The 57671-nt window shown below is 33.2% G+C and carries 59 protein-coding genes (1 of these 59 running past the window's edge); 11 read left to right on the top strand and 48 right to left on the bottom strand.

Translation table 11 applies throughout. From position 1 onward, the window contains the following. Window positions 1-193: 193 nt before the first annotated feature. The 29 genes from DU428_RS08355 to DU428_RS08500 form a co-directional block, all read right to left on the bottom strand. Complete coding sequence (locus DU428_RS08355) at window positions 194-382, bottom strand: hypothetical protein (protein WP_123796501.1); 189 nt, start codon at window positions 380-382, stop codon at window positions 194-196. A gap of 135 nt (window positions 383-517) precedes the next feature. Further along, on the bottom strand, window positions 518-769 hold the full coding sequence (locus tag DU428_RS08360) for a hypothetical protein (RefSeq protein WP_113966845.1): 252 nt from the start codon (window positions 767-769) through the stop codon (window positions 518-520). Between the two features lie 173 nt (window positions 770-942). Continuing rightward, a complete protein-coding gene (locus DU428_RS08365; RefSeq protein WP_113966839.1) occupies window positions 943-2961 on the bottom strand; it encodes an AAA family ATPase in 2019 nt (672 codons plus the stop codon). A gap of 137 nt (window positions 2962-3098) precedes the next feature. Next, on the bottom strand, window positions 3099-3518 hold the full coding sequence (locus tag DU428_RS08375; protein ID WP_123796503.1) for a hypothetical protein: 420 nt from the start codon (window positions 3516-3518) through the stop codon (window positions 3099-3101). 148 nt (window positions 3519-3666) lie between these two features. Then, a complete protein-coding gene (locus DU428_RS08380) occupies window positions 3667-4230 on the bottom strand; it encodes a hypothetical protein (protein ID WP_113966841.1) in 564 nt (187 codons plus the stop codon). Window positions 4231-4395: 165 nt separating this feature from the next. Further along, window positions 4396-4851, bottom strand: coding sequence for a hypothetical protein (locus tag DU428_RS08385; protein ID WP_113966842.1), 456 nt, complete (start codon window positions 4849-4851; stop codon window positions 4396-4398). 174 nt (window positions 4852-5025) lie between these two features. Next, entirely contained in the window at window positions 5026-5550 is a 525-nt protein-coding gene (locus DU428_RS08390) for a hypothetical protein (protein WP_113966843.1), read from the bottom strand. 152 nt (window positions 5551-5702) lie between these two features. Next, window positions 5703-6137: a hypothetical protein gene (locus DU428_RS08395; RefSeq protein ID WP_113966844.1), complete on the bottom strand. Its 435-nt coding sequence runs from the start codon at window positions 6135-6137 to the stop codon at window positions 5703-5705. Window positions 6138-6293: 156 nt separating this feature from the next. Beyond that, window positions 6294-6857: a hypothetical protein gene (locus DU428_RS08400; protein ID WP_114436832.1), complete on the bottom strand. Its 564-nt coding sequence runs from the start codon at window positions 6855-6857 to the stop codon at window positions 6294-6296. Between the two features lie 260 nt (window positions 6858-7117). After that, complete coding sequence (locus tag DU428_RS08405; RefSeq protein ID WP_243633473.1) at window positions 7118-8701, bottom strand: Eco57I restriction-modification methylase domain-containing protein; 1584 nt, start codon at window positions 8699-8701, stop codon at window positions 7118-7120. Further along, a complete protein-coding gene (locus DU428_RS08410; RefSeq protein ID WP_113966820.1) occupies window positions 8694-9329 on the bottom strand; it encodes an HNH endonuclease in 636 nt (211 codons plus the stop codon). Before DU428_RS08410 ends, DU428_RS08405 begins: the two co-directional genes overlap by 8 nt. Then, window positions 9326-9997: a hypothetical protein gene (locus tag DU428_RS08415; RefSeq protein WP_113966819.1), complete on the bottom strand. Its 672-nt coding sequence runs from the start codon at window positions 9995-9997 to the stop codon at window positions 9326-9328. The genes DU428_RS08410 and DU428_RS08415 overlap by 4 nt, the downstream gene beginning before the upstream one ends. 5 nt (window positions 9998-10002) lie before the next feature. Beyond that, on the bottom strand, window positions 10003-12432 hold the full coding sequence (locus DU428_RS08420) for a sensor histidine kinase (protein WP_113966818.1): 2430 nt from the start codon (window positions 12430-12432) through the stop codon (window positions 10003-10005). After that, entirely contained in the window at window positions 12425-12649 is a 225-nt protein-coding gene (locus tag DU428_RS08425) for a helix-turn-helix domain-containing protein (RefSeq protein WP_113966817.1), read from the bottom strand. Before DU428_RS08425 ends, DU428_RS08420 begins: the two co-directional genes overlap by 8 nt. A gap of 426 nt (window positions 12650-13075) precedes the next feature. Next, window positions 13076-13456, bottom strand: a complete 381-nt coding sequence (locus DU428_RS08430) for a hypothetical protein (RefSeq protein WP_113966816.1) — start codon at window positions 13454-13456, stop codon at window positions 13076-13078. 157 nt (window positions 13457-13613) lie between these two features. After that, window positions 13614-14027: a hypothetical protein gene (locus DU428_RS08435; RefSeq protein ID WP_113966815.1), complete on the bottom strand. Its 414-nt coding sequence runs from the start codon at window positions 14025-14027 to the stop codon at window positions 13614-13616. A 153-nt stretch (window positions 14028-14180) separates the two neighbouring features. Further along, window positions 14181-15158 carry an RES domain-containing protein gene (locus tag DU428_RS08440; RefSeq protein ID WP_113966814.1) on the bottom strand — a complete coding sequence of 326 codons (978 nt, stop codon included), beginning with the start codon at window positions 15156-15158 and terminating at the stop codon, window positions 14181-14183. Window positions 15159-15311: 153 nt separating this feature from the next. Further along, window positions 15312-15857, bottom strand: coding sequence for a hypothetical protein (locus DU428_RS08445; protein WP_123796505.1), 546 nt, complete (start codon window positions 15855-15857; stop codon window positions 15312-15314). A 163-nt stretch (window positions 15858-16020) separates the two neighbouring features. Beyond that, window positions 16021-16452 carry a hypothetical protein gene (locus DU428_RS13425; RefSeq protein ID WP_110476496.1) on the bottom strand — a complete coding sequence of 144 codons (432 nt, stop codon included), beginning with the start codon at window positions 16450-16452 and terminating at the stop codon, window positions 16021-16023. 237 nt (window positions 16453-16689) lie between these two features. Further along, entirely contained in the window at window positions 16690-18501 is a 1812-nt protein-coding gene (locus DU428_RS08455; protein ID WP_113966812.1) for an AAA family ATPase, read from the bottom strand. A 165-nt stretch (window positions 18502-18666) separates the two neighbouring features. Beyond that, window positions 18667-19119: a hypothetical protein gene (locus tag DU428_RS08460; protein ID WP_113966811.1), complete on the bottom strand. Its 453-nt coding sequence runs from the start codon at window positions 19117-19119 to the stop codon at window positions 18667-18669. A 1191-nt stretch (window positions 19120-20310) separates the two neighbouring features. Further along, the gene (locus DU428_RS08465; RefSeq protein ID WP_114436832.1) at window positions 20311-20874 is read right to left on the bottom strand and encodes a hypothetical protein; all 564 of its coding nucleotides are present in this window, start codon (window positions 20872-20874) and stop codon (window positions 20311-20313) included. A gap of 172 nt (window positions 20875-21046) precedes the next feature. After that, complete coding sequence (locus tag DU428_RS08470; protein WP_113966562.1) at window positions 21047-21427, bottom strand: hypothetical protein; 381 nt, start codon at window positions 21425-21427, stop codon at window positions 21047-21049. A gap of 177 nt (window positions 21428-21604) precedes the next feature. Continuing rightward, window positions 21605-21976, bottom strand: a complete 372-nt coding sequence (locus DU428_RS08475; RefSeq protein ID WP_113966561.1) for a hypothetical protein — start codon at window positions 21974-21976, stop codon at window positions 21605-21607. Between the two features lie 158 nt (window positions 21977-22134). Next, complete coding sequence (locus DU428_RS13430; RefSeq protein WP_113966560.1) at window positions 22135-22644, bottom strand: hypothetical protein; 510 nt, start codon at window positions 22642-22644, stop codon at window positions 22135-22137. 135 nt (window positions 22645-22779) lie between these two features. After that, entirely contained in the window at window positions 22780-23199 is a 420-nt protein-coding gene (locus DU428_RS08485) for a contact-dependent growth inhibition system immunity protein (protein WP_113966559.1), read from the bottom strand. Beyond that, window positions 23189-23455 (bottom strand): hypothetical protein, encoded by a 267-nt coding sequence (locus DU428_RS08490; RefSeq protein ID WP_113966558.1) that lies wholly within the window; start codon window positions 23453-23455, stop codon window positions 23189-23191. Before DU428_RS08490 ends, DU428_RS08485 begins: the two co-directional genes overlap by 11 nt. Before the next feature lie 155 nt (window positions 23456-23610). Then, window positions 23611-23946 (bottom strand): TfoX/Sxy family protein, encoded by a 336-nt coding sequence (locus DU428_RS08495; RefSeq protein ID WP_113966557.1) that lies wholly within the window; start codon window positions 23944-23946, stop codon window positions 23611-23613. Further along, complete coding sequence (locus DU428_RS08500) at window positions 23946-24329, bottom strand: nuclear transport factor 2 family protein (protein ID WP_243633475.1); 384 nt, start codon at window positions 24327-24329, stop codon at window positions 23946-23948. Before DU428_RS08500 ends, DU428_RS08495 begins: the two co-directional genes overlap by 1 nt. Before the next feature lie 94 nt (window positions 24330-24423). Between DU428_RS08500 and DU428_RS08505 the strand changes: the two genes are divergently transcribed. Beyond that, complete coding sequence (locus tag DU428_RS08505; protein ID WP_113966556.1) at window positions 24424-24831, top strand: winged helix-turn-helix transcriptional regulator; 408 nt, start codon at window positions 24424-24426, stop codon at window positions 24829-24831. A gap of 175 nt (window positions 24832-25006) precedes the next feature. On the opposite strand, the gene DU428_RS08510 is transcribed toward DU428_RS08505, so the two are convergent. The 5 genes from DU428_RS08510 to xerA form a co-directional block, all read right to left on the bottom strand. Continuing rightward, window positions 25007-25294 (bottom strand): type II toxin-antitoxin system RelE/ParE family toxin, encoded by a 288-nt coding sequence (locus DU428_RS08510; RefSeq protein WP_113966555.1) that lies wholly within the window; start codon window positions 25292-25294, stop codon window positions 25007-25009. Further along, a complete protein-coding gene (locus tag DU428_RS08515) occupies window positions 25287-25526 on the bottom strand; it encodes a ribbon-helix-helix domain-containing protein (RefSeq protein WP_036118677.1) in 240 nt (79 codons plus the stop codon). Before DU428_RS08515 ends, DU428_RS08510 begins: the two co-directional genes overlap by 8 nt. A gap of 194 nt (window positions 25527-25720) precedes the next feature. Continuing rightward, window positions 25721-26245: a hypothetical protein gene (locus tag DU428_RS08520; RefSeq protein ID WP_072353292.1), complete on the bottom strand. Its 525-nt coding sequence runs from the start codon at window positions 26243-26245 to the stop codon at window positions 25721-25723. A gap of 156 nt (window positions 26246-26401) precedes the next feature. Continuing rightward, the gene (locus tag DU428_RS08525) at window positions 26402-26800 is read right to left on the bottom strand and encodes a lipocalin-like domain-containing protein (protein WP_113966554.1); all 399 of its coding nucleotides are present in this window, start codon (window positions 26798-26800) and stop codon (window positions 26402-26404) included. A gap of 99 nt (window positions 26801-26899) precedes the next feature. Next, complete coding sequence (gene xerA / locus DU428_RS08530; RefSeq protein WP_113966553.1) at window positions 26900-28030, bottom strand: site-specific tyrosine recombinase/integron integrase; 1131 nt, start codon at window positions 28028-28030, stop codon at window positions 26900-26902. A gap of 84 nt (window positions 28031-28114) precedes the next feature. Between xerA and DU428_RS08535 the strand changes: the two genes are divergently transcribed. Next, the gene (locus DU428_RS08535) at window positions 28115-28501 is read left to right on the top strand and encodes a hypothetical protein (protein WP_072352192.1); all 387 of its coding nucleotides are present in this window, start codon (window positions 28115-28117) and stop codon (window positions 28499-28501) included. A 102-nt stretch (window positions 28502-28603) separates the two neighbouring features. Here the strand turns inward: DU428_RS08535 and DU428_RS08540 are convergent, their stop codons facing one another. Both DU428_RS08540 and DU428_RS08545 read right to left on the bottom strand, forming a co-directional pair. After that, window positions 28604-29182: a YceI family protein gene (locus DU428_RS08540; RefSeq protein WP_072352191.1), complete on the bottom strand. Its 579-nt coding sequence runs from the start codon at window positions 29180-29182 to the stop codon at window positions 28604-28606. A 102-nt stretch (window positions 29183-29284) separates the two neighbouring features. Then, on the bottom strand, window positions 29285-29869 hold the full coding sequence (locus DU428_RS08545; RefSeq protein ID WP_072352190.1) for a Crp/Fnr family transcriptional regulator: 585 nt from the start codon (window positions 29867-29869) through the stop codon (window positions 29285-29287). 247 nt (window positions 29870-30116) lie between these two features. Between DU428_RS08545 and DU428_RS08550 the strand changes: the two genes are divergently transcribed. Next, entirely contained in the window at window positions 30117-30953 is an 837-nt protein-coding gene (locus DU428_RS08550; RefSeq protein ID WP_072352189.1) for a universal stress protein, read from the top strand. A gap of 208 nt (window positions 30954-31161) precedes the next feature. On the opposite strand, the gene DU428_RS13435 is transcribed toward DU428_RS08550, so the two are convergent. Together DU428_RS13435 and DU428_RS08555 are read right to left on the bottom strand one after the other, a co-directional pair. Continuing rightward, window positions 31162-31326 (bottom strand): hypothetical protein, encoded by a 165-nt coding sequence (locus DU428_RS13435; RefSeq protein WP_165839155.1) that lies wholly within the window; start codon window positions 31324-31326, stop codon window positions 31162-31164. A 584-nt stretch (window positions 31327-31910) separates the two neighbouring features. Further along, window positions 31911-32657, bottom strand: a complete 747-nt coding sequence (locus tag DU428_RS08555; RefSeq protein WP_113966552.1) for a hypothetical protein — start codon at window positions 32655-32657, stop codon at window positions 31911-31913. Between the two features lie 285 nt (window positions 32658-32942). On the opposite strand from DU428_RS08555, the gene DU428_RS08560 reads away from it, so the two are divergent. After that, window positions 32943-37733, top strand: a complete 4791-nt coding sequence (locus DU428_RS08560) for a M14 family zinc carboxypeptidase (protein WP_114436837.1) — start codon at window positions 32943-32945, stop codon at window positions 37731-37733. Between the two features lie 165 nt (window positions 37734-37898). Next, on the top strand, window positions 37899-43022 hold the full coding sequence (locus tag DU428_RS08565) for a LamG-like jellyroll fold domain-containing protein (RefSeq protein WP_114436839.1): 5124 nt from the start codon (window positions 37899-37901) through the stop codon (window positions 43020-43022). A gap of 85 nt (window positions 43023-43107) precedes the next feature. Here the strand turns inward: DU428_RS08565 and hisS are convergent, their stop codons facing one another. After that, window positions 43108-44478: a histidine--tRNA ligase gene (gene hisS, locus DU428_RS08570; protein WP_072352202.1), complete on the bottom strand. Its 1371-nt coding sequence runs from the start codon at window positions 44476-44478 to the stop codon at window positions 43108-43110. Between the two features lie 195 nt (window positions 44479-44673). Between hisS and DU428_RS08575 the strand changes: the two genes are divergently transcribed. Next, a complete protein-coding gene (locus DU428_RS08575; RefSeq protein WP_113966550.1) occupies window positions 44674-45915 on the top strand; it encodes an ABC transporter permease in 1242 nt (413 codons plus the stop codon). Window positions 45916-45991: 76 nt separating this feature from the next. Here the strand turns inward: DU428_RS08575 and DU428_RS08580 are convergent, their stop codons facing one another. From DU428_RS08580 to rpsF, 4 genes are all read right to left on the bottom strand, one after another. Further along, complete coding sequence (locus DU428_RS08580) at window positions 45992-46459, bottom strand: DUF6495 family protein (RefSeq protein ID WP_113966549.1); 468 nt, start codon at window positions 46457-46459, stop codon at window positions 45992-45994. A 104-nt stretch (window positions 46460-46563) separates the two neighbouring features. Beyond that, window positions 46564-47007 (bottom strand): 50S ribosomal protein L9, encoded by a 444-nt coding sequence (gene rplI / locus DU428_RS08585; protein WP_113966548.1) that lies wholly within the window; start codon window positions 47005-47007, stop codon window positions 46564-46566. A gap of 13 nt (window positions 47008-47020) precedes the next feature. Beyond that, a complete protein-coding gene (gene rpsR / locus DU428_RS08590) occupies window positions 47021-47317 on the bottom strand; it encodes a 30S ribosomal protein S18 (RefSeq protein ID WP_072352180.1) in 297 nt (98 codons plus the stop codon). Window positions 47318-47319: 2 nt separating this feature from the next. Further along, window positions 47320-47658: a 30S ribosomal protein S6 gene (gene rpsF, locus DU428_RS08595; protein WP_072352179.1), complete on the bottom strand. Its 339-nt coding sequence runs from the start codon at window positions 47656-47658 to the stop codon at window positions 47320-47322. A 211-nt stretch (window positions 47659-47869) separates the two neighbouring features. On the opposite strand from rpsF, the gene DU428_RS08600 reads away from it, so the two are divergent. Next, window positions 47870-48565, top strand: a complete 696-nt coding sequence (locus tag DU428_RS08600; RefSeq protein WP_072352178.1) for a LytR/AlgR family response regulator transcription factor — start codon at window positions 47870-47872, stop codon at window positions 48563-48565. A gap of 85 nt (window positions 48566-48650) precedes the next feature. Here DU428_RS08600 and priA read toward each other — a convergent pair whose 3' ends face one another. The 4 genes from priA to nadC form a co-directional block, all read right to left on the bottom strand. Continuing rightward, window positions 48651-51101 carry a replication restart helicase PriA gene (priA, locus tag DU428_RS08605; protein ID WP_113966547.1) on the bottom strand — a complete coding sequence of 817 codons (2451 nt, stop codon included), beginning with the start codon at window positions 51099-51101 and terminating at the stop codon, window positions 48651-48653. A 17-nt stretch (window positions 51102-51118) separates the two neighbouring features. Next, window positions 51119-51547 (bottom strand): DUF2147 domain-containing protein, encoded by a 429-nt coding sequence (locus DU428_RS08610; protein ID WP_072352176.1) that lies wholly within the window; start codon window positions 51545-51547, stop codon window positions 51119-51121. Window positions 51548-51558: 11 nt separating this feature from the next. Continuing rightward, the gene (locus DU428_RS08615; protein WP_072352175.1) at window positions 51559-52509 is read right to left on the bottom strand and encodes a YihY/virulence factor BrkB family protein; all 951 of its coding nucleotides are present in this window, start codon (window positions 52507-52509) and stop codon (window positions 51559-51561) included. Between the two features lie 62 nt (window positions 52510-52571). Further along, on the bottom strand, window positions 52572-53432 hold the full coding sequence (nadC, locus tag DU428_RS08620; protein ID WP_072352201.1) for a carboxylating nicotinate-nucleotide diphosphorylase: 861 nt from the start codon (window positions 53430-53432) through the stop codon (window positions 52572-52574). 91 nt (window positions 53433-53523) lie between these two features. Between nadC and rlmH the strand changes: the two genes are divergently transcribed. Then, the gene (rlmH, locus tag DU428_RS08625; protein WP_072352174.1) at window positions 53524-53997 is read left to right on the top strand and encodes a 23S rRNA (pseudouridine(1915)-N(3))-methyltransferase RlmH; all 474 of its coding nucleotides are present in this window, start codon (window positions 53524-53526) and stop codon (window positions 53995-53997) included. Between the two features lie 17 nt (window positions 53998-54014). Here rlmH and DU428_RS08630 read toward each other — a convergent pair whose 3' ends face one another. Continuing rightward, a complete protein-coding gene (locus DU428_RS08630) occupies window positions 54015-54314 on the bottom strand; it encodes an HPF/RaiA family ribosome-associated protein (RefSeq protein WP_072352173.1) in 300 nt (99 codons plus the stop codon). A gap of 219 nt (window positions 54315-54533) precedes the next feature. Here DU428_RS08630 and DU428_RS08635 point away from each other — a divergent pair, with 219 nt between their 5' ends. From DU428_RS08635 to DU428_RS08645, 3 genes are all read left to right on the top strand, one after another. Further along, window positions 54534-55109 carry a non-canonical purine NTP diphosphatase gene (locus tag DU428_RS08635; protein WP_113966546.1) on the top strand — a complete coding sequence of 192 codons (576 nt, stop codon included), beginning with the start codon at window positions 54534-54536 and terminating at the stop codon, window positions 55107-55109. 281 nt (window positions 55110-55390) lie between these two features. After that, on the top strand, window positions 55391-57226 hold the full coding sequence (locus tag DU428_RS08640; protein ID WP_113966545.1) for a DEAD/DEAH box helicase: 1836 nt from the start codon (window positions 55391-55393) through the stop codon (window positions 57224-57226). Window positions 57227-57315: 89 nt separating this feature from the next. Then, window positions 57316-57671, top strand: the 5' end (the start) of a protein-coding gene (locus DU428_RS08645; RefSeq protein WP_072352170.1) for a carboxypeptidase-like regulatory domain-containing protein. 427 nt of this gene lie beyond the right edge of the window; only the first 356 of its 783 coding nucleotides appear in the window; it begins with the start codon at window positions 57316-57318; its stop codon lies beyond the right edge, outside the window.

Genomic DNA, 57671 nt, shown 5'->3' on the forward strand with positions numbered 1-57671 from the left:
AATAAGCTATTAAAACAAGCTTTTGCTATTGCTAAATCTGGACTAATATATGAGGATAGCTACAGAAGTTCCTTGGTGAAAAATTAATGCTTTTTTACTTGTTTTTTACCACAGTACTTTGTTGGCATTTCGTTGTTTTATTCAAATTTATATTTTCAATTCAATAATTGTTAAATTCCTCTAAAATTGGTGATTATTTCTTTCTAACAAGAACAAGACCAAATACAGTTAAACCAATGCAAGCTATAACAGTTATAGAATTACCAATCATTGGTAGAACGTTAAAGTCGATACAATCTAATTCGCCTTGTTTTTTACCTCTAAAAAAAGCAAAGACTAAAGATGCTAAAATTAATATATATCCAATGAATTTTTTTATCATAACTAATTTGTTTTTTAATTCCGATTGAGTGAGCAATTCCGCAATTTGCTAAATTCCTTATTCAATTCGAGTTTTGCTTTTCAATTCAGTTTCCGATTCCGAAAACAAGCTAAAAGTCAAACGTTTTGTTTTAAATCACTCTTTTTTATATTTCTTATGTTCTATTTTCTTTTTTTCTAAAATCATATAAAATTTTCGTGGCGATATTTTCAGGTCTTTTGTTATTTCGCTCACTTTTTTCTGTCCTTTTTTATATAGCTTTAAATTCTCGTTTACTTTTTTGTCAAAGTAATGTTTTTCAAGTTTCTCAACGATTAGTAATTCAGTCAGATTTGAGTCATTCGAATATTTTTCAATTTCCGTTTTAATGTCTTTTAAATTACTCATAATTGTCATTTTTAACGGTTCTGCTCAATGAATGCCAACGGTTTGTGTATGGTTAGTGGCGGATTTCAAAGCACTTCACTTTCAGTTTAGCACTTAGCTTGATAAATGCTAAAATCTTGAATATCAGCATAAAAACCGCCATTAACTATACACTTTGTTACCTGCTGGCTTTTCTATTTCAACGCTTTATTTACTTGTTGAATTAGCTTTTTCCAATTAGCAAGTTCTGTCGGTTTTAGCTTATTGGCTTCATTTTCCCTTGTCCATTTTATATACATTTTCGCCAATTTGTATTTTGAAAAATCTGGAACTTCTGCCGAAAAAATATCGATTATGGGTCTGTTAGGCTGGCTGTCTGATGTCGCTTTTGTGTCAACTCCATATTCCTTTTTAACTATTCCTATCAGAGTTTCTCTTAACAGGTCTTCAATCTCCGCTTTGGGAACATTATCTACAAAATCCTTCGTTCTTAAAATGTTTTTATTTCCAAGTGTATGGACAAGGTTCTCTTGTTGTGCGGCTTGGTCGCCTGCTGAATCAGAGTCTAGTAAAGCTGCTACTTTTAAGTTGTGAGCGAATAAAATTGTAGCATAATAAACTACTTTACCTGCCGAATTAGCAAAAACTAAGGCAATCTTATCATTAAGATTTTCATCTTTTGACTCTCTTAATAAATTGGCAGTAGCATCAACATACCAATAGTCAGTAATTCCTTCTAAAATCAAGTTTCTTTGTTGAGAAAAAAGACTTTGAGCTAGGTCATAGCCTAATGCTTCTTGCAAGGGCAATAATCCTGCTGGGTCACTTGATGAAATTGTCGTGTGTACTTTTGTTCCTTCTTTTCGATTTTTCAATTCAACAACTCTAACTAAATCCAATTCATCTGGTCCAACAAGAAAAGGAGAGTGAGTTGTATAAATTGTCTGATTATGCTCTGCAAGTCTTGTAATCGTATCTCTAAAATCTCTTTGTTTCAATCCGTGTAAGCTCATTCCTGGTTCGTCAAGCAGTAGAACTGCATTTTTATGTTTATCCATTGCTTCTGCGAAGAATACAACGAAGAAAGAAACTAACCATTGGAAGCCTTCTGAACGTTGGTCTAATTCAATATCAACTCCAATATCGTCTTCTACAACAACCTTTAAATATTGTCCATCTGCTGTAACTTTAAGTTTATCCGCTTCTGGTCTTTCAGGGTTTGGCATCCAAACTTTCTTGATTTCTTCTGTTAAGCGAACACTTGCAGCGTTTAATTTGTAGCTTCTCGTATCAAGTTTATCTTTATAATCTTTTAAAGCGTCAGGTTTATTAATGTCAGGACTTTGTGTTTTACCAAGATTTGAGAGTTCTCGTGCTGTAAAACCAAGCAACTTTAACAAGCATAGATTGCCATAATCATAATATTGGTCATCAAGTAATTTCTGTTCTGTTCTTGTTGCCAAGTGTTCCAAATGCACCGAAGGTTTTACTTTGAAATAATTATTGAATAGAATAAAGACTGGTTTTAATTTACTTAAAGTATCTAATACTAATTGGTACTTACTATTGAAGTCAATTTGCTCAACTAACTTTTCGTATCGACTTTCTTCCTTTTCATTACCTTCTTCAATTAATGCATAATTTTTCTCAATGAATGGTTTTAGATTTTTACAATTTTCATCAGTTAGAATTGTAGAATCTTCAAATGTGTCAATAATTGGTTTAATCAGTATGCTTGGTTTCTTTGTCTCTTCTTCAGGATATTCAATTGAGTACTGTTTATCTAAGTGAGCAATAAGTCTAGAAAGGTCTGATTTGATGTCCTTAAAATTGATACGGTTTGGAGCATCAATTAAACTGTGATAAGTCGAGTTATCTATGTTTTTATAGAATTTGTATTTACAGTTTCTAAACTGCTCGGGTATTTCTTCTTTGTCGCTATCTTCGAGTTCAAAATAACCTGTTACTACCGTTACATTCTTTGGGTCGACTTTCCCTGTGTCTATATCATTGAATTTAGAACGTGGATAGTCTCTTAACACTTCAAAACCAAGCACGTCTGATGGTTTATTAAGCTGTTGTAAGGCTTTAAGGAGAACAGTCTTACCTGCTTCGTTTGGGCCAACCAAAATCGTTTTCAGTTCTTCTATATCAAATTCGCCTGTATCTATAATACTGCGATAGTTCTGAACTCTTGCTTTAGTTAATTTCATATTCTATGTTTTTTTTGCTTGCAGGTAACGGTCTTGGCTATGGTTTCGTTGCGTGAAAATCCGCGAGGATTTTCCGCCGTGCACCGAAGATAGCAAATTTGCGAGGACTTTCCGAGAGGAAAGTCAGAAGCAATGAACTATAGCCGTTGTTGTGTGTAGTTTTTTTTTCTTTTCGTTAATATTAATCCGCCAATATAAGTCAAAATCATAAATGGCAACCCAAAGATAATCCCAGTTATAAAAGAAAGATTTCTTCCGATATCATTTGTCAATTTCGCCATTGCTTGCGATTGTTTTTCGTTAATTTCATTTCCGCTAAAAAATCCGTCTTTGTTTAGGTCATAAGAATTTAAGTTCCATTGAGCATATATGTCGTCATAAAGAGCTGAACCAACAACTGATAAATATGCCAATAAAAAAACTGTCAAACTAATCCATAATAATCGTCTTTTATTCTTCCGAAATATTTTTTTTCGTTTAGCTAAAATCATTATTAATCCGACAATGCAAATAATCACTGGAATTAAAATATGGTATGGAATTGTTATTGGGCTCATTTTGTTAAATTACACACAACGGTTTTGTATAAGATTAGTTGCGTGGTTTAGCAACGAATTTAGCAAATACAAACCGAATAGAAAATCCGCAAGGATTTTCGTAAGTAGGCTTGAACTAGCAATTAATTTTATACGGTGTTGTAGCACGTTATTTTTTGTTTTTATATAATTCCATTGCTTTAAGGAATTTCATTCCACCATCTTCAGTCAGGTCGTTTATGAATCCATTTAATTCAGGGTTGTTTTTGTCAATCCAGCTCAAAAGTCCATTTTTATTTTTTTCCCAAGTCGGATAATCAAAGTTCAGGTAATCTGTTTCTATACTGATTATTTTATCTTTTTGAAACTTAATAATTTGATTTGTTATAAATGGTTTTTCGTGAAGAAAAAAGATTCTTTTGTCCATTTTTGAAATTTTTGCTTTGACAATTCCATCTTTTTGTTCAATTTCAAGTATTTCATAGTTAGGTTCAAAAACAGAATCCCATTTTAAAACCTCCAAATATTCTTTTATAGAATATGTATTTTTATGTTCTCCTTCTATTGTTTTTATACTATCCGCAAACGATTCCGATATTTTAGAGTAGTCCGAATTGTCAAGAATCTTAAAGTATTGTTTAGTAATTTCAACTCTGTCAATTTCCTTTTCAGAGTTTTTACAGGATATAATTCCGATTGTCAATATTAGTAATAGTACTATAGTTTTGTTCATTCGTTTTTGGTTTGGTCTAATGTGCTACAACGGTCTCGTATAACCGTCAGTTACGGGATTAAAGTTAATGATTTTCGGTTAAGAACAGGCGTTAGCAATTCCGAGTGGATTCGGACGTAGTCGAATCCGCCGTAATTGCGGTTATACATTGTTGTACAACGTTTTTTATTTACTTCTCTTAATCCACTTTCCAAATTGAATTCCGACTAAAATTGCTGGAATAAATCCAATTACCATAATCCAAAAGAATGGTTTGAAAATATAGTCCTCAAATGAGTCCCAAAAAGTGTCATAAGGTTCCATTCCTTCTTGGACAAATCCAGTCCAACCAACAAGAAACGCGGTTATTATTAAAGTCAGAAATCCGTATTTTGCTCCGACTTTGTCAGAATCTTTTTTCTTTATCAGTATTTCATATCCAGCATTTTTTCCGAACAAGTATGCAAGTCCGTAAAAAATTCCAATTCCGATAATGATGTTTATCCAATAATTCCATTCAACCATCCATTGTGGACTTCCACCAGCAAGTAACATCATAAACAGAAAGGCAATTAAAACTCCAATCGTTGCAGATTGTAGTGCTTTTTTAATTCCGATGTTTTTAGCTATTTCAGGTGTCATTTTGCTTTTTGGGAAATGTTGTACAACGGTTTTGTGTATGGCTCGTTGCGGGAAATCCGCGAGGATTTTCCGCTGTAAAACGAAGATAGCAAATTGCAATGAATTCCGATTAGGAATTCAGCCGCAATGAGCTATACACGTTGTTACCACACGTTTTTTTATTCCGCTGTTGTTTTAATTCAGTTTTTTATTTTCTAATATGTCAAATCCAAAAAGTCCATTCCGAGTTTCCAATTCAACGGTTTTATATTGATTCATTTTTTCAAAGTATTGGTTGTTAAAAACCAACTCTTTCTTAATTCCTTTATAATTAATTGTAAATACAGGCTGCTCTTCTCCGATTCTGTATTTTGTTCCACCACGTATAGAAGTCCGTTCAACAATTTTATACGATTCCTTTTTGCTTTTTTTGTCAGCAAAGTGATAATTCATAAACATAAAAACAGAGCAAGCTGTAAATCCAAATCCAATGAAATAGTTTATTAAAGCATATAGCTTTATGGTTTTGTAGTGAAAGTATGTGTTTTTAAAATTCCTAAAATCAATTCCGTATGCTATGATTCCGAACGCATTAATTATCAACGCTGGAATTAACCAATTAATGATTGTATTTCTAAAAATCTGTATTTGCAAATACATTGAAAATATTCCAATAAAGAAAATTGTCGGATAGAATATTTGTCTTTGTTTTTGCGTCATTCTCAAATGTGTGGTAACGGTCTCGTATAACCGTCAGTTACGGGTTAAAGTACGCAAATTTTTCGGTTTAGCACAGACGTTAGCAATTCCGAGTGGATTCGGACGTAGTCGAATCCGCCGTAATTGCGGTTATACATTGTTGCCCACAGTTTTTATTTTTCACGTGTTATTTTATATTCAAATCGATTTCCCAATAGCCATCCCCATTTTCTTCTAAAATACGGGTCTTTCATTTTTGTAATTCGTTTTCCTCTGTCCGTAATTGGATAAATCCGATTATTCTCAATTTCGAGTACTCGTGTTTTAGTCGGTTTCTTAATTTTCGAAATGCTATCTTTTAAACTCATAGTTTCTGGATAAACCGAAAATATGAAATGTTTTAAAATCAGTTTGTTGTCGGTTATTTTATATTTTCCGTATTCGCTCCAAGTCAAATCATATTCATTTGTCCATTTGAAAGTGTTGTCAGGATAAAGTTCAATGGTTTCCAGCAAAAAATCACCTCTTAAAATTCCTTTATACACAATTGTATCTTGCGCATAAAGATTTGTTCCGATTAAGAATATTGCTAAGTATATTATTTTCACGCGATTTTTTTCAAATTGTGGGCAACGGTCCCGTATAACCGTCAGTTACGGGTTTAAAGTTAATGATTTTCGGTTTAGCACGGACGTTAGCAATTCCGAGTGGATTCGGACGTAGTCGAATCCGCCGTAATTGCGGTTATACATTGTTGTAGCACGTTATTTTTTGTTTTTATACAGTTCAATCGCTTTTAAATAATTCATTCCGCCACTCTTTGTTTGGTCGTTCAAAAACCCATTCAATTCAGGTTGATTTTCCGCAATCCAATTTACAAGTTTATCTCTGTTTTTAACAAATTCCTCAACGTTAAATGATGCAGAAGTCCTATTGATATTTTTTATTTTATTGCCCTCAAATTGTATGATTTCGTCTGTGATAATAGGTTCGTGATGAAGAAAGGAAATTCGCTTGTCCGTTTTTGAAATTTTAGCTTTTATAATTCCATTTTCTTTTTCGATTTTGAGTATTTTGTAAGTCGGTTGGAATACAGAGTCCCATTTTACCCATTCAGCATATTCATTTTCGCTATATTTCTGTTCAAATCCGTCGTCAATGGTCGTAAATCTCTCCGTGATTAATTCAGTCGTTTTTGAAGGATTTGAATTGTCAATTGCAATGTAGAATTTTTCAGCAATTTCCAATTCATCAATTTCCTTTTCAGAATTTTTGCAGGAAATAATTCCGATTGTTATGAGTAATAAAAGAACTGTGAATTTATTCATTTTACGTTTGGTTGGTCATAATGTGCTACAACGGTCTAGTATAAGAATAGTAGCGGATTTTAAGCACTAACTTTTCGGTTTAACACAGACCTTTTTTATATTCATTTAATTTTGTTTCAGCGATTAAACCGCTATTATTTTTATACATTGTTGTACACTGGCTTTTTTTTCCGCAAACTTGCTAGCGTTGGCAGAAGACATACTCTTTTGCAATTTTTGACTTTAGCATTGGCTGGTGCGAATTGCAAATGTGTATGGCTTTAAGCGTTGGCATATTCACGTAATCTTTTCTTTTTTAATTTATTTCTAATTTCTGTCAGTTTTTGAATATTTTCATTTTTAATTCCCAAAGTTGAATTCAATATGTTAAAATCATTTTGATTTAATATTTGCTCAATATTTGATTTATTTTCAAAATCAGTTGTGAATTTTTCAAATTGAATTTGGTTAATTTCAACGTATGGAATAGGTAATTTTTTAAATTCACTAGGTATAAGCTCTAAAACTCCACCGCCATAATATCTACCATCTAATTCCGATAGAAGTAAAGTTAAAGTGTTGTAAAATGAATATATGAAGCTATTTAAATCATAGCCATTTCTCATTTTTATTTTATATGCTGAATCAGTCACAAAAGCATCTGAATTGTTCTTTAAAAGTTTTGGGTATAAATGACTTCTTTTAAAAAAGAAAGCATCTGGTCTTTCTGAAATATTTGGAATTACATACCAATTGTTTCGGATTTTACATTTATATCTGTTTGGAATTTCTTCTAATTCACCTAGTTTTAAATACTCTCGTAATTTTTTTGAAATTTTGTCATTGTCATTAAGCTGTAGAAGCCTTGTCGGACGATTGTTTTCTTCAAGCTTTTTGATATCATCTTCATTAAATACCACACTACCATTTACATAAAGTCCTTTTTGGATAATTGGTTTTGTGTATTTTGATAAACCGTATTTATTTTCAGTTTCTTTATCAATTATGAAATACTTATTTGCGGCTGTAACTATTCCAGGCTTAGAATCTGTATAATCATTTACGGTTTTGAGCTCTTTCTTTAGGCTGTCTATAAATGTTAGTTCTTCAGAAGTCAAAAAATGATGTGTCCATTTAACTTTTGATGAAACTAATAATTGGTTATTTCTTAAAATGAACTCCTCTTTTTCTAATGATTCTTTTGAGGTAATATTGGCAAAATATTCACCTTTGCTCTCTGATTTTTTGTAAGCGAAAAGTACGATTGTATCTTGTCCTTTACATTCAAACATCAAATCATTGAAAGTAAATATTTCAATTCTTTCAAATTGAGCTTTTAAATATTCTCTAATTTCTTCTGCGAATTTAACTTGTAATAATTCTGATGGTAAGACAAATGCCAGAACTCCATTTTTAGCCAACAATGTATTTGCTTTCACCAAAAATGTAGTCCAAATATTTTTAACTGAGGCTTCTGTTAGGACTTCCTTTGAATGTATTTCTTTACTTAATTCAATTTGTTTAGAGGTAAGTATATTTTTTTTAACATAAGGCGGATTCCCAACTACAGCAGAAAACTGCTTATTAGTTGAAAACTCTAAGAAGTCAGTCTTTACAAATGAAGCTGTTTTTCTACTCCATTTATCAGAAGCTGTTTTTAGTTCAACCTTGTTAATGTCTAATGCGGTTAAGTTGATGTTAATGTTTTTTTCTTTTTCTAATTCTGAAATAAATGCTCCATCACCAACACTTGGTTCCAATATTGACATACGAGTTCTCTTTCCAAAATGAGATAATACTCTTTTAGAAATAAAGCTTGCCAAATAAGCAGGCGTATAATAGGAACCTGTATTTTTTTTACTCATTATAAAAGGACGCTAACTGTCTTTGTAAAAAATAGTGTTTTTTACAAATTGGATTAAGTTTATTTTCTATCTCTTTATATTCGCTACTATCTTCTGGATAATTTATTAATTCTTCAATTATTTTCTCAATTGCTATTCTTGTTTTGTTATAATTCCACAACAATTTTATTTCTTCCATTCTTTGGTCAAATTTAAATGCAATTGTTGCCATCCATTTACCTAGTGGTGTATGCCACAATATTCCTCCATCACTAGTTCTATATAAATGATTGTCATAATCTGGATCACAAGGTTCTATAAATCCTATACTTCCATTATGATAAACATCATCTCTTTGAGATGGCCAATGTTTTGACTTATTGTTGTTACAAAATCTACAAGAATAAACAAGATTTGAATATTTAGATAATCCTATTTGACTTCCAGAATTCATGAGGAAATCTTTTGGCACAAAATGATCGATTTCAAAATATGTTCGTGTATATCCAAATCCATCAAAAGCACCACAATATCCACAGCAATGATTAAAATCTTCTTCTAAATCCGGTTTATGTTTTTGATAGTTTTTCCCTTTTTCCGATTTTGAAGGATTTGTTCTTCTTTTAGGAAATGTTTCTCTTACACTCATTGCTTCTTCTTTTTTTCAATAAGTTTTTTTAAGAACTCTTCCGCTTCATCTTTTAAATCTTCAACTTCAGACAAATTTTCTGAGAGCAATAAATATTCAGGAACCTCTATTTCATTTGAGGGATCAAGTACTTTTAGCTCTTTTTGTAATTTTAAAAGATTGTGCTTTTCATCTGGGTTCAATTTTTGAATCTTACCCTTTTCTAATAAATTAGAAATATCATTTTTTCTTCGTTGAATATGTTTTCTATATTGTTCAATACTTCTTTCAAGTGTTATAATAAAATGTTGTACTTTTTTATTATCATCTTCACCTTCACTAAAGATTTCATCTTTATCAAAAATAATTTTCCAATCTTCTACGTGTGGTTCAGCGTCATCCTTTTTATTTGTAAAAATAATATGAGGAAATAGAGGTTTGGCATCATAAATAGCACATTCAACAGCTTCTCCATTAAAAACTACCAAATTAGATTCATCTAATTTGTAATCAATCATTAGCAAGTCAATATTAGAATCATAGACCTGTTGCATTAAATCTTCAAGAGTCATACCTTGAGTGAATTCATAACCTACAACCTCAAAACCAAATTTCCTAAATCTTCTCTGATATTTTCTGACTTGCTTAATATCTTCGTCAACATAGCCAATTCTGTATTTAGTCTCCATAAATTTTATTTTCTTAGTGGAAATGATATCATAACCGAAAAGCCTTTTTCTGGTTCTAAAATATCTATTGTTCCATTGTTATCATCAATTACAGATTTCACAAGGTACATACCTAAACCTGTACCTATTTCTTTTCCTTTTCTATCCCTTTTTGCTGTTTTAAAAGGCAAAAATATTTCTTCCTTGTCTTCAAAAACTTCATCTAATCCAACTCCATTATCTGAATATAATATTTCAATAGAATCATCTTTAACTTTAGCTGAAATATTAATAGTTCTTTCCTGTACTTCAATTAAATTGTTAAATGAATCAATTGAATTGTTTATGAGATTAGTGAATATTGTTGAGATATCCATTTCAAAAGCTCTAAAGTCGTACGGTTTATCTTTGGTTTCATCAACAATATTTAATGAAATATCTTTTTTCTTAAAAATTCTACTCCAAGATTTATTTAAAGATTTGAGGAAGCCAGAAAATTCAAACTTTCCTCTAGTTCTTTTGTCTTTTTTAATTGCTGTTAAAGCATAATCCACCCAATGAATTATCTTATCAGAATTTTCATCTAACAATTCTATAATATCAATACCATCCTTATATTCAACAGACTTTTTCTTTTCTTCTGGAACAATAGACTTAAATAATACTTCTAGTTCCTTTATCTCTATCGCATTATCCTTAATTTCCTTTAATTCGTGAGCAAAAGAAGACACTACGAGACCTAAGCTTGCCAATGATCGTACTTGAACAATTTCTTGGTTCTCTTGCTCTGCCTTTTCGTCATCAATTGCTTTAAAAGTGTCTTTAAAAGCTTCTTCGTAGGTCTTTTTTTCTTCCTCTTCCTTCTTTTCCTCAAATAAGTCAGTTTTTCCTTTCTTACCGTAAATTGACTCTTCTACTTTTTTCCTTTTTTCTATTATCTTATTAGCAAGTGCTTCCGCTCTTTTTTGAATTTCGCTTTCCCTTTTTTCTTTTGCTTTTTTCTTTTGTTCTAAATAGATAGGATTAAGAATTTTTGTTCTATCATATTCAAATTCACTAATAATGCCTGTGAGGATAAGTTTAAAAATTTCAAAAGTTTCATTTTCTTGTAACGCTCCTCTATCAGCTTTGTCTACCAATAATGGATTAGTACTTCTAGAAATAGTAATTATACCAGCAGTGGATTCTGGCCTAACTCGCCAATCGCCAATTCTTTGACCTGGACCAGCAGGACTTTGAGCTGCACGATAACCCAATCGAAGCCAATCATTATTTGGGTCTCCATAAGGTCTAACTCTAAAAGAGTCTCTATATATTTTAACACCTCCAAATCTTTTTAAAATTGATTTTCTTTCACTTGCAGATATAGTTTTATAAGGATAGCCTTCCTTTAATGAATTTGTAAGTTTTAAGTAAAAAAATGTAAAATCAAAACTCCCGACCTCCTTCAATAATTTTCTATTGGAACTATTAAGTTTCCATTCTAATACTTTGTCAATAGACTTCGAATACTGAAATGTTTTGTTTTCTAAAGATTGTAAGTCGTAAGGATGGCTTTTGTTTTTATAAACGTTGGGATAGTTCTTTTTTAATGACTTAATGTCAATCTCATTCCTTGTAATTTCGAAATCTACATTCAGATTTTCAGCATCATAACTAGCTTTTAGTTTATAGTCAAAATCATTAAAAAACGCGGTATCAACTTTACCGAACTCTTTTGGTTGTTGAAAATGTTTAAAGAATACTTCAAAAGGAATATTAAGTTCTTTTGGTGGAATTAAAGCTTCTAAACTTTTAAAGACAGAAGATGTCTCTTCGTTAAACCAATCATCTTTTAAGTGTGCTATTTTAATGATTGTACCTCTATCAAAGTTTAAATCTCTTATAACTTTTTCTATAAGGACATTGTCATTAGTAAGGCTTTTAATTTTACTCTTTAAGTCAATTTTTTCAGACTTTAATTCTGCTTCAATTTGTGAAATAGCTTTGTCCGCATTATCAAATTGATTCCAGTCCATTTTCCAAAATGAACCAATACCATCTTTTGCTTTTTTGGAAAGAGTCCACATTTCAGTTTCAAATCCAAGTCTGTCTAATGCAAAACGTCCAATTCCTTTTGCACCAGTTTTAGTTCTTTTATCGTCAGAAATATAATCTTTCTCTTTATTGCCTGTTCCAATTTGCATCCAATGGTCTTTAATAACTTTTTCAGTCATTCCTTCACCATTGTCAATAATATATAGGATGCTTTTTTCTTTTACAGGAATTTCAATTTCTTTTCCATCGCTGTCTTTTACTTTTTTTGTTGGAATGTCAAAAAGTACTAAGCAATTTTTTGCATCAGCATCATAAGAGTTTTTGACTAATTCAATAATAGCTCCTTCTGGGTTAGAGAAATTTTCTCTACCCAATAACTTTCCCGCTCTTGCGGAAACTTTGAAAGCAATCTTAGTCATTATTAACTTCTAATTTTAAATGTTTGCAAACTTCTTCTAAAACTTCTGCAGGTTCGCTATCAATTGCTAAAGCAATTAAATAAAGTTCTTCAGCTGTCAAACGTGTAGAGTTTTTTAAACTTAATTCGCTTAGACGAGAAGCACTAATTCCTGTTCTTCTAGATATTTCAGCCTTATTTACTGATTTCTTATCTAAGAGCTTTCCTATTTCTGTCATTATTTAGAAATGTTTGAAACAAATATATAAAAACAGGATAAATATTTAGATTTTCGGGATGTTTAATTCAACCTTAAGCGTTAGAAAAGACAAGCTCTTTTTATTTTGTGAGGCACGAGCAAAATGAAATGTGCTTGACTGTGCGGTTGGCTTTTCAGAGCTTGTGTACAACGGTCTCGTATAACCGTCAGTTACGGGTTAATATGCGTTAATTTTCGGTTAAGAACTGGCGTTAGCAATTCCGAGTGGATTCGGACGTAGTCGAATCCGCCGTAATTGCGGTTATACATTGTTAGCCACTGGCTTTTTTCAATTCCATATTTCTTTAATTCTGTCAATCCAGTTTTTTTTAGTTTGTTCAGTTTTCATTCTCAACTTTTTAATCGGATTAAAGTCAACTTCGTAAGCGGTTTCAATGATTCGCTTTTACGGTTTGTAAATTTTTCCATTTTCGTCCTCAATAAACGGATAGCAATAAACTGTATTTTTGAATCTCGGATTGTCGATTGGTATTTCAAATTTCATAATGGCTTTTTTGATAAAGTCCATTTCAAATCCGTTATTCGATAGTTCCTTTTCAAGTATTCCACGTAATTTTTTCAAATCCGCTTTTAATGGTTTAATATCCGTTTCTTCAGGTTCAATTTCGCTATTCAGAATGTCAATCTCGATTTCTTTTACATTTTTGTCACGAGCTATGAAATTCAACCAGTCCGCCATATATCCACCATCATAGTATCCGAGTGTACTCAAATAACTCAACGCTAAATTTCCTGGTATTCCATTTAAGTTTCTCGTTTTTCCCATCGTTGGTTTTAGCTTGTGGCTAACGTTTATGTATAAGGATAGTTGCGGGTTTGTATGCGAGGATTTTCCGAAGGAAAATCAGATGCAGGCAAACACGAAATTACCTTTGATTAAGTACTAAACCGCAATTATTTTTATACGGTGTTGTAGGTAGTTTTTATTTTTCATTCAGTTTGTCAAAATATTTTTTCCGATAAAACTTATTTACATCTCTTTTTATAGTGTCCGTTTTTGATTTTCGAACATAATATTCAAAATCAGAGTCAGTTTTCTTAAACAAGGAATCTCCAATATTCAGTTTTTCGTGTATGAAAAAAGGAATTTGTTTTTCCCATTTATTGTCAATTAAAATCGGCCTTGTTCGTCCGTTATCTTTGTCAGATAATAAGTTGGTTATTTTTCCAGAGTATGAGTCATTTCGTATATTTTTATATTCTTTTTCAAGAAAACTCTCCGAATTGTTCTGAATTAATGAGATAGAAATAATTACAATAAAAATTGGAATAAACACCAATGCAAGACTTTTTCGGATTGTTCTTTCCTGTTTTTTCAATTCATTCTTGTTTTCCATTCTCGTTGGTCAAATTACCTACAACAGTTTTGTATAAGATTAGTTGCGTGGTTTAGCAACGAATTTAGCATATACAAACCGAATAGAAAATCCGCGAGGATTTTCGTAAGTAGGCTTGCACTAGCAATTAATTTTATACGTTGTTGTGGCACGTTATTTTTTTATTTCATTAAATTTCCATTCATAATTGTCTTCCATTAAGCCTTTAAAGTCGGACATTATATATTCTTTATATATCTCATCTTTTGGATTTATGTTTTTCCAGAAAATAATATTCTTTTCAATGTCGCCATATTTTGAAAATGTGATATTGAATTTTCCTGTAATCGGATTGTAATTTTCAAGTTCTACAATATAGAACCTCTGAACTCTCATCATATTATCAACAAAGTTTGGCGTAATTGCCATATTAACTCCTTTGTATTGAGTTTGAATACTTGGATACATTAAAATATCAGTTGCCAAATTATGTTTTGCGTTTAAAGTCCGATGTGCAATACTTGCGGACAAAGCATAACTTTCATCACTTATGAAGGCGGAATGTAGAAATTTCAAATATTCAGCTAATCCTGCTTTTCTGTCCTCACCCAGTTTGTTTTCAAAAGGTTGTTCCAATTGCTCTATTTCAGATTCTTTTAAAACGCCAAAATTATTTTCCTGATGAAGTTCGGTTTGCAAGAATGTTTGAAAAGCAAATTGTTGTTCTGAATCAATTAATTCCCATTTTGAGATGCAAAATTTTCTTTGTTTGTAATCTGAATCTCTAACAACTTCCATTAAAGCTGTCATAGGGTTATTAGAACAATAAAATACTGGACTTTTTGGGAAGTTACATCGATTAAATCCAGTCAGATTTATAGGTGGATAGCTATGTTCTGAAAACTGGTTAATATTCGAGAAAGAATCTACTTCTCGTACTCTAAATATTGGCAAATTAAAGTCCGAAGTCTTAAACAACTTGAAGATATTAGGCAAAATTTCGAATTCATTAAATATTATTTCTTCAACTTTTTTCAAGAATTCATCAGAACTTGTAAAGTCATTGATTTTTGGCCATTCAACTTTCTCCAAACGCTCAATTGACGCTTTGGCTTCCTTTAATCTTGGAAAGTTGTCAAAATTCTCACTCATTTTGTTCTAATGTGCCACAACGTTGTTGTGTATGATTTCGTTGCGTGTTACAGCAACTAATTTAGTAAAAAAACAAAGGCGATAATTCAGCGCGAGGATTTTCCGAGAGGAAAATCAGAAGCAATGAATTATACACGTTGTTGCCAGTAGTTTTTATTCTAATTCAATTATTTCTGTTTTCTTTTCATTCAAATGTACTTCAACATTAAATTCAGGTTTCCATTTGAAATCGGGATTATTCTCACTTTCAAAACTGTAAATTGTCCAGTAATATATATTTCCGTCTGCCGAAACACTTTCAAGATTTGAACTTGATTGCTCTTTAATCCTTTCTATTTTTCTTTTAAGTTTATTAATATGTTTGTCCGAATCAAATATTTTTTGGGCCTCAATTATTCTTTTCATTTCAGCAATAGTTTCCTTCCGAAACTTTTTTTCTGAGTCAATTCCGTGGATACTGTCCATTTTTTTCCAAAGGTTAGAATTAACAGTATTCGCACTATCAACTAGTTTTTGAGAAACCATACAAGCAGCAACTGGATAGATTTCAATTCCCCATCTTTTCCCAACGAACTCCCTTGCTTTTTGATGAGTGTACATTGGCAATCCATAAGTCAAAAGTCGGTCAGAATTCTCTTTTTCTTGAGAAAATACAGTTAGACTTGTTAGAAAAAACAATATGTAAACGGTTTTTTTCAAATTACTGGCAACGGTCTCGTATAACCGTCAGTTACGGGTTAAAGTACGCAAATTTTTCGATTTAGAACTGACTTTAGCAATTCCGAGTGGATTCGGACGTAGTCGAATCCGCCGTAATTGCGGTTATACATTGTTGCCAGTAGTTTTTATTTCACCGACTTACTTATTCAGCTTTTGTTTTGATTGAAGTTAAAATATCAATCCAATCTTCTTTTTTATTAACTCTTAAATCTATTAGATCATATAAATTTTGTTCGTCAATATACTTTATAGACAAAACATCAAATCCGAAGTCAAACATTCTCGTTTCTAATTTGTTGCTCACAATTTTATCTATTTGAATAATCTTTTCAGCAGTTTTATTTATTCCTGTATAATATTTGATTTTTAATTCATTCGGTTCAGCATTGTATTCAATCAAATGGTTTTTCTGTTTGTAAAAGAGAAATAGTGAAACTATTAACCACAAAATGAGATAATAAATTATAAATCCGAATTCTAAATAATTTTGACTTAATACATAGATTATTAAGACAACTAACAACATCGTAGGTACAAGAAATTTATTTAGTAATATTTTATTCTTTAAAGTCATTTTCGGTTAAGATTCTATTTTCTTATTTAAATATAATTGTGATTTTCGGTTACTATTCCTTCAATTCAAATTGACTTTTAGCTGTTCCGTTAAATTACTGGCAACGGTCTTGTATAACAATCAGTTGCGGGTTGATTAAAAACTAAGATAGCTAATATTACCGACTTTTATGCTTGCGCGGTTGTGTCCGCAGGACACAAAGCCGCAATTGTTGTTATACGTTGTTGTAACCAGTACTTATGGCACAATGCTTAATAAATCTGTGAACATTTCTGTGAATTCGTATCTGTCTGTTCCATCGTCGTTATACCTTTCCACTTCTCGAATTTGTTCTGTTGTCATAAGTGTCCAATAGTTTTCAAGAACATTCTGTTTTCTTGATGTCTTTTCTGCTGCTATTAAGACTTTTGCATCACAAGTATCAGTAAAATTAAATGTGCTACCTGCTGGTAAATTCAAAACATCAAGATGTAGATAATTTTCAGGTTCTCTTTTTAGGGTTAAATATGCTTTTATACCATTATTTCGTAACTCTTGAATTTTATCTCTGTTTTGTTGCTCTTCATTTGTTCCTAAATCAGAATCAAGCATTACGCAATAAGGAATAGCAAATTGGTCAATTAGACGAAGAGTTGTCCAATGTTTTAAATTTCCACAACCACCTATTGGAACTAAAGCAATTCTTTTTTCCTCAAATGTATGAGTAATATATCCGCCATTTTTTAATTGAGTTGCTGTATGATTTATAAATGTTACATCACTTTTGCCTTCTATAAGTAAAATCGCATTTGCATTTTTTGAAATCGGGTCTGCTAAAACTCCTAAAGTATTTGCAATTTTTTCAAATACATCATCAGTACCTAATTCAACTGTTCTGTCGTTTCCATTTTTTTGAATAAAGCGTAAACTTTCTAAAGGTAATAAGCCTGCAAGAGCAGGTGTGTGAGTTGTCAATATTATTTGTGAATTTCCAGTATTTGATAATTCCATAAATGCTTGAATTAACATTTCTTGATGGTCTGGATGTTGAGAAGTTTCAGGTTCTTCAAAAGCAAATATTATTTGATTTACGCGATGTTGTGCTCTCAATCTTTCTGCTTCGGCTCTGAAAAAATTTAATAGAATTAATCTTCTAATTCCACTTCCTCTTTTATTTATAGGAATCTCTTCCTCTGATTTTATTGTTAGTTTGAATTGAGAGTCAAATTTAGGTTCGGTTTTAAATTCTGGGATTAATTCATTTGCCAAATCTGGCGACATTTCTTTTAATTTAGCAAGTGTTCTATTTGCTGTATCAATAGCCTTAACTCTGACTTGTTCTTTTATGTGTTCAAGTTCGGTAGTTAATTCAGATAAAGCTTGTTTAACAGCAATTTTCATTGGGTCGGTTACTTCCTTATCATCATCTTTACTCTGTCTGTCTGATTGAAAGAGTGCATAGAGTGGTAAATATGACTTTAAAGTATCGTAGACTTTTTTAGTATCTTCTTTGTCAACTAACAATGCAGTTTCTTCAAGTTCAAGATTACCAAATGAATCTCTTATTGCTTGTCTGATAGATGAATTAATATTTCCATTATAATTTTCTTCTGCTATTCCTAAATCAGTAGCTCTCTGCTTCAGTTCAGCTCTTTTAAGATTCAGTAAATCATTTCCATTAGCAACACTTGGATGATTGCAAATAATAAAAACTTTCTCTTTTGGTTTTGCAGCAGTTGCAGCAAAAACTTTTTTTATTTCAAGTTTGTTTTGTGCATTTAATAAATGTTCAGCTTGTAAAGTTGTTGGATTTGCTGCATCTATTATTAACTCATCAGGAAAATCTGTAAAAACACAAGTTACCTCAATTTTGTTATTGTCCGCAGTAATATTTAAATCGTCTTTTTCGCAATTTACAAGTGAATTGTTGAAGAATATTTCTAAAGCTTCTAAAATTGTTGATTTTCCAGCATCATTTTTTCCGATGAATGCAGTTAGTTTGGAAATTGGTATAATCGTTTCTGTTTGATAACCTCTAAAATTTTTGATTTTTACTGTTTCTAATATCATTTGCAGGTTTTTTCTCGTATTGGTTACAACGTGTTTGGCTATGGTTTCGTTGCGTGAAAATCCGCGAGGATTTTCCGCCGTAAACCGAAGATAGCAAATTTGCCAGGACTTTCCGCAAGGAAAGTCAGAAGCAATGAACTATAGCCGGTGTTGTAGTGCGTTTTTTTATTCAATTATATTTTTATGAATAAAAGTGTTATAAATTTGATTTTTATAATTCTTTTTGTCAATCAAAGTGTCTTTTCGTTTTTTAAAGTCAATATCAAAAATTCCATAATCAGATTTAACAACTTTAACTTCGTAACAGTCATTTATTTTAATACCTAACCTTTTAATACCATTTTCTGTTAAGTCTTTTATTTTATGGAAAACAGTGTCATTTTTAACAAAGTAAAAATAGACAACATCTTTTCGAGTGGTAGTTCCTTTTGAGGAATTAGGCAATAATTTTTCTATTATTCCATATGTTGTAAACGAGTCATTTTTTAATTTTTCTTGTCTGTTTTGTCCATTAAAATATATCAGAACAAAAAGAGGTAAGGCAAACAGCAAAATATATCCGATTTTTTTAAGAGAACTAGTTTCTTTCTTTTCTTTTTCTCTTTTCTTTTTTGCCATATTTAATATTCAATTTCTTTCAGTTTTGAGTGAGTTCAGAATGCACTACAACGGCCTTGGCTATGATTTCGTTGCGGAAAAATACGCAGGATTTATTCCGTTGTAGCTCAAAGATAGAAAAAAGGATGGAATTTTCGGTAGAAAATTCCGCCGCAATGAATTATAGCCGTTGTTGGCTAAAGTACCGACACGCTCTGCTTGGCACGCTCTGTTATGCCGTCCGTACAATTTTTTCCACTTTACTCTTTTTCCGTCCACTTTTTATGTCTAAAAATCCGCTGACTTATTTTTAAAACTGAGACTTCAAATTCTTTTTTTCTTCTACTTCAAATTTTTGATTTGACCTTCAATCCGGCTAATCTTTTTTCCGTTTCTTTATTTTTATTCAATTCAGCTTTCTTGTCAGCGTTGTGTTTTTCATTCGGCGTAATGCTTTTCAATTCCGCTGTTTTCTTTTTAAGTCAGTTATTTCTTTTAAGAACTAATTTTTGTTTTTTACTTCATCTTTTCAAGCAGTCAGATTCATTATTTTTCCGCTTTGCTTTTCATTCCGAGGTATTTTTGCCAACGGCCTTGGCTATGATTTCGTTGCGGAAAAATACGCAGGATTTATTCCGTTGTAGCTCAAAGATAGAAAAAAGGATGGAATTTTCGGTAGAAAATTCCGCCACAATGAATTATAGCCGTTGTTACCTAAAGTAGCGACACGTTCTGCTTGGAAGGTTCTGCTTTGCCGTCCAAATAATTAATTTCCGCTTTACTCTTTTTCCGTCCACTTTTTTATTCGGCAATGCGCTGATTTATTCAAAAAACGTAGATTTTAATATCTTTTTTTCGTCTATTTCAAATTTTTGATTTGACCTTAATTCTGTTTAATTTTTAAATTCGCTTTTTATTTTTTTGCACGATATAGTTTTATTAATTTTTTTCAGCGTAGCGCTATTTCATTCCGCGTTGTGCTTTTCAATTCCACTGTTCTCTTTTTAAGTCAGTTAAATTTTCAAACAGTCGGATTTATCATTTCTCCGTTCCGCTTAAGATTCCGAGCTATTTTAGGTAACGGTCCCGTATAACCGTCAGTTACGGGTTTAAAGTTAATGATTTTCGGTTTAGCACGGACGTTAGCAATTCCGAGTGGATTCGGACGTAGTCGAATCCGCCGTAATTGCGGTTATACATTGTTGTAGCACGTTATTTTTTGTTTTTATACAGTTCAATCGCTTTTAAATAATTCATTCCGCCACTCTTTGTTTGGTCGTTCAAAAACCCATTCAATTCAGGTTGATTTTCCGCAATCCAATTTACAAGTTTATCTCTGTTTTTAACAAATTCCTCAACGTTAAATGATGCAGAAGTCCTATTGATATTTTTTATTTTATTGCCCTCAAATTGTATGATTTCGTCTGTGATAATAGGTTCGTGATGAAGAAAGGAAATTCGCTTGTCCGTTTTTGAAATTTTAGCTTTTATAATTCCATTTTCTTTTTCGATTTTGAGTATTTTGTAAGTCGGTTGGAATACAGAGTCCCATTTTACCCATTCAGCATATTCATTTTCGCTATATTTCTGTTCAAATCCGTCGTCAATGGTCGTAAATCTCTCCGTGATTAATTCAGTCGTTTTTGAAGGATTTGAATTGTCAATTGCAATGTAGAATTTTTCAGCAATTTCCAATTCATCAATTTCCTTTTCAGAATTTTTGCAGGAAATAATTCCGATTGTTATGAGTAATAAAAGAACTGTGAATTTATTCATTTTACGTTTGGTTGGTCATAATGTGCTACAACGGTCTCGTATAACCGTCAGTTACGGGTTAATATGCGTTAATTTTCGGTTTAGAACTAGCGTTAGCAATTCCGAGTGGATTCGGACGTAGTCGAATCCGCCGTAATTGCGGTTATACATTGTTGTATGTAGTGTATTTTTATTATTTAGATTTTTCAAAACTTGAGCGTGAATTTCCGTCGGGTGTCATATCGAGATATTTTCCATTTATCCAAAAGAGTCCATTCCCGAATTCCTCAAAATCGATACCGTTTTCATTATAACTATTCCATTCGCTAAACTCTATTTTACAATAACCATCATTACTTCTTTCCCAAGTTCCATTTTGTTTTAACATTATACTGTCTTCTTTATAAAAGTGTTCGAATGTTCCATCTTTATTTAGCAATAAATAATTTTCGGCGTTTGGATTATTTTTACAAACAAATTTTCCAGAAATATCTTCAGGACAAGACCTTAAATTCAAACAACTATTCAAGATAAGGGATGAAATAATTAGAGAAGTAATTTTAATAGATTTCATTTACAGTTTTATTTATGGTGCTTGAGTAACATTACATACAACGGTTTGGCTATGATTCCGTTGCGAGTAAAATCCGCAGGATTTTCCGAGTAGGAATCATAGTTTGATAAATGTAGGAATAAATCATGAAAATAACCAACTGAAGCAATGGATTATAGCCGGTGTTGTAGGTAGTTTTTATTTCAACGATTCCAAATATTTTTTTCTTTTAAATCCGTTGTAATCATCGATTAAAACTCCGAAGTCCGTTTTAAAAAATATCGAGTCAGAGTCAGCTTTTTTTATTACGGAATCTCCGATTTTTAGTTTGTCAAATAATTCTCTACTAACAATTAATTCAGGTCCGTTTTTTAGGTAAATCTTATTTCCCTTTGTCGGGTGTTCATCTTTCTTGGAAAAGAGTATTGCATTAAATTCAGTTTTTTTAAAGTCCAAGTAATCCTTTTTTACAAAGAAATCAGTATTTAAAAACCAAATCAAAAGTCCGATGATAATTGCAAAAATACCTAGTAAATAAAATCGGATTTGTTTAAAATTAATGTCAGACATTTTGTTTTTCAAATTACCTACAACGTTGTTGTATAAGCTTTGTTGCGTTGTTTAATCAATGAATTTACTAAATAAAGCACGAACTGCGAAATTCCGGAGGAATTTCCCAAGTGAGCTATAACTAGCAATAAAGTTTATACGGTGTTGGCAGTAGTTTTTTATTTTTCATTAAATTTATATTCTCTAAAATGCCAGCCAGTATTATATTCTTCAAATCCGTAATATTTTATTTTCCTTTTTTTTAGCTCCTGTTCAAATTTCTTATAAGATGAATTATAATTACTTAAAATTTCAATAGTCTTTTTTGTTTCGGTGTAGATAACAATGGAATTACATTTCCAAAGATATTTTCCAAAATACACTTCAGATGTTGAAAATCCTTGAATCTTATTATAGTTTATTTTACTGTTTTTCAACTTGTGAAGTTCAAAAACAGTAAAGAAGTTCCCTTCAAAACGAATGATTTTTATATAATACAAGAAATTATAAATCAAATGAAATGAAAAGAAACCAATAAAACTCAAAAATAGAATCCCTTGTATTAGTAGTTCAATTTTAAAGTCGACTGTAAATTTGTATATTCCATAGATAAATACAGTTAAGAGTCCTAAACCAAAAATTAATTGTAGTAAAGGAAAAAATAATTTCGGTAAATATCTTATTTTCAATTTGGTTCTTGGTTTAAATTACTGCCAACGGTCTCGGCTATGAGTAGTTGCGTGGGTTAGCGGTTAACTTTGCAAGTACACACCAAACTGAAAATCCGCGAGGATTTTCAGAAGTAGGCGAGAACAAGCAATTACTTATAGCCATTGTTGTGCACTGGCTTTTATTTTTTCATTTATTCGGTCAAATTTCTTTTCTCCGAGTTCAGTTTTTATCAGTTCAGAATTCTGTTCCACCAAGTTTTGTAAAATCAGAAATTCAGTTTGCTTTTCATTCCAAAATTCAGTCGGTAAGCTCAACACTGCCTGTAACAAATCGCCCTCATAAAGGTCGCCTTCCGCCAAAATATTTAATTCCAGCTTTTTGATTGCAAGTTCAGCCAGATATTCAATTCCGATTTTTTGTGAAATCAAAAGTCTTAATTGCTCAATTGTTAAGTCCTTAATTGGAATTTTTCTGTATTTATGGCAATTAATTACAAGATTAGATGGAAACTCAATTTCATCTTTCCAATAATCGTTTTCTAATTGTTCAATTGATTTTGAATTAGTTTTCATTCCAAATTTTTTCGAATTCCTCTTTTGTGATTTGAAATTCAGAGAATTCAATCAAATCTAATTCTTGGTCTCCAAGTCCGCCAAACTCATCTTGCAATTTTGTTTGGTCGTATTTAAGTACTTTTCCGTTTTGATAAACCTCAATTTGTTTTGTTGGAAGTCCAGATTTATCGGTCTCGAAATACCAAATAGATTTTCCCCAACTATCAAACTCATCTCCTCGAGTTTCGTCCCAATTTCTTTTAAAGTAATTCATTTTTCAGCTTGTGCACAACGGTCTTGTATATGAAAAGTAGCGGATTTTTATGCACTTACTTTTCGATTTGGTACTGACGTTAAATTTATGAAAACCACTTTGATTTAAGTACTTAAACCGCTATTTTTTATATACGTTGTTAGCCACAGTACTTTTTATTTTCCTTTCGAGGTCAGTTGTTCGTTAAAGTCCAATGCAAGTTCAATCCAATGTTCAAAGTCGTTTTCTTGTTTCAAGTTTTCTTCTTGGACGTGTATGTAACCTTTGTAATTCCGTCCTCTCATCACAACAGTTGAACATCCTATTTTTCTGACTTCTTGTTCGTGCAATTTAGGGTCAATTCTGCACATCATTCTTTTTGGGCCGGCAGTCAAACACATTTTTCCGTTAACCATAAATGCCAAACTGCCAAACATTTTCTTTTCCTCAACATTAGCCAAATGTTCGAGTGAACTTCTAATTCTTTGAGCAATGTTTTCGCTGTATGCCATTATTTTTTCGGTGTGTTTTTGTCAAACGTAAGCGTATCGAAGTAGATATGCAGTGAAGTCAGTTTACCGTCCTTTGCAGTCCAAAATTCCGCTACATCTCCAGAAATATGCTTTCCATTTGGGAAAATGTAGTCGTAATTGGCAATCACACTTGCATTGTTGCCATCAATTATCATTCTTTTTATTCGCACGTTTTGATATAGTCTCGAAAATCGAGCGATAATGTTTACATAGGTTTCTTTTCCTTTGTTTATATCTTCCTTTTCCATATTGTCGGCTCTAAATTCAAAGTTGTCCGAGATTACGGATTCCCAACCTTCTTTTTTTGCAAAGCCCCTGTAATATGTTTCCAATAGCTTTTTTGTAGTCGTAGAATTTGTCATTTTTTTAATCTTTAATTAAAGTTATTGCATTTTGCAAGTTCAACAAATGTACAAAAGTTATTGTAAATTGCAAGTGCTTTAATATTTTTGTGGAATGAAAAAAAATAGGTCGGACTGTCCAATCAGTTGTTCATTGGACGTTTTTGGGGATAAATGGTCTTTGTTGATAATCAGAGATATAATGCTCCGTGGAAAGTTGTCGTACAGCGAATTTTTAAAATCGGAAGAAAAAATCGCGACAAATATTTTGGTCAATCGATTGAATATTCTTGAGTCCGAAAATATTCTTTCCAAAAGCGTATCGCCTGAAAACAAGTCAAAATTTGTTTACAGTTTGACTAAAAAAGGCATTGACTTGCTTCCGATTGTCATTGAAATTATGGATTGGGGTGCAAAGTACAATGAAAACTGTCCAAGAAGGGAACTTGGCAAAAAAATCGAAGTGGATAAGTCAAAAGTCATTACCGATTATCTTGAAAAACTAACTGAAGAATTTGGTTAGCCTGTTCATTTTTTGCGTATTGTGGCTAACGGTCTCGTATAACCGTCAGTTACGGGTTAAATTAGCGATTATTTTCGGTTTAGAACTGACGTTAGCAATTCCGAGTGGATTCGGACGTAGTCGAATCCGCCGTAATTGCGGTTATACATTGTTGGCTACAGTTTTTTTAATTCCATCATAATTTTTCATTCAAATCTTGTCTTCCAACTATTGTCACTATTTCAACAATGTTTTCATTGACTTTATAGAAAATACTATCAACTCCACAAACGCAACGTCTGTATCCTTTTTTTATATAGTCAACAGATTCAAAGGAAAAAGGACGTTCAGCAATAATATCAAAATATTCGAAAAAAGACTCAAAATATTTGTCCGCTTGGGTCATTCCAAATTTTTTAACTCCGTAATGGTGAATCCGAATCAAGTCATTTTTCGCTTCATTTGTCAGTTTGTATTTAGCCATTTAGCAAAGACTTTGATTGAGCTAAAATACTTTCTTTACTGTCATTCGTAAACCCACTGTTTTCAGCTTTTTCGATTTTAGCTCGAATCCAGTCAATTTGAACTTGCTGTTTTCTTGCTTGTCTAATCAAATCGTTAACTAATTCGCTTTTGCTAGAATATTCTTTATTGTCCACTTGGGCTTTTAACCATTCATCGTTTGGTTTTGTAAAAGATATACTTTGTCTTGACATAATTTAATTGTTTGATGTAAATATACACCAAAAATGAATCGTTTCCAAATTGTAGCCAACGGTCTCGTATAACCGTCAGTTACGGGTTAAAGTACCAAATTTTTCGGTTTAGCACTGACGTTAGCAATTCCGAGTGGATTCGGACGTAGTCGAATCCGCCGTAATTGCGGTTATACATTGTTAGCAAACGTTTTTTATTTTCCGATTTTATAAATAAATTCATTGTCCGTTATATTTATAGAAACCCATTCTTGATTGTCTTCATAAAATCCGTGAAATCCGAATTGTATAGTCTTTTTCCAGTCTGTAAAATTTTTTTCTGCTTTTCTTTTATTCGCAAAATTTAAAAGTCCGATTGAAATAATTGTGTCATTCGATTTGCTCACATAACTAATATATTGTCTATTATATTTATGGAACTTTTTAATCACGTTTTTCGGTTTTTTCAGTCTCTTTTTTATAATCGACTTGTCTACATTGAAACTATCTAAAACATTAGTTCTATACTCATAATATTTTTCAGATAATATTTTTTCAGCTCTTTTTATTTCAGATAGATTCGGTGTGTGCGCTTTGTTATAATTCGGTTCTACAAAAGGATATTTAACCGAAGAGTCAAAAATCACACCTTGTCCGTTGTAATATTCTTTCAGTTCAATTATTTGAAACGAAATTAAAATTAAACTTAAAAATGCAATTATGAAAAATATCAGTTTCATTTTGTTCTCAAATGTTTGCTAACGTTTAGTATAACCGCAGTTACGGATAAATATACGAGGTTTTTCGGTTAAGCACGGAATTTAGAAATTACGTGTGGATTCGGACGTAGTCGAATCCGCCGTAATTGCGGTTATACATTGTTGTGGTGTCGTTTTTTATTTTCGTTCAAATATTAAATTCGGGCCGTCAACGTAAGATTGTCCTAAAGTCATTTTTTTATTAGTCAAATCGTAAGTCCATTTTGAGTTGTTGATTTTTACCAATAATACTTTTGGGTCAGTATTACCACCTAAATGGTCTTCCCCAAAAAAATACTCATATTCTCCATTCGTGTATCCTGCATTATCTCCACCAGAAACAACAAGAATTCCGTTTGCTTTAAAATTGTAAATGATATTTTCATCCGAATAGTCAATTGAACCTTCTCCTTCAATTCCATAAAATTTAGCTTCGGTTAATTTCCAATTTCCGATTATTTGATTTGAAATGTCATCGTCATTCGAGCAACTTGAAATTAAAAATCCGATTAATAAAAGTGTCAGTATTCTTTTCATAATTTCTTTATTTTTGAGATGAATAATTTTCTGTATAGTTGTGTTTAAATGCACCACAACAATTGGATAAACTCCCTAAGGGAGTTTATATCCTTTATATCACAAATCTAACGGATTTTTTATAGAATCAAAATTATTTGTGGCCACATGTGTGTAAATTTCTGTCGTTTTAGTAGAATTATGACCTAATAACATCTGGATATATCGCAAATCTGTACCAGACTCCAATAAATGTGTAGCAAAACTATGACGCAGTACATGTGGCGAAACCTTTACTAGAATACCTGCCCGCTCCCCTGCACTACTCACTATTTTAAAAACACTATTCGCATGGTATTTACGACCCTTCATTCCCTCAAACAAATACTCCTTAGGTTGGTACTCCTTATAATACAACCTTAAATCTACCAACAACTTTTTAGACAACAATGTGTACCTATCCTTGTTACCCTTAGCACCAACAACACGTATCACCATTCGCTTGCTATCAATATCCTCAAGCCTCAAATTCAAAAGCTCACTACGCCTTAATCCAGCCGAATAAAGTAAACTCACTATACACTTATGTTTTAAATTATTAGTCGAGGCTATAACCCGAAACACATCCTCCTTAGACAAAACAACAGGTAACTTCTTTTCTTTCCTAGGTCGCTCTATTTCATAAAACCTATTAGGCATACCCAAAACAATTTCATAATAAAACTTAATACTGTTAATAGCCTGGTTAATATAAGAAGTAGAATGATGCTTCTGTATTAGCATTTGAATATACCTTCGTATATCAAACTCATTCAAAGCATCTATTTCTTTACCTTTATAATAATTAATAAAACGCTCAAAACAAGACACATAAGTCTTTACCGTATTGTTTGCATATTTTTTTAATTCCAGTTTCTGTAAATAAGAAGGCGGACAAGCCCTATAATCATCAGGCAAAGCTCTTTTCCTATACCAAGAAACATCAAACTCTTCATCCAAATTCTTAGATCTATTAGACCCAAAAAAATACTTGCCATTAACCCAAGCAACACCCTTAAAAACAGTAAAAATACTAGTAAGATTATTAGAAGTATTAGCTATATAATACATGCTATACTCCTCAGACCATTGTAAACCAGGTAACTCCCGTATCAATGCATTCAATACCTTATCCGAATAAAACTGCAAACCAATATATTTCTTATTATCTAGCAATAAGTGCCTTAAAGTAATATGCTTTTTAAAATCCATAACCAATAATACTAATAATCAACATTTTAACCGTATATTAAGCGTATAATAAACGTATAACTATCAGATAGATATTCGCTAGCCATGAAAAAGAAAAAAACCTGTAAAGCATGTAACAAACTTTTGTCTGGCAGATCAGATAAAAAGTTCTGCGACACCTATTGTAAAAGCTCCTATCACTACCAAAAATCAATAGAAGAAAAACCAAGTTTCTATACCAAAGTAGATAAACAACTAAAAACAAACAGACGCATTTTAAAAAACTTCAATCGTGCAGGAAAAGCAACCGTAAGAAGTGAAATATTAATAAATAAAGGATTTAACCCCAATTTCTTTACCCACTATTGGAAAAACAAAAACCAAGACGTCTATTTATTTGTATATGAATATGGCTTCCTAAAGAAATCAGAACATGGGGCAGAAAAATATGTCCTGGTAAAATGGCAAGAGTATATGACAAAAAAACAATAGAAAAAACAAAAGCCAAATCGTGAAATTTGGCTTTGTAATTAGGTCCTTAAAAATAAAAACCTGTATATATATAAAAACTAAACTATATAATAATCTAAAATACTAAAATTGTAAATCTGCAATAATATCAAACGCATCATAAATAGCTTTGTCCTTCAAGTCATCAAAAAAGCTAGTAGAACCATAACGAACATTAAAAACAGATCTGTCTATATTTAATGCAGCATTAGCCTTATTACCATAAACCGAAAGATCAAAAGTGATGCTCTCTGTAATACCTTTAATAGTAATATCTCCTGTAACTTTATATGAATTCTTACCGCTTACTGCAACTTTAGTAAATACCAAACTTGCCGTAGGGTACTTTTCAACACCAAAAAAATCATCCGACTTTAAATGCCCTTCTAATTGGCCTTTGTATTCCCCTTCTAAATCGGTAACCGTTATACTAGGCATATCCATTACAAAAGCACCACCTGTTAGTCTATCTCCATCAAAGGCAAGATGCCCAGAGCTAATAGAAATCAAACCCTCGTGAGCGCCTGTTACCTTATAACCTTTCCAAACAACCTTACTCTCCCCTACTTTAATTTCTTTTTTATCTCCTTCTATGGTAGTAAAAGAAAATGTCATAAATGCTACCAAAACAATAGCTGCTAAATTTTTAATGTAATTTTTCATTTGTATCTGTTTTTCTGTTAAATATTAAAGCACAAATATCCAACATATCACAAACACGCAAAATGAAGTAGTTTATAAAAGAAGATTAAACTAGATTAACTTTTATTTTTCTAAAGAAAGTTGACGCTTTATTTTACTCAAAAATTCTTTAGTAATTCCTAAATAAGAAGCAATCATATACTGTGGTACACGCTGCTCAATCTTAGGATAAGTATCCTTAAAAATACGATAACGCTCCTTAGCTGTTAAACTAAAGTTTCTTATAATTCTTTTTTGAGAAGCAACAAAAGCACGCTCCGTAATCTTTCTAAATAATCGCTCTAACTTAGGAATCTCTTGGTACAATACCTCCAATTCTTCATAACGAAATTGAAGAATCTTCGTGCTCTCTATACACTGCACATGAAAATCTGCAGGACTTTGTGTTATAAAACTTCCCAAATCAGAAGTCCACCAATCCGCAATAGAAAAACCAACTATATGCTCCTGCCCTGCCGCATCAATATAAAAAGTTTTAGTACACCCCGAAAGTATAAAATTTACACTTTTACAAACATCTCCTTGTTGTACAATATATTGATCTTTAAGATAATTTCTTTCAATTATTTTCGAAAAAAGCAAGGCTTCCTCCTCCTTACTTAAAGTAATATAATTACCTATATAATCTAAAAAAGGCTCTTTATTCATGTGTATATACTAAAGATAGATGCTACTAAAAATTCCATTTTACCCATGCAATGTAATAAATAAAAACAAACAGAAAAAAACCACCCTATTGCAACAAGTACTACAAACAAACCTGCAACTAAAACAATATATAAACGCATATTTACTTAAAGCTGACAAATATCATTTTGCCATTAAATATAAAACCTTAAATTTACAGATATAATTAACCAAAACCCTTATTTTACAGTAACACATCAATTTAAGCATGAGAAAACATATTTTAGTACCAACAGATTTTTCAGAAAACGCATGGAGCGCAGCACTATACGCTTTAAAATTATATGCAAACACACCATGTACCTTTTATTTCTCACATGCTTTCACCTTTCTTAATACAGGAACAAGAACACAGGTTCCACAAAGTCAAATAGACCCCCTAGTTGAAAAAGAAAAAGAACAGCTTATAGAAGTGATGAATCGTGCAAAAAAAGAAAGCACAAATAGCGATCATGAATTTGATACCATCTTTAGCTTCGGTTCCTTAATGGACTCTATTAAACTAGCAAATAAAAAATATAAAATAGACCTTGTAGTAATGGGTACCAAAGGGGCAACAGGGGCAAAAAAAATACTATTAGGTAGCAATGCCGTGGCAGTAATAAACAAAGTAAGACGCGCACCACTTTTATTAGTACCTAGTAAATGTAAATACAAAGCACCTAAAAAAATATTATTCCCAAGTGCCTTTACTAGATTTTTTGGCGAAGAAATTCAAAGCATCAAAGAACTAGCAGAATTACACAACTCATCTATAGACGTACTACATATTAATGCTAAAGAAACACTTTCAGATATTCAAAACGCCAATCTAGACATGCTAAAAAACTACCTAGAAGGCTTGGAGCTAAACTTTAACTGGAGAACAGACTATAAAACAAAAGCCTATGCTATTACAGACTTTATTAAAGAAAACAATAGCAATATATTAACCATGATTAATTACGAACATAGCTTTATAGAAAACCTAGTAAAAGAACCAGTAATTAAAAGACTAGGATTTAATTCAAAAATCCCATTCATGATAATCCCTCGTAAAAAATAAAAAACACTACTTAAACCATACAAAAACGCTCTAGCCAAAAAACTAGAGCGTTTGTATTTATAACCAAATTCATATACAGTGTTGTAAAACGTTTTTTATGGGATAAGTTTTTTCTTTACCAACCGAAATTAGGTCTAAAAAATTAGATATTATTAAAGCTAATATTCTTAAAGAGCTGAATGGATTACCAACCAAAGTAATAGAGTTATTATTTAAACTCATTCAAAGTGAAGTTAATTCCAAATCTGTTTTCATCTTCGATTAAGGCTTTAAAATTCATGTAGTTATATGCTACTTGAAATCTAATTTGCTCGTTATTTCTTTTAGAGAAAAGATGTATTTCTGTTATATCGGCATTAATTTGTTTTATCAATGCGATATTACCGTCACTTATAGAGCGTAACTAGTTATCAATCAAAACCTCTATGAATTTTGGTTTATTCATATTTATTAATTTTTAAATAAAAGCAAGTGGGTTTCAAATTTTATTGGTTTCATTAAATACTTAACAATACTACTCATTAAGCCAACTAAAACTACCTGATTGCGCGGTCATTAGTCATCCACTGATAAAATTCTCCGCTCACATGCGATTTTTAAATTGGAGAGAGGTTTTGCAAATATTTCATTCTAGTCAATGCTTTAAGAGTTAGCTAATATTATCCGACTAACTCAAACAGTTTTCGCATCCCTTTTAGGGTATCCTGAGCATGACACTAAATAGAATTCTTTATCTACACGTAAACTTTCTCCATTTTTTTATTTCATTATATATTCCACTCTTTATTCCTCTTTCCTCACCTCTCCATCACGCTTCAATGTTTACAACATGCAAGTGTATGGCACGTTGCGTTGACTTGGGGAAGGCATATATGGTAATCTATACAATTCTAAGACTTTCCAAATAAGCACATACCAAGCAATGTGATATACATAATAGTATAAAGAATAAACAAACTAAACCTTACAATCCACTACCCCAACACCTACTGGCTTATCAAAAGCATACATCTCGTTTTCTATAAGCTCATAATACCTAAAACCAACCACAGCAATACCAACATGCTGCGGAAACAACACATCCTCCGGTACCAAAGTAAAACTAGAAGCCCCAGCCCCTAGCTCCAAAAAATGAATACTAGAATACACCACCGAAGATTCCAAGCCCTCAAAATCAAAGTCTAAAACCCCCAAACAAATCCCTAAATGCGTAGCCGTATTTGGCGCCGGAAACAAACTCGCATTAAACCCAGAAACCGTCAATACCTGTGTATTCCAATCAAACACAGCTTGGTTTTTAAAAACACCAACCATCGGCTGGTGAACCAAAAAATCAAACCGCTTTAGCAAACGCCTCCCCTTAGCTGTTTGTAAACCAGCCAACACCCTACGCTTCCCTCGCTCAGAAACACCATCCAAAGCCTTTATCTCCAAAAACAAACGCATCATCCTAGAGTGAAATCCCTTCCCCTTTATACCATAAAAAACATCCCGCAAAGCTAACCTAAAGGCTTTCTTCACCTTACTACAATGCCCAAACTCACTAGCATTCTCACGAACACGCTGCATACTAGCTTTCGTTTTAATAGCCTTACCATTAAAACCACCACCAGCCTTTCTAGCATATGCAACCCCTTTAACCATATAAAAGTTCACATCACCTATAGTACCCGTAACCTTAACCAATCCTTTTTGTCTAGCCATAACACTACTAAAATAATGAAAACTAAACAATTACGCAATAGGTATAGCGTATCTATAGCGTATTAACCCCGTACATACTACATAGTAACCCCGTATACACTATAAGGAATACATACTAATAAAACACACCCCCAACATTAAATAATTATTAATATTTTAACTATTAAATAAAAAAACACCATATAAAGACAATATATTTTAATATTTACAAAATATTTTTGCTCAGTTTTATATATATTTGATTCAAACATTTAATAGCATCATAAATTTTACCAGCTCTAATCAATGAAACTAAACCACAGCTATTCAAAAAGACTTCTAATTGTCTTAGTACTATTCTTTGCAGTAAACTTCAATTATTCACAAGACCGAAACCTAGGACTTGCCGAAACATTCTTAAGTCAAAAAGGAGAGCTTACATTTAGCTTTCAAGTTAATTCTCCCGAAGAATTAGAACAATGGACAACGCAATTATCAATTCTAAACTTCAATCCAGAAACCAACACAGTCTATGCTTGGGCAAACACACAACAATTTAGACAGTTTCAAACACAAAACATTAGATTTGAAATAGATGTAAGTGACAATACTAGCACGGGTATTGTAATGTCTAACCAATTGCCAGAATCAGCAAGAAGAGGTCCTTACCCCTTAACTTTCCCGCTTACTGCATATCCTACTTACGCAGATTACGCTTTACAAATGCAAGAATTTGCAAACAACCACCCAGATATTTGTGAACTTGTAGACATTGGAGGAACTACAGAAGGTGCTGCAGGTGGAAACAAAAGACTATTATTTCTAAAAATATCAGACAATATCGCTACAGATGAAGCAGAACCTAAAGTAATGTACACTTCTTCTATACATGGAGACGAAATTACAGGCTACCCTTTAATGCTTAACCTTATTAATTACTTTATTACAGCATATAAAGACACAGGTCATGCAGATCATTATAGAATTAAAAACTTAATAGACAATGCAGAAGTATGGATTAACCCAATGGCTAACCCAGACGGAACCTATTATAATAACGCATCAAACACCTCGGTAGCTAATGCAAGAAGAGCAAACGCAAATGGTTTAGATTTAAACAGAAATTACCCAGACAACGTAAATGGTCCGCACTCCAACGGGCATACTTCATACGAGCTAGAAACACAACATTTTATGAACTTGGCTAGCAACACGCACTTTGTACTATCTGCCAATTTCCATGGAGGAATTGAAGTAGTAAACTACCCCTGGGATAATACCTATGATAGGCATGCAGATAACAATTGGTTTATGCTAGCCTCTCGAGAATATGCTGACAACGCACAAGCAGACGGACCTAATGGATATATGGACGACCTGGATAATGGTATTACACACGGTGCTGATTGGTATCGAGTGTATGGTGGTCGACAAGATTATATGAATTTTACGCATCAATGCAAAGAAATTACAATAGAGCTATCTAATACTAAATTAATTCCCTCAAGTCAGTTGGTTAACCACTGGAATTATAATCGTGAAGCCTTAATCAAATACTTAATACAAGGTACTTATGGTTTTCAAGGTAAGGTAAAAGATGCACTTACAGGAACACCTATAGAAGCCACTATTAAATTAGTTGGTCATGATGCGGTTAATTCTCATACCGTAAGCACTCTTCCGCATGGAGATTTTTATAGACCTGTTTTTGCCGGAACTTATGATATCTTAATTGAAGCAGACTGCTACCAATCTGTAACACTATCAAATCAAACTATTGCCAATTATCAAACTATTACCCTTTCAGATGTCTTATTAACTCCACTTACTGCTAGCCCACCTACTAACCTGAGTACTTCCGGAACAAATGCAAGTGCTACAAATGCATCATGGTCTGCTGCAACTGCAGATAATTTTGATATAAGATATCGCATACTTGGTGAACCCACGTGGACAGAAGTACTAAATGTTTCTAACCCTTATCAAATTATAGGGCTAAACCCAAATACTACTTATGAATTTCAAGTAAAGGCATACTGTGCTTCTAACAGTACAGCATATTCTGCTTCTAAAGAATTTACAACTACAGCTCCTATTCCATGCTCAGGAACAGCTGTTTCTGCATTTCCTTATACAGAAAGTTTTGAAAATGATTTTGGTCTATGGAGCCAAGGTGCTTCCAACCAAATTGATTGGACACGTTTTTCAGGATTAACGCCATCTAATACTGGATCAAACCCGCCTAATACTACAGGACCAAGTGCTGCTTCTAATGGTAACTTTTACCTTTATACAGAGTCTTCTGGCTCTGGAAACAACAAAAGAGCTTACTTAATAAGTCCTTGTTTGGAATTAAACGGCTACCAAAACTCACAGCTAACTTTTGACTTTCATATGTTTGGTGCAAACATGGGAACACTATCTCTTGACGTAAGTACTGATAATGGCGCTACCTATTCATCTCTGTTTAGTAGATATGGAAATCACCCAAATCAAAATGCTAACGCAGACCCTTGGATTACTCAAACAGTAGACCTTTCTGCTTATGATGGACAAACTATTAAATTGCGTTTTAACGGACTTACTGGTGCTAATTACACTAGCGATATTGCAATTGACAACTTTAAAATTACTGCTAGCATCCCTCCTTCTCAGCCACCTACCGCTGTTTGTCAAGATATCACAGTACAACTAAACAATTCAGGTTCTGCAACAATCATAGCACAAGATGTTAACGCTGGCTCAACAGATGATGTAGCTATCACAAACTATAGTATCGATATAGATACTTTTGACTGTACCAATATTGGCTCTCCTGTTAATGTAACGCTTACAGTCACAGATGCAGACAACCAAACAGATAGCTGCATAGCTACAGTTACAGTAACTAGACAAGATGAACCTACAGCTACTAACTGCTGGGATAACTACGTATTCAATACAAACAGCTGTACTTGGGAAAACCAAGGAACCCAACCTACAGAACCTACAGCTACTAACTGTTGGGATAACTACGTATTCAATACAGATACCTGTACTTGGGAGAACCAAGGATCACAACCTACAGAGCCTACAGCTACTAACTGCTGGGATAACTACGTATTCAATACAAACAGCTGTACTTGGGAAAACCAAGGAACCCAACCTACAGAACCTACAGCTACTAACTGCTGGGATAACTACGTATTCAATACAGATACCTGTACTTGGGAAAACCAAGGTACACAGCCTGCAGAGCCTACAGCTACTAACTGTTGGGATAACTATGTATTCAATACAGATACCTGTACTTGGGAAAACCAAGGTACAAAGCCTACTGAACCTACAGCTACTAACTGTTGGGATAACTACGTATTCAATACAAATACCTGTACTTGGGAAAACCAAGGTACACAACCTGCAGAGCCTACAGCTACTAACTGCTGGGATAACTACGTATTCAATACAGATACCTGTACTTGGGAAAACCAAGGTACACAGCCTGCAGAGCCTACTGCTACTAACTGTTGGGATAACTACGTATTCAATACAAACAGCTGTACTTGGGAAAACCAAGGTACACAGCCTGCAGAGCCTACAGCTACTAACTGCTGGGATAACTACGTATTCAATACAAATACCTGTACTTGGGAAAACCAAGGATCACAGCCTACTGAACCAACAGCTACTAACTGCTGGGATAACTACGTATTCAACACAAACAGCTGTACTTGGCAAAACCAAGGATCACAGCCTACAGAGCCTACAGCTACTAACTGTTGGGATAACTACGTATTCAATACAAATACCTGTACTTGGGAAAACCAAGGTACACAACCTACAGAGCCTACAGCTACTAACTGCTGGGATAACTACGTATTCAATACAAATACCTGTACTTGGGAAAACCAAGGAACACAACCTACAGAACCTACAGCTACTAACTGTTGGGATAACTACGTATTCAATACAGATACCTGTACTTGGGAAAACCAAGGTACACAGCCTACTGAACCAACAGCTACTAACTGCTGGGATAACTACGTATTCAATACAAATACCTGTACTTGGGAAAACCAAGGTACACAACCTGCAGAGCCTACAGCTACTAACTGCTGGGATAATTACGTATTCAACACAGATACTTGTACTTGGGAAAACCAAGGATCACAGCCTACTGAACCAACAGCTACTAACTGCTGGGATAACTACGTATTCAACACAAACAGCTGTACTTGGCAAAACCAAGGAACACAGCCTGCAGAGCCTACAGCTACTAACTGCTGGGATAACTACGTATTCAACACAAACAGCTGTACTTGGGAAAACCAAGGTACACAACCTACTGAACCTACAGCTACTAACTGCTGGGATAACTACGTATTCAACACAAACAGCTGTACTTGGGAAAACCAAGGTACACAGCCTGCAGAGCCTACAGCTACTAACTGCTGGGATAACTACGTATTCAATACAAACAGCTGTACTTGGGAAAACCAAGGTACACAACCTACAGAACCTGTAACAGCATGTTGGGAAACAGCTACCTTTAATGAGGTAACTTGTTCTTGGGAGATATCAAATGATGGGGACACTATAAATCCAATATGTCATGTACAAGACATAATAATCGAACTAGATGAAAATGGATACGCAACTATAACACCAGACCAAATAGATAACGGGTCTACAGATAATTGTGGAATTGAAACCTACTCTGTATCACCTAATACTTTTGAAACAGGAGACATTGGAGAAAACAATGTAATATTTACTATTACAGATTACAGTGGAAATTCCTCGCAATGTAATGCTACAGTAACAGTCAACGAATACACCCTAAATAACCAAGAATTTAACTATAACAACCTAAGCATACAACCAAACCCATTTAAAAATTACGTAGAAATAGTACTACCTAACAACCAAGCATTAGATCTTTTTCAAATATTTATATACGACCTAAACGGAAGACAGGTCTATAAAAAAATACTAGAAAATGAGAATGGAAAGGTTTTGGTGAAAGGTTTAGAGAAATTAGAACAAGGCCCTTATTTTATAAAAATACAGAACAAAAAAAATGGCAACATTGTAATAAAAAAACTAATCAAATTTTAATAAATACATAGTGGCAGGTGATTTAACCTGCCACTTATTTTTTATTACTAAACACAAACAAATCAACACTATATCTATTTTATTTGCATTTTATAGAATAAAACCATAATTTAACATAAGTAATTAATAGTTAAACTTTTACACATTAACTAAAACAACTTAACCATGAAGAATACTACATACACAGCAAGAGCTTATATAACACTAATCATTGCTGTAATTTTTTCATTAAATGCCATCTCTCAAACTACTATATATTTTGAAAATTTTCAAAATTCAACCACTGGATGGACTGCTAATTCTACAGGAGATGAATCTGGTGGATGGATTAGAGGCACCAATATATCTCACAATACAGGTAATACAGGTTCATATGTTTTTTCTAATAAATACACAAACGTCTATAACAATTCCACAAGAATTATTGCCACAAGCCCAACAATCGACTTAAACGGTTATAGCAATATAGTTCTTGACCTTGATATTTGGGTTGAAACGGAAAGGCGCTATGACGGTATGCAAATAGAATATTCATTAAACAATGGTACTAGTTGGTCCACTTTAGGTTCAACTACAAATACAAATTGGTACAATGTTTATGTTGACGCTCTATATAGTGATGGATGGTCTGGAAGCAGTAGTGGTAATTGGTTAAACCAAAGTATAAACTTAAGTACTGAAAACCCAAGCTTCAACACTGCCTCTCAAGTAAGGTTTAGAGTAATTTTTGCATCAGATAATTCTAATCGTAATATTGGAGTAGCTTTTGATGAGTTTAGAATAATAGGAGATTTAGCCGCCCCACAACCAGAAATAGACATCACAGGCTTAGGGGTTTCAATAACAGATGGAGACACTACTCCGTCTACAACAGATAATACAGAATTTGGGGCCATAGGAGTTGGGGCTACTTTAGATCACACTTTTACAATTCATAATACAGGAAACGCAAATCTAAACCTAACAGGTCTACCTTTTATGGTAAATATTTCTCCTAATCCTAATTTCTCCATTTTAACACAACCCGCTAATAATGCAATTGCCCCTGGAGCTACTGAAACATTTGTAGTACGCTTTACTCCGGTATCTGCAGGTACTTTTCAGACTACTATTTCTATAGACAACAACGACTCTAACGAAAACCCATATACTTTTAGAGTACAAGGAACAGGTATTGCTCCTTTAACAGAAGGACCAGGTGGTGTTACAAACCATTTAGCACTGTGGTTAAAAGGAACAGATGGTCTAGGGTATACCTCTGGACAACCTGTATCGTTATGGGAAGATCAAGGGCGTGGAGCAAATGCAACAGCTCCTACCGGATTGGAACCCACTTACCGCGATACGCCATCATATAATGTGAATTTTAACCCTGTAGTAGATTTTGACAACGACTACAACACTGCCAGTCAAGACTTTACATATTCAGACACCAATAGAACCACATTGGTAGGAACAGAAGGGTTTTATACACAAGACATGTTTGTTGTTTCCATTCCTGATGTCAATGTCACATCGTCTTTGGCAAGCATGGATGTATTTTGCGGAGATGACGACCCTGGAAACAATGAACGTGATGGTTCAGGTGTTGGTTATGGAAAGTATTCAAAAAGGTTTGACAATGAAGTGATTTCTTATGCAGTGGGCACTACTTCAACTACAACAGTTCCTGTTAATGATAGAGGGTATGGTGTGGCACATACAGGTACATCAATTATTTATAACAATGTTGGCATAATCAATTCCAAAAATAATTCCAATACTCCATCTGCTAATATTCTATTATACAATGCCAATAATATAGGCAATTCAGAAGTAGGGCTTCCTCAATATAGAAATATATCAAACTCTCGTTATTTCTTAGGCAGAAGTGAAGCATTCAAAGGTAGTTACGAAGGAAGAATTGCAGAAGTTATTACTTATTCTGCTAAAAAAACAGATGCTGACTTAACGCAAGAACGCAACCGTATTCAATCGTACTTAGCTATAAAATATGGTATAACCTTAGGAGTTAATGGTACATCACAAGATTATGTAGATAGTGATGGAAACACAATTTGGGATGCCAATACAGGCACACCTGCAGAAGATGTATTTAACTTTGATATTGCTGGAATAGGCCGTGATGACGCCTCCGACTTACTCCAAAAACAATCCCGTAGCGTGAATAATGCTACAGATGGCCTTGGAAGAACACAAGGGGTTCTTACTATTGGTATGGGAAGCATTGCTAACACAAATAATCTAAATACAAATAACGAACTTCAAGATAAAGAGTTTTTAGTTTGGGGGAATAATGGTGTCGACTTAAATACAGCCGCTCCAGATGTGACAGTAAATATGAGTGCTGATATAACTCCTGCTTTAACAACAGATGTAACATTTTCTGCTATAAGTAGAGTTTGGAAAGTAGTTGAAAATGTTAGCACGGGTGGAGATATTCCAACTGTAGAAGTCGCCATTTTAAAAAGCGCTGTACGTACTGCAACCCCTCCAGATGGACGTTATCTAATGTTTATATCTGATACACCTAACTTTGACCCTACTGCAGATTATCGGGTAATGACAGAAGCTACAAACGAATTGGGCGAAGCTATTTTAAAAACGAACTACGATTTTGACAACACAAAATACATCACCTTTGGTTGGGCTCCCGAGCGTAGATTTGAGCGCTCTGTATACTTCAATGGTGTAGATAGCTATATGGATATGGAAGATGCTTTAAACTTAAACCAAGCAGCTTTTACAATTTCTGCATGGGTAATGCGTGAAGCAAATGCAACAAACAAATCTATTCTGTCTAAACGTGATGCTGCTTATACCGAAGGCTATGATTTTAAAATTAATGCCTCTGGTAAACTAGAAGTATCATGGAGAACACCCCTTGGAGTAGCCCAAATAATTACATCCAATACAACCATACCTCAAAATACTTGGCATCATTTGGCTATTATTTACAACGGCACAACTGCAACGCTTTATATCGATGGTGTACAGGATACACAAGCAAACTTATTGCAACCAGGTAATACCAACCAATCCTTTTTCATAGGTGCAGCTGCAAAACTAGCTCCTGAAGCATTTTTCCATGGTAATATTGATGAAGTACGTATTTGGAATACAGCCATCTCTGTAGATCAGTTAAGGTATATCATGAATCAAGAAATTAAAGAAAATGCTGGCACTATTGGAGCTTCCTACTTTATGGATGAAGCTATAACACCTACTAAAAATGAAATAGCTAGTATACCTTGGTCTAGTCTAGACGCTTATTACCCTATGTCAACCTATACATACACCAATACTAAAGACGAATCTGGTAACGGCCACCAGGGAGCTTTACGAACCTTAAGAACTGTAGATAGACAAACAGCTCCACTACCTTATAAAACAGTGGCCACAGGAACAAGTGATTGGGATTTAAACACAACTTGGCTATATGGTCCATACCAAACAATTCCTGGAGCCGCTTCTATTGTGGATAATACTATTACTGTAGATTGGAATATTGTAGAAACAGACGATAACATAAACATGAATAACAGCAGCTTGCCAGCAACGGCAAATGAAAATAGAACCTTACTTGCTCTTGTAAATAAAAGTAGTGAAATTACTGTTGAAGGAGACAATAGTACGAATACAGGTTTTGGACTAACCATTACGCATTATTTACAGTTAGATGGTAAAATAGATCTAGAAGGAGAGTCTCAACTAATTCAAACAACAGATAGTGATTTAGTAGTTGGAACTAATGGTGCATTAGAAAAAGACCAACAAGGAACAAGAGACCTCTTTACATACAACTATTGGAGCGCTCCTGTAGGCTATACAGCAACTACAAACCCTAATAATTATAGATATACCCTGAATGACAACATCATGAAGGATGGAACAAACCCATTAGCACCTGTTAACATTAACTATATAGGAGGTTATGACGGTTCTAACGGTTCTCCTATAGGAATTGCTCACTATTGGATTTGGAAATTCAACAACTATCTATCAGATGATTATGCATCTTGGCAGCATGTAAGAAATACTGGAACTTTGTTGGCAGGTGAAGGCTTTACCATGAAAGGTGTTAACAATACCAATGGCGCCGTACATTTAGAACAAAATTATGTGTTTGAAGGAAAACCTAATAATGGAAATATAAGCTTACCTATAAACGCAGGTAACGAATATTTAGTTGGTAATCCTTATGCTTCAGCTTTAGATGCCCAACAATTCATCACTGATAATGGACCAACTATTTCTGGTGCAGGAACAGACCCAACTATTAGTGGTACCCTTTACTTTTGGGAACACTGGGGTGGCGGATCTCATATTTTAAGAGAGTACCAAGGTGGCTATGCTACCTACAACTATTCTGGTGGTACACCTGCTGCTGCCATGGGTACAAGTGACCCTGATGTGGCAACTGGAGGTACGCCAACGAAAATCCCAGGGGATTACATACCTGTAGGACAAGGGTTCTTTGTGGAAGGGGAAACTAATGGAAATATCATATTTAATAATACACAACGTATTTTTCAAAAAGAAGGAGGAACAGCTTCCGTTTTTGTTCGTAACAATGAAGAAGCTTCTCCTACTGCTAATGCAGACCTTGGAGATGAGAGAACTAAAGTTCGCCTAGGCTTTAACTCGGTCAACACGATACGTAGACAATTACTTGTTACGGTGGATGAAAGAGCTACAGCTAACTACGATTGGGGCTTTGATGCCAAGAACTTAGATACACAAATAGATGACATGTCATGGTTAATTGCTGGCGAACTATATATAATACAAGGTATTAATGAAATTAATCAGACTACCATACTTCCTATTAGTATTAAAACTAGAGACGAAGGACTAAACAGTATTACTATAGATGCATTAGTTAATTTTCCAGATCATTTACAAATTTATGTGCACGACAAAGATTTAGGAATGTATCATAACTTAAGATCTAGTGATTACCAAATAAATCTTCCTGCTGGAGAATATTCTGAAAGATTTGAGATAACCTTTTCCGAAGAATCATTAAGTATAGAGGAACTGGAAGCTAATGATTTAGATGCTTCTTATGTTAATGAATCAGAAAGTATAGTGATTAAAAACCCAAACAATCTAGAAATTGAAAAGGTAGAAATCCTGAATATACTAGGTCAAACAATATATACTTTTAAAGAAGACTCAACTAGTAACTTCCTGGAGTATAAAACAAATAAACTTAGTACAGGAACTTATATTCTAAAGTTAAAAACCAAAAATACTACTTGGTCTAAAAAAGTGCTTATAAATTAAACTGATTTAGATTAAATTTATGGGGAAACAAAAAAAACCGGAACAAATTGTTCCGGTTTTTATATGTAAATCAAAGCTGTTATGCTTATTGTACTCGTGCAATAAGTGCTTCCAATGAAAGCGTTTCCTGCTCTCCTGTTTCCATGTTTTTCAATGTAAAACTATTGCCCTGCATTTCCTTATCTCCTACTAAAACCACAAACGGAATTTGACGCTTATTCGCATGATTCATTTGCTTTTTCATCTTAGCTGCATCAGGATATAACTCAGCATTTATACCTTTCCCTCTCAATGTCTTAATAGCTTTTAAACAAAATAACGCTTCTGCATCGCCAAAGTTTATAAACAATACTTCTACCGTTTTACTTATAGTTTCTGGAAATAAATGAAGCTCTTCTAAAACCAAATAAATTCTATCTAGTCCAAAGCTTATACCTACACCACTAACGTCTTTCATCCCAAAAATCCCTGTAAGGTCGTCATAACGTCCTCCGCCACCTATAGAACCCATTTTCACGTTTTCTGGTGCAGCTACCTCAAAAATAGCTCCCGTATAATAATTTAATCCACGAGCTAAAGTAACATCCAATTGTAATGTTGCTGTTTGTAATGCCAATTCGCTTATGGCATTATTTATAAACTCTAATTCTTCAATACCTTTCTTTCCTTCTTCAGAAGCATCAAGAATTTCTTTTAAACTTTCTATCTGAGAAGCAAAATCACCCGTAAGACTAAATAAAGGCTGTAGTTTTTCTATTCCGCTTTGCGATATTCCTTTGCTTAGCATTTCCTCTTTTACCTTCTCCTCGCCTATTTTATCTAATTTGTCTAAAGCAACAGTAAAATCTATTAGCTTATCGCTTGCACCAATAACTTCTGCAATACCAGAAAGAATCTTTCTATTATTAATTTTAATAGTAACTCCTTCTAATTTTAAATCTGTAAAAACAGCATCATATAACTGAATAAACTCCACCTCCTGAAATAAAGAAGCAGAACCTACTACATCGGCATCACACTGATAAAATTCTCTAAACCTTCCTTTTTGAGGTCTATCTGCTCGCCAAACCGGTTGAATTTGATAACGCTTAAACGGAAACTCTATGTCGTTTTGATGTTGTACTACATACCTTGCAAAAGGAACAGTAAGATCATAACGAAGGGCTTTTTCAGAAATATTAGAAGTGATTTTAGTAGAATCTTTACTCGCATAAAGCGCATCATCTACCTTAGATAAATAATCTCCAGAATTTAAGATTTTAAAAATAAGCCTATCGCCTTCTTCTCCATATTTCCCCATTAAATTATCGGAATTTTCAAAGCTAGGAGTTTCAATTGGTTGAAATCCGAAACGCTCAAAATGCCCTTTAATCGTGTTTATTATATAGTGACGTTTTGCTACTTGTTCTGGATTAAAATCTCTGGTACCTTTAGGAATACTTGGTTTTTGTGCCATCTTTACATTCCACCTAAGTGGAAATCTCATTTATAGTATCTATTTTTCACTAGAAAATAAAAAAACAGACACCTGGTTAATTCATTTATGAACTACAAAAATATCATATTTTTTAAAGAGCCACATAATTATTTAAGAATTATAGTAACTTTAACTCCTTTTAGTAGTCTTATATAAAAAAGCAACCTAAAAACTATGTTTGGACTCGTTAGAGAAAATATTAGAATTGCCTTCGATTCTATAAAAAGCCAATTATTACGTACTATTTTAACCGTTTTAATTATCGCAATAGGTATAACCGCTTTGGTAGGGATTTTAAGTGCTGTTTCTGCGCTTGAAAACACCATTTCAAGCGATTTCTCCTCCATGGGTTCTAACACCTTTAATATTCAGCGCTACGAGTTTACAACACAAAGAAGAGGCCGTGGCGAAGTACAAAAGGTAAACCCTATTATTAGCTACAGAAATGTAAAAGATTTTGAAGAAACTTATGAGTTTCCAGGAACAAAAACCTCTGTGTCCTTTACAGGTACTCGCGGTGCAGAAGTAAAGTTTGAAAACAACAAAACAGACCCTGAGGTTACCGTTATTGGAGCCAACGAAAATTTCATTCAAAACTCCGGGCTAAAACTAGAAAACGGAAGAGAAATAAACATCTTCGATGTCAAAAACAACAGTAACGTCTGCGTAATTGGTAGCGATTTAAATAAAGCTTTGTTTGAAAATGTAAACCCTATAGGGAAAACAATTAGCGTAAGAGGGGTGAAATTTAAAGTAATTGGAACACTAGAATCTAAAGGAGCTACCTTTGGGAACAACCAAGATTTACGAGTTATTATTCCTATTCAAAATGCACGATCTATTTTTACATTACCTAATATCAACTACCAAATTAGTGTAATGGTAAACAATAAGGAAATGTTAGAAGGCGCACAAGACCATGCTATTATTACCTTTAGAAATATTCGCGGATTAAATCCATTAGAAGAAAATGATTTTGGCTTAGAAAGAAGTGATGACCTAATAAACAGAATTGGCTCTATCACTATTTACTTAGAATATGCCGCGTGGATAATTAGCATCATAACCATTCTAGGTTCATCTATAGCACTAATGAATATTCTTTTTGTTTCAGTTACAGAAAGAACCAGAGAAATTGGAGTTAGAAAAGCACTTGGTGCAAAAAAGAAAACCATTGCTTTTCAGTTTTTTATGGAAGCATTAATCATTGGACAATTAGGCGGAATCATAGGAATTATTTGTGGGGTATTAATTGGTCTCTTAGTGGCAACCATAGCAGAATTCCAATTTACTACTCCTTGGTTTGCTATGTTTAGCGCATTTACAATCGCCTTTATAGTTGCAGTAGTTTCCGGATTATTACCAGCAATAAAAGCTGCCAAATTAGACCCTATAGAGTCTTTAAGACACGAATAAAAGCTAAATAGTTAGCATAAAAAAGCAGCTGTTTCTAAGTATAAGAAACAGCTGCTTTTTTTTATAAGATTATTTTTTAGTTTATCAGTTTATCAAAAAACTTATAAAGATCTCCCTTAGAAATAACCCCTCCTTGCTGGATAAGAGTAAACTTATCTAAATTCTTATCTTCGGTATATGCTTTCTTTGCTTGTAAAAACTCTACATTTTCATCCATTAAGTTTTCACGTAACCAATTATAACCATCCCTGGTGGTTAAATCTATAGCGTTTTTAAGCTGAACAGCTATAACATGCATATGTTCTTCCATGGCATAAAACAAATGCATTTGTTGCGGAGAAATATGCTCAATATATTTTGCTTGATTTAAAACACCTTCCCAAACCAAATCACTAAAAACATCTAGTTCTTGTTCTGCAACTTCTGGTTTTTGCTGTTTAATATCTGTCCACTCATCTGCTGTAATAGATTGTGATGCTAAGAAATTTATAAATTCTTGATGTAATTCTTCAAATTGTTCTTTAGTAAGTCTAGAGTATTTCATTGAAAGTGTGTTTTCGTTTCCGTAAACGGAAATATCAAAAATAATTTTATTAAAAAAGCCTCCAGGTTTAAGTGGAGGCTTCTATATTTTAAATAACGTAGTTATTAGCTTGCTGCGATTACTTCAAAAGGTAATTCAACAGTAACTTCTCTGTGTAAACGAACAGTAGCTTCGTACTTTCCTAAACGTTTTACAGTAGTAACTGTGATGTATTTTTTATCAATTTCTTGACCTACTTTTGCAATTGCTTCTGCTAAGTCGATATTGTTGATAGATCCAAATAATTTGTCTCCAGCTCCAACTTTAGCAGCTATTTTAATATCTAATGCTTTAAGTGCATCTGCAACTTTGTTTGCATCGTCAATAATTTTCTTTTCTTTGAATGCTCTTTGCTTTAGGTTTTCAGCTAAAACTTTTTTAGCAGACCCAGTAGCTAATACAGCTTTTCCTGTCGGAATTAAAAAATTTCTACCATAACCGTTCTTTACCGTTACAACATCGTCTTTAAATCCTAAATTTTCAACGTCTTGTTTTAATATAAGTTCCATTGTTATGATTTTTTTATTTTAATAAATCTGCTACGTAAGGCAATAATGCTAAATGACGTGCTCTTTTTACAGCAACAGACACTTTTCTTTGGTATTTTAAAGAAGTACCTGTTAAACGTCTTGGTAAAATTTTACCTTGCTCGTTAACAAATCCTAATAACCAATCAGCATCCTTATAGTCCACATACTTAATACCAGACTTTTGGAAACGACAGTATTTCTTTTGCTTGTTTGTTTCTATATTTAACGGAGTTAAATATCTGATTTCTCCGTCTTTCTTTCCTTTAGATTGTTGTTCTATACTTGACATAATTACGCTTTTTGTTTTAGTTTAGCTCTTCTTCTTTCAGCCCATGCTACTGCATGCTTGTCTAAAGTAACAGTTAAGTAACGCATAAAACGCTCATCACGTCTAAACTCTACTTCTAAAGGATTGATTACCTCACCATCTACTTGGTATTCAAATAAGTGATAAAAACCACTTTTTTTCTTTTGAATTGGGTATGCTAATTTTTTTAGACCCCAATCTTCTTTGGATATCATCTTCGCTCCTCTAGAAACAAGAAAATCTTCGTATTTCTGTACTGTTTCCTTTATCTGTGCCTCAGATAAAACGGGATTTAAGATGAAAACAGTTTCATAATGATTCATAAAAATCTATTTTATTTGTTAAAAATTGGCTGCAAAAATAAGTCTTTTATTTATAAGTCACAACAAAATGAAACATTATTCGCAAAATAATTCTTCAAAAAAACATGATTCTTAAAGTTATGTTAAGCAATTCTTTTTGTCGATGATTCTTGGTTTTTAACCTTAAAATTTGTACTATTGTCGATACCTTAACCTTGAAAACAATAATGTTATGACTTTAAACTGCGTAGTAGTTGATGACTCTGCAATACAACGTCTTTCTATTGTTAAGTTAATTGAGAACCATGCTTCTCTTAATTTAATAGCAGAATACAGTAGCGCATTAGAAACTAAAAATGGTTTAAATACTCATAAAGTAGATTTAATCTTTCTAGATATAGAAATGCCTGTTCTTAACGGGTTTGAGTTATTAGATGTTTTAAACAACAAACCTCAAATTATTTTTGTGACTGGTAAAACAGAATATGCTTTTAAGGCATTTAATTATGATGCTACAGACTATTTACAAAAACCAATAACCAAAGAACGTTTTAATACTGCGGTTGATAAAGCTTTAGAACAACATAAATTAAAATTAGACTTCAACGAAACAGAAGGAGAACATATTTTTGTAAAAAGTAACCTAAAGAAACGTAAAGTTTATATTAATGACATTAAATGGATTGAAGCCTTAGGGGACTATGTAAAACTAGTTACAGAAGATACTAGCCTTGTCGTGCTTTCTACCATGAAAGCTTTTGAAGCAGAACTTCCAGAAGGTAAGTTCTTAAGAATACATAAATCATATATTGTTAATCTAGATAAAATTGACAGATTTAACAGTAAAAATGTTGAAGTAGGATCTTTTGAAATTCCTTTAAGTAGAAACAAAAAGACACAGCTTATTGAAGCGCTAAACAACAACTAGCAAATCAATAACATATAAAATCAGAAAAGTCCAACTAAGGTTGGACTTTTTTATTTCTTATTACCTCTCTCCTATAAAGAGAAACTTAATAGTTATCTACATTTAAAATTACCCTAACCGATCTAAAGTCTTTTACCGCATTAAAACTATTATCAATTCTAATAATAGTTTCCTTTGTTTTCGCTAAAGATTGTTTACTAGGTATCTTAACAATAATATTTTTATGATACTGATTGCGTATTCTAGCTACCGGAGGAAACTCAGGTCCCAATACAAAATCACCAAAAACCTGTCGTAAAGATTGCGCATACCAATCTGCAGCCATATTCACTCGATTATAATCCTTATGCTTTAAAGTAATTTTTATAAGCCTATACACTGGCGGATATTTAAAAACATACCTTTCGTCCATTTGCTCCTTAAACATCGAAGCATAATCATTGGTAGAAACCTGCTGCAAAATTTTATGATACGGATTATAAGTCTGAATCAAAACCCTTCCTCTTTTTTCGGTACGCCCTGCCCTACCCGAAACCTGCAGCATTAATTGAAAACTTCTTTCATGCGCTCTAAAGTCTGGAAAATTCAACATATTATCGGCATTCATAATACCTACCAAGTTAACATTTCTAAAGTCTAATCCTTTGGTAAGCATTTGCGTTCCTACCAATATATCTACTTCCTGCTGCTCAAAGGAAGTAATTATCTTTTCGTAACCGTATTTCCCACGAGTAGTATCTAAATCCATTCTAGCAACCTTATGGTCTGGAAAAAGCTGCTTCACCTCTATTTCTATCTGTTCGGTTCCAAAACCCTTACTGTCTATCTCCGGACTCCCACAAGCGCCACAGGTTTGCAGCATGGCTGCCTGATATCCGCAATAATGACAACGCAATTGGTTTCTATATTGGTGATAGGTTAAACTAACATCGCAATTAGGACATTGAGGCGCATTACCACAGGTAACACATTCTACAATTGGAGAAAACCCTCTCCTATTCTGAAACAAAATAATTTGCTGCCCCTCTTTTAGTGTTTCGGTCATTTCTTCAATAAGTCTATCACTAAAATGACCTTTCATTTTTTTGCGCTTATACTTATCTTTTAAATCTACCAGCTCAATTTCTGGCATTAAAACATCATTAAAACGAGTACTTAGTGCAACAAAACCATACTTATTTTGTTTGGCATTAAAATAACTTTCCAAACTTGGTGTTGCAGAACCTAGAAGAGTTTTAGCTTTATGAATATTAGCCAATACTACTGCCGAATCTCTTGCGTGATATCTAGGTGCAGGATCAAACTGCTTAAAAGACTGCTCATGTTCTTCGTCAACTATAATCAATCCGAGATTACTAAAAGGAAGAAAGATAGAAGAACGTGCTCCTAAAATTATTTGCGCTTTCGCGGAATTATCTAAAAGATTATGATACACCTCAACCCTTTCGTGAATAGAGTATTTAGAATGAAATACAGAAACTTGCTCGCCAAAATAATTCTGCAGTCTTGTTACCAACTGTGTGGTTAAAGCTATCTCTGGAAGCAAATACAATACTTGCTTTCCTTTTGCTAAAGCCTCTTCAATAAGCTTTACATAAATTTCGGTTTTCCCGGAAGATGTAACGCCGTGCAACAGAGTAACAGAATGCTTTACAAAAGATTCCTTTATTTCCTTAAGCGCAGTATTTTGGTATTCGTTTAACTTTTTAGAAGCTTCATTTTCTTCTCCAGAATAAGTAACCCTATCTGTTTGAATATGGTATTCTTCTAAAATACCTTTATCAATTAAAGTCTTTACAATGGCAGAAGATGCTTCACTTGCTTCGGTTAATTCGGTAACTTTTATTGGTTTCTTCGTTTTTGCCGTTAGCATAAACAAAGTCATTACCACTTGTTTTTGTTTGGGCGCTCTATTTAATTCTTCTAAAACAGCTTGAAGCGCAGCTTCCGAAGAAAAATTAGGATGTAATCGCACATATCTAACCCACTTTGGTTTGTACTTTTCATAGATTTCTTCCTGCAGATGAATTGCTTCTTTTTCCAACAATCGCTTGATTACCGGAAGCACGTTTTTCCTATCTAAAATATTCATTAAATCCTGAATCTTTAAAGAGGACTGGTGTTGCAGGGCTTCATAAACTAGAAACTCATCGTCTAATAGCTCTTCGTCTAAAATTTCCTTCTGGTTGTTTTTACTTATAATGGTTTCACTTTCTAAAAGAAAAGCGCTTGGTAAAGCTGCTCGCATCACATCTCCTAAAGTGCACATATAGTAACTTGAAATCCATTCCCAAAAGGCTAATTGCTGTGCGTTTATAATAGGCTCCTCATCTAGTATTTGATGAATATCCTTTGCCTCATAAACCAATGGTTTGCTAGTATGAATACGATGTACTAAGCCCGTGTAAATTTTAGATTTACCAAACGGAACCGCCACACGCATACCTACGCGTAAAAAAGACGCTTCCGCTTCAGTAATGCTATACGTAAATAGCTTCTGTAGCGGAAGTGGTAATATAACGTCTATATAATTCAATGGAAAAGTGCTAGAAATTAGTTTTTAACGCGAATCCAATTTTGAGTTTTGTAAAAGAAAGCAATATACCCTCGTACATCTAATGTATTAGGATCGTCTTCGTTTAAGGCAACGGTACATTTATATTTTTTTCCAGATTCCGGATCAAAAATAGTTCCTCCTTTATAAGTATCTCCATCTTTTTTCAGGTTCTTAATAAACTCTAAACCTACTAAAGGTGTGTTCTTTTCATCTCCTTCACACTTAGTACAAAGGGCATCTTTGTTCTTGTTTTTAAGGAGTGCTTCAATTTTTCCGTAAACTTTTCCATCTTTTTCATAAATGGAAACAATAGATTTTGCCTCACCTGTTTCGTCATCAATAGTTTTCCATTTTCCGAAGATATCTTGAGAAAAAACAGAGAAAGTCATGCAAAAGCATATAGTAAAAAGGATGTATTTGTTCATTTTATAAAAGTTTAATTTATGGTATTATTTAATTTTCTTAATCTATTTAAAGATGCATTTAATTCGTAGCCAAGTAACAAAATATTAGAGTTCAACCATAGGTAAAACATTAAAATTAATATTGCCCCAATAGAACCATATAACTCATTATACTGTGCAAAATTGTTTATATATATACCAAAAAGGTAGGAAGTTAATATAAACAATAAAGTAGTTAATAAAGCACCAACAGAAAAGAATTTAGAGTTTTTCCCTTCCATAGTACCAAAATAATACAAGGTAGCAGTGGCTAAATAGGTCATTATTAAGAAGAAAATATATCTTGCTGTAACAATCCAAAACACACTAGTAGATTCTTCTGTAAAACCTTCTTCATTTAGTCTTTCAAAAAGCGGTTGCAGTATATAAATTTCAACATAACCAAAGATAACCACAGTTAGTATAGCCATAAAAGCTAAAATTAAAGCTACTCCTAACGCGTATAAGTATTGTTTAAAGACGTTTCTAGTAAGCTGCACATGGTAAGAGGTTTCAAACCCTGAAAACACAGCATTTACACCGTTGGCCATCAAGAATATAGAAAGTAAGAATACCGATGAAAGTAAGCCTCCACGGCCAGTATTGATATTTCCGTAAATATTATCTTCAAAAAACTCTGCAGTATTAGAAGGTAAAAAAGAATTTAGAAAAGATAAAAACTCGGCTCTAAATCCATCTATTGGTATATACGGAATGACAATAAGTACAAATAGTAAAAATGGAAATATTGCCATAAAGAAACTAAAGGCAATGGCACTAGCTCTTGTTGCCAATGTTCCTTTTACAATACCTATTGCATAAAGCTCCAACAAACTATAAATAGATAAACCTTCAAAACCAGGAAGTTTAATTTGCTGTAATAGCTTTACCAACAGATTAACTATCGGTATTTTCTCCAGCCTATCTTCTATTTTTTTTGTCATGAAATTAGAGTTCGTCTATTTCTATCGATTAATATAAAAAAACTTTGCAATGAAACTACAGATTAATTAACCGCTTTCAAACTTAAGTCCATATTATAAACCGAGTGCGTTAATGCTCCAGACGAAATATAATCTACTCCACACTCTGCGTATTTACGAAGCGTTTTCTCGTTAATTCCTCCTGAACTTTCTGTTAAACATTGGTCGCCAATAAGTTTTACTGCTTTTTTGGTGTCCTCGTAGTTAAAGTTATCTATTAATATTCGGTAAACACCACCACATTTTAAGATTTCTTCAATTTCCTTTAAATCTCTAGCTTCTACTATAATCTTTAAATCTCTATTGGTCTCTTTTAAGTAAGCTTTTGTTTTTTCTATAGCTTTACTTATTCCTCCAGAAAAATCAATATGGTTATCCTTCAACATAATCATATCGTATAAAGCAAACCTGTGATTTTCTCCACCACCAATCTTAACTGCCCATTTTTCTAAAGCACGAATTCCGGGAGTGGTTTTTCTTGTGTCTAAAATCTTAGTCCCTGTTCCTTCTAATAAATCTACAAATTGTTTTGTTTTGGTTGCAATGGCACTCATACGCTGCATAGCATTAAGCACTAATCGTTCCGCTTTTAAAATAGACTGCGAAGCTCCTTCTATATAAAAAGCAATATCACCGTGTTTTACTTTGCTTCCGTCTGGAATAAGCGTTTCTACTTTCATGTCTTTATCAACATAAGCAAAAACTTGTTTAGCAAATTCTACTCCTGCTATAATTCCCTCATCTTTCACTAAAAGCTTTGCTTTCCCTTGAGCGCTTGCAGGAATACATGCTTGAGAACTATGATCACCATCTCCTACATCTTCACGAATAGCATTGGCTATTATTAAATCTATTTCTTTTTCAAATTGTTCTTTACTTATCATAACAAAAATCTTTGTGCTAAAATAATGATTGCTATTCAAAATATTCCATTTTTCAATTTCCAAATTCTAAAAAGTTTTACCTTTGACCACTATGACTATAAAATTACTAGCCATTGGCAAAACAGACAACAAGCAATTACAAAGCTTGATAAACGATTACACCAAGCGTTTAGGACATTATATTAAATTTGAATTAGAGATTATTCCGGATTTAAAGAAAGTAAAAAACCTAAGCGAAGCACAACAAAAACAAAAGGAAGGAGAACTTATTCTAGCCAAACTAAACAATACAGATGTATTGATTCTTTTAGACGAAAATGGAAAACAAATGGATTCTGTTGGTTTTTCAAACTATTTACAGAAACACATGAATTCTGGTATCAAGCAATTGGTTTTTGTAATTGGCGGACCTTATGGCTTTAGTGAAGAAGTGTATAGTAAAGCGCAAGGTAAATTGTCTTTATCTAAAATGACCTTTTCGCACCAAATGGTACGTTTGTTTGTTATAGAACAAATTTACAGAGGGTTTACTATATTAAAAAACGAGCCTTATCACCATAGGTAAACCCTCTGTTTTATAATTTATCTTGTAGAATAGGTTTCTTTACGCTTTTTAAGTTGACGTTCTAAATCTCTAATCGTTTCTCGAACTGCTACCTCGTACTGCTTCTCATCTGATGTGGCAAATATTCTTGGGCCTGGCAGACTCAATTCTATATCGCAAATCTTTCCTTTATCATGACTCTTTTCATCTTTTTTGAATCGAACCATGGCGCTAATTAAAAACTCATATCTATCCGATAATTTATGCAATCTTTCCGTTGTAAACGCATTTAGTGTTTCACTAATATCAACTCCTACGTATTCAAATTTTACAGTCATATTATAATGTTTTAGTTATTGTTTCTAAGGTAATAAATATACTCCTAATAATACATGATTTTTGTCATACTTCCGTTGGAATTAACTCTTTTTTAGCTTTTAAGACCTTATGTAATAGCAGATTTTAAATAGACGTTTCTAATTAATGCACAACCATAAAGAACATATAAAATTATTAATATATTTTTACAGAAATTTAAACATCTAAATCACCCTATCATGCAACTTGTTTTCGCAACCAATAACCTAAATAAACTAAAAGAAGTGCAAGCTTTAATTCCTGAACATATAAAACTTTTAAGTCTAAAAGATATTGAATGCTTTGAGGATGTTCCAGAAACACAAGATACTATTGAAGGGAATGCAATACAAAAAGCAGAATACATAAAAACTAAATATGGTTACGATTGTTTTGCAGACGATACCGGTTTAGAAGTAGAAAGTTTAAATGGAGAGCCTGGAGTATATTCGGCACGCTATGCAGGGGAGCAACGTAATGATAATGACAATATGGATAAACTTCTAGCGAACTTAAAAGACAAACCAAATAGAAAAGCACAGTTTAAAACAGTTATTGCTTTACACCTTAACGGAAAATTAGAAACCTTTACAGGAATTTGCAAAGGAGAAATAACTACCGAAAAACAAGGAGAGAAAGGTTTTGGATACGATCCTATTTTTAAAGCAGAAGGTTATGACAAAACTTTTGCTGAAATTTCTTTAGAAGAAAAAAATAAAATTGGGCACCGAGGAAAAGCCGTAAATCAATTAGTAACTTTTTTAGCCTCTTTATAACATTCATAGTATTTCCCGCCGAATCATTTAGTATAAAACACATAACAGAAAAACCATTTAAAAGTACTTTCGTCAGAAATAAAACTACCAATTCAGTAAAAAAAGTAGTTTTTTCGTAATTCCGATGAATTTATATTGTACTTTTGCAACTTGAAACTCAAAAAAAGTTGAGTTATTTATTCCTCAGAGTGAGGATGTGTTACTAGAAGTTTAGGTTAAGTATGTCGATTCGCTTCTTTTGTAACACTACAAAAAATAATCGATTACTTATTTAAACAAGAATGAACACATTCCAAGATTTAGGTCTTAATGACGACCTATTACAAGCTATTAACGATTTAGGTTTTAAAAAACCAAGTGAAGTCCAAGACAAAGCAATTCCAATTTTATTAGAAGAGGACACAGATTTAGTGGCTTTAGCTCAAACAGGAACAGGTAAAACTGCAGCCTTTGGTTTTCCAATGCTTCAAAAAATTCAGGTAGATAGCAGAACTACTCAAGGACTTATCTTATCTCCTACCCGCGAACTTTGTTTGCAAATTACTAACGAGCTTAAACAATATGGTAAATATTGTAAAGGTCTTAATGTTGTTGCCATTTATGGTGGTACTAGCATTCAAGAACAAGCTAGAGAAGTAAAAAGAGGGGCGCAAATTGTTGTAGCTACTCCTGGTCGTATGAAAGATATGATCAAAAGACGTATGGTAGATATTTCTAAAATTGAATATGCAGTTTTAGATGAAGCAGATGAGATGCTTAACATGGGATTCTTTGAAGATATCACAGATATTCTATCACATACTCCTCAAGAAAAAAGCACATGGTTATTTAGTGCTACCATGCCTAAAGAGGTTGCTACAATTGCAAAAAAATTCATGCATTCTCCTAAGGAAATCGTTGTTGGAAACAAAAACGAAAGTACCAACCAAGTTTCTCACGAATACTATTTAGTAAATGCTAGAGATAGATATGCAGCTTTAAAAAGACTTGCAGATGCTAACCCAGATATATTTTCAGTAATCTTTTGTAGAACAAAAAGAGATACACAAAAAGTAGCCGAAAACTTAATTGAAGACGGTTATAGTGCTGGAGCTTTACACGGAGATTTAAGCCAAAACCAACGTGATTTGGTAATGAAATCTTTCAGAAACAAACAAATTCAAATGCTTGTTGCAACAGATGTTGCTGCTCGTGGAATTGACGTAGATGATATTACTCACGTAATTAACTACCAATTGCCAGACGAAGCAGAAACATACACACACAGATCTGGTAGAACAGGACGTGCTGGTAAAACTGGTATTTCTATGGTTATCGTTTCTAAAAGCGAAGTACGCAAAATAAAAAGTATTGAACGTATCATCAACCAGAAATTTGAATTAAAACAAATTCCTGACGGTATGGCAATTTGCGAAGTACAGTTAATGTCTCTTGCAAACAAAATTCACAATACAGAAGTAAATCACGAAATAGACAAGTATCTAGACAACATCAATGAGTTGTTTGCAGAAACTTCTAAAGAAGAACTTATCAAAAAGTTTTTCTCTGTAGAATTCACACGTTTCTATAACTATTACCAAAAATCTAAAATCCAAAGCATCGATCCTTCTAAAGTAAGCGATCGCGATGGTAGAAAAGTGAATAGTGGTAACGATTCTCGTTATTTCATTAATGTAGGTAGCAGAGATGGTTACGATTGGATGAAGTTAAAAGATTTCTTAAAAGAAATATTAGACTTAGGAAGAGATGACGTTTTCAAAGTAGATGTTAAAGAGAGTTTCTCTTTCTTTAACACGGAAAAAGAACACCAAGAAAAAGTACTTGCTTTCTTTACAGACTTCAAACACGAAGGACGTTTTGTTAATGTAGAAGTTAGTGAAAACCGTGGTGGCGGTGGCGGAAGAGGTCGCGGCGGAAGACGTGATGGTGGAAGCGACAGAAGACGTGGCGGATTTGGTGATAAACCAAGAGGCGAAAGACGCAGTGCTGGAAGAAGAAGCGATTCTTCTAACAGAGGCGAAAGACGTAGTAATGAAACTTCTTCAAGACGTTCAGAACCTAGAGATAAATCAGAATTTAAAACTACACATGCAAGGCCAAGACGTTCTAGACGTTAAACCTTTTTGTTAATTTTAAGTCAAAGTTACTGTATGGCTGTATATTTGTAAATATGTTTGTACATTTATACTCCATACAATACATGATAATGAAGAACTGGTTTCCACTTTTTATATTACTTTTCACACTTAGCTTTAGCTATGCACAAGAAGAGCCTACAAAAGTTGAGGGTGTAGTAATTAATGCTGCAGACGATACTGTTTTAGAAAGTGTAAACATTGTAAACCTTACACAAGTTATTGGTACTTCTACCAATGCTAAAGGAGAGTTTAAACTTACTGCAAAAGCTAATGACACTTTACATTTTTCTTTTTTAGGTTTTAAATCTATTAAAGTAAAAGTAACGAATGACTGGATAAAATACGGAAGCTCTAAAATAGCATTAACCGAACTAGCATTAGCCTTAGAAGAGGTAGTTGTAAACCAATTCAAACTTACAGGACA

Source organism: Oceanihabitans sediminis, from assembly GCF_003337215.1.
Taxonomy (GTDB): Bacteria; Bacteroidota; Bacteroidia; order Flavobacteriales; family Flavobacteriaceae; genus Oceanihabitans; species Oceanihabitans sediminis.

Excerpts from the sequence above, each read along its gene's own strand:
- DU428_RS08355 (WP_123796501.1), bottom strand. The coding sequence starts at position 382 with ATGATAAAAAAATTCATTGGATATATATTAATTTTAGCATCTTTAGTC.
- DU428_RS08360 (WP_113966845.1), bottom strand. The coding sequence starts at position 769 with ATGAGTAATTTAAAAGACATTAAAACGGAAATTGAAAAATATTCGAAT.
- DU428_RS08365 (WP_113966839.1), bottom strand. The coding sequence starts at position 2,961 with ATGAAATTAACTAAAGCAAGAGTTCAGAACTATCGCAGTATTATAGAT.
- DU428_RS08375 (WP_123796503.1), bottom strand. The coding sequence starts at position 3,518 with ATGAGCCCAATAACAATTCCATACCATATTTTAATTCCAGTGATTATT.
- DU428_RS08380 (WP_113966841.1), bottom strand. The coding sequence starts at position 4,230 with ATGAACAAAACTATAGTACTATTACTAATATTGACAATCGGAATTATA.
- DU428_RS08385 (WP_113966842.1), bottom strand. The coding sequence starts at position 4,851 with ATGACACCTGAAATAGCTAAAAACATCGGAATTAAAAAAGCACTACAA.
- DU428_RS08390 (WP_113966843.1), bottom strand. The coding sequence starts at position 5,550 with ATGACGCAAAAACAAAGACAAATATTCTATCCGACAATTTTCTTTATT.
- DU428_RS08400 (WP_114436832.1), bottom strand. The coding sequence starts at position 6,857 with ATGAATAAATTCACAGTTCTTTTATTACTCATAACAATCGGAATTATT.
- DU428_RS08405 (WP_243633473.1), bottom strand. The coding sequence starts at position 8,701 with ATGAGTAAAAAAAATACAGGTTCCTATTATACGCCTGCTTATTTGGCA.
- DU428_RS08410 (WP_113966820.1), bottom strand. The coding sequence starts at position 9,329 with ATGAGTGTAAGAGAAACATTTCCTAAAAGAAGAACAAATCCTTCAAAA.
- DU428_RS08415 (WP_113966819.1), bottom strand. The coding sequence starts at position 9,997 with ATGGAGACTAAATACAGAATTGGCTATGTTGACGAAGATATTAAGCAA.
- DU428_RS08420 (WP_113966818.1), bottom strand. The coding sequence starts at position 12,432 with ATGACTAAGATTGCTTTCAAAGTTTCCGCAAGAGCGGGAAAGTTATTG.
- DU428_RS08425 (WP_113966817.1), bottom strand. The coding sequence starts at position 12,649 with ATGACAGAAATAGGAAAGCTCTTAGATAAGAAATCAGTAAATAAGGCT.
- DU428_RS08430 (WP_113966816.1), bottom strand. The coding sequence starts at position 13,456 with ATGGGAAAAACGAGAAACTTAAATGGAATACCAGGAAATTTAGCGTTG.
- DU428_RS08435 (WP_113966815.1), bottom strand. The coding sequence starts at position 14,027 with ATGGAAAACAAGAATGAATTGAAAAAACAGGAAAGAACAATCCGAAAA.
- DU428_RS08440 (WP_113966814.1), bottom strand. The coding sequence starts at position 15,158 with ATGAGTGAGAATTTTGACAACTTTCCAAGATTAAAGGAAGCCAAAGCG.
- DU428_RS13425 (WP_110476496.1), bottom strand. The coding sequence starts at position 16,452 with ATGACTTTAAAGAATAAAATATTACTAAATAAATTTCTTGTACCTACG.
- DU428_RS08455 (WP_113966812.1), bottom strand. The coding sequence starts at position 18,501 with ATGATATTAGAAACAGTAAAAATCAAAAATTTTAGAGGTTATCAAACA.
- DU428_RS08460 (WP_113966811.1), bottom strand. The coding sequence starts at position 19,119 with ATGGCAAAAAAGAAAAGAGAAAAAGAAAAGAAAGAAACTAGTTCTCTT.
- DU428_RS08465 (WP_114436832.1), bottom strand. The coding sequence starts at position 20,874 with ATGAATAAATTCACAGTTCTTTTATTACTCATAACAATCGGAATTATT.
- DU428_RS08470 (WP_113966562.1), bottom strand. The coding sequence starts at position 21,427 with ATGAAATCTATTAAAATTACTTCTCTAATTATTTCATCCCTTATCTTG.
- DU428_RS08475 (WP_113966561.1), bottom strand. The coding sequence starts at position 21,976 with ATGTCTGACATTAATTTTAAACAAATCCGATTTTATTTACTAGGTATT.
- DU428_RS08485 (WP_113966559.1), bottom strand. The coding sequence starts at position 23,199 with ATGAAAACTAATTCAAAATCAATTGAACAATTAGAAAACGATTATTGG.
- DU428_RS08490 (WP_113966558.1), bottom strand. The coding sequence starts at position 23,455 with ATGAATTACTTTAAAAGAAATTGGGACGAAACTCGAGGAGATGAGTTT.
- DU428_RS08495 (WP_113966557.1), bottom strand. The coding sequence starts at position 23,946 with ATGGCATACAGCGAAAACATTGCTCAAAGAATTAGAAGTTCACTCGAA.
- DU428_RS08500 (WP_243633475.1), bottom strand. The coding sequence starts at position 24,329 with ATGACAAATTCTACGACTACAAAAAAGCTATTGGAAACATATTACAGG.
- DU428_RS08505 (WP_113966556.1), top strand. The coding sequence starts at position 24,424 with ATGAAAAAAAATAGGTCGGACTGTCCAATCAGTTGTTCATTGGACGTT.
- DU428_RS08510 (WP_113966555.1), bottom strand. The coding sequence starts at position 25,294 with ATGGCTAAATACAAACTGACAAATGAAGCGAAAAATGACTTGATTCGG.
- DU428_RS08515 (WP_036118677.1), bottom strand. The coding sequence starts at position 25,526 with ATGTCAAGACAAAGTATATCTTTTACAAAACCAAACGATGAATGGTTA.
- DU428_RS08520 (WP_072353292.1), bottom strand. The coding sequence starts at position 26,245 with ATGAAACTGATATTTTTCATAATTGCATTTTTAAGTTTAATTTTAATT.
- DU428_RS08525 (WP_113966554.1), bottom strand. The coding sequence starts at position 26,800 with ATGAAAAGAATACTGACACTTTTATTAATCGGATTTTTAATTTCAAGT.
- xerA (WP_113966553.1), bottom strand. The coding sequence starts at position 28,030 with ATGGATTTTAAAAAGCATATTACTTTAAGGCACTTATTGCTAGATAAT.
- DU428_RS08535 (WP_072352192.1), top strand. The coding sequence starts at position 28,115 with ATGAAAAAGAAAAAAACCTGTAAAGCATGTAACAAACTTTTGTCTGGC.
- DU428_RS08540 (WP_072352191.1), bottom strand. The coding sequence starts at position 29,182 with ATGAAAAATTACATTAAAAATTTAGCAGCTATTGTTTTGGTAGCATTT.
- DU428_RS08545 (WP_072352190.1), bottom strand. The coding sequence starts at position 29,869 with ATGAATAAAGAGCCTTTTTTAGATTATATAGGTAATTATATTACTTTA.
- DU428_RS08550 (WP_072352189.1), top strand. The coding sequence starts at position 30,117 with ATGAGAAAACATATTTTAGTACCAACAGATTTTTCAGAAAACGCATGG.
- DU428_RS08555 (WP_113966552.1), bottom strand. The coding sequence starts at position 32,657 with ATGGCTAGACAAAAAGGATTGGTTAAGGTTACGGGTACTATAGGTGAT.
- DU428_RS08560 (WP_114436837.1), top strand. The coding sequence starts at position 32,943 with ATGAAACTAAACCACAGCTATTCAAAAAGACTTCTAATTGTCTTAGTA.
- DU428_RS08565 (WP_114436839.1), top strand. The coding sequence starts at position 37,899 with ATGAAGAATACTACATACACAGCAAGAGCTTATATAACACTAATCATT.
- hisS (WP_072352202.1), bottom strand. The coding sequence starts at position 44,478 with ATGGCACAAAAACCAAGTATTCCTAAAGGTACCAGAGATTTTAATCCA.
- DU428_RS08575 (WP_113966550.1), top strand. The coding sequence starts at position 44,674 with ATGTTTGGACTCGTTAGAGAAAATATTAGAATTGCCTTCGATTCTATA.
- DU428_RS08580 (WP_113966549.1), bottom strand. The coding sequence starts at position 46,459 with ATGAAATACTCTAGACTTACTAAAGAACAATTTGAAGAATTACATCAA.
- rplI (WP_113966548.1), bottom strand. The coding sequence starts at position 47,007 with ATGGAACTTATATTAAAACAAGACGTTGAAAATTTAGGATTTAAAGAC.
- rpsR (WP_072352180.1), bottom strand. The coding sequence starts at position 47,317 with ATGTCAAGTATAGAACAACAATCTAAAGGAAAGAAAGACGGAGAAATC.
- rpsF (WP_072352179.1), bottom strand. The coding sequence starts at position 47,658 with ATGAATCATTATGAAACTGTTTTCATCTTAAATCCCGTTTTATCTGAG.
- DU428_RS08600 (WP_072352178.1), top strand. The coding sequence starts at position 47,870 with ATGACTTTAAACTGCGTAGTAGTTGATGACTCTGCAATACAACGTCTT.
- DU428_RS08610 (WP_072352176.1), bottom strand. The coding sequence starts at position 51,547 with ATGAACAAATACATCCTTTTTACTATATGCTTTTGCATGACTTTCTCT.
- DU428_RS08615 (WP_072352175.1), bottom strand. The coding sequence starts at position 52,509 with ATGACAAAAAAAATAGAAGATAGGCTGGAGAAAATACCGATAGTTAAT.
- nadC (WP_072352201.1), bottom strand. The coding sequence starts at position 53,432 with ATGATAAGTAAAGAACAATTTGAAAAAGAAATAGATTTAATAATAGCC.
- rlmH (WP_072352174.1), top strand. The coding sequence starts at position 53,524 with ATGACTATAAAATTACTAGCCATTGGCAAAACAGACAACAAGCAATTA.
- DU428_RS08630 (WP_072352173.1), bottom strand. The coding sequence starts at position 54,314 with ATGACTGTAAAATTTGAATACGTAGGAGTTGATATTAGTGAAACACTA.
- DU428_RS08635 (WP_113966546.1), top strand. The coding sequence starts at position 54,534 with ATGCAACTTGTTTTCGCAACCAATAACCTAAATAAACTAAAAGAAGTG.
- DU428_RS08640 (WP_113966545.1), top strand. The coding sequence starts at position 55,391 with ATGAACACATTCCAAGATTTAGGTCTTAATGACGACCTATTACAAGCT.